Origin of the sequence: Lysinibacillus sp. NPDC093190 (assembly GCF_050280425.1) — a bacterium.
Lineage (GTDB): Bacteria > Bacillota > Bacilli > Bacillales_A > Planococcaceae > Lysinibacillus.
In genome coordinates this window covers 1-57,671 of record NZ_JBNNVG010000030.1, presented here as the reverse complement: position 1 = coordinate 57,671, position 57,671 = coordinate 1, and the positions used below count along the sequence as shown (strand labels likewise).

Sequence of the window (57,671 nt, the reverse complement as noted above, 5' to 3'; positions counted from 1 at the left end):
GTTTCCCCATCTCTTGATGCAATGACACCCGTATATCTTCCCGAAGAGTCAACTATGAGCTTTGTCACCTTCGTATTTAGGAAACAAGAAAAGTGCGGAAAATGCTGTGTTTCTTGTAATATTCCCTTTAATAGGTTGGCTTGCGGCACATGAATTCCTAAATGTCCTACAGTTTCATCAGGAAGAATAGTTTTTATTGCTCTACCATCTGCGTAATATTCAAGCTTTCCCATACGTAATAAGCCGAGTGCCTCGACTGCTTCAAAAAGCTGATGACTTTTTAAAACAGCCTCACCCTCCTCATTTAAATGCTCACCGCGAAATGCCTGCCCAAGTTCTGCGTTTTGTTCCAGTAATATCACGGAAAGACCTTTTTTCGCTAATAAATGCGAAAGAAGTGCTCCACCTGGACCAGCCCCTACAATACAAACATCTGCTTGATAATTCACTTTTCTTCACCTATCTTTGGATAAGCAATAATACGTAAATCTTGCCCAACCTGCTCAAACGAAGCAAATTCTACATCCCATGCTTCATCCATGGTAGATGGATTTTGACCAGCAAAAGGTGTTAATGATAAACGACCACCGAGAATCTTCGGCGCTACGTAAATCACATATTTATTAATAGCACTTTGCTGTAAAAATGAAGAGTTGATCGTACTTCCACCCTCTACTAAAATATCCGTAATGCCAGTTTGATATAGTTTTTCAAGCATATCATCAACAACAAGCCCCTCAGAATCATGTCGAACTGGCAATACAGTTACGCCTTTTCCCTCAAATGCTGTTATTTTTTCTTGACTGGCATTCTCACTACATACAATAATTGTTTTCGCTTCTTCTACATTCAGAACATTGGTATGAGCTGGTGTACGAAGTGAGCTATCCATAATAATGCGTACTGGATTTTTTCCGTAATCTTCTTTTAATCTTGTCGTTAAGGATGGATTGTCAGCTAAAACAGTACCAACACCAACTAAAATACCATCCACCTCATGACGAATTCGGTGAACATCCTCACGCGCTGCCTCACTAGTTACCCACTTGGAATGTCCTGTATGGGCAGCTATTTTTCCATCTAAAGTCATCGCATATTTTGAAATAATAAATGGACGTTTTGTTAGCATATTGTGAATAAAGCGTTCATTTAAACGGCGAGCTTGAGCTTCTAAAATACCCACCTCTACCTCTATGCCCGCATCTCGTAACAGTTGAATACCACGTCCAGCTACAGTAGGATTTGGATCTTGCATAGCTACAACTACGCGACTAACTGCTGATTCTTTCACTAAATTCGCACAAGGAGGTGTTTTTCCATAATGCGAACATGGCTCAAGAGTTACATAAAGTGTCGCACCTTTAGCATGTTCTCCAGCCATACGGAATGCATGCACCTCTGCATGCGGTTCACCTGCTTTTCTGTGTAAACCTGTTCCAACAATGACACCGTCTTTGACGATTACAGCCCCGACTAGTGGATTGGGATTCGTATTTCCTTTTGCACTAGCGGCTAAATCAAGTGCTAACTGCATATATTTTTCATCTGCTGTCATCTTCATGTCCTCCACTCACTTCTTCTCGCGCAAATGTCCAGATTTCTCTATTTTCGTGTCTAAATAAAAACGATTTGTCTCCGTTAATCCTCCCCATAATGGGACATGCCCTTCTACTGCTAAACCATGTGCCTGTAATGCGGCGAGCTTCTTCGGATTATTGGTAATTAGTGTAACTGGTTTTGAACGAAGTGCTCCTAACACAGTAATGGCATCTTCGTAAGAACGAGTATCGTCTGGGAAGCCAAGAGCATGGTTTGCTTCAACCGTATCTAAGCCCTCTTCTTGTAATAAATAAGCAAGAGATTTCGAGAATAACCCGATGCCACGCCCTTCATGATCTGCTAAATAGAAAATGGCACCACAGCCATGCTCCACAATCATTTTCATCGATTCATGTAATTGATAACCACAGTCACAGCGCTGGCTTCCAAAAATATCACCTGTATGACAAATGCTATGCATGCGAATTAAAGCATCCTCTGCATGTGCAAAATCTCCATAAACAAGTACTGATGACTGTTGTAAAAAAGCTAAATTTGCAGATGCTAATCCATCAATAATTTCCTCTTTTGACGGATTGGCGCCTACTTTTAACCAGTTATACCATTGAAATGTTGCTGAAAATTCACCCTGTTTTACCGGTAATTTCACTGGACCAACTAGGCAAATACTCTCAGTTTCTGATTGCTTCACGATCGTCATTTTGTCTTTCACTATATCCAAAACTTTAGTAGTAATTGTCATATTTTCTCCAACCTTCTATTGTTAACAGCTAGCTAGACCTACTAACTGAGCACTTGTATTTTCATATCACTTACATAACGTAACTTAGTTTATAATAATAACTAAGACCTGTCAAACTACAGCTCCTACTCTATGAAAAAAATAAATTAGAAACCAAAACTGCTATATTACGTTTTTATCATATACTAATAGCTTATGGAGATGCTATTTTTTCTGTGCAGGCTAGTCTATAATAGGCTGAGGGAACTGTAATGACGAAAGGAAGTTTAGAATGCAATTAGAAAAAAATGTGCAGGTGAAACAGCCAAAATACCAGCAAATAGCTGTTGATCTAGCCTCAAAAATCGTGGAAAGAAAATATCGAATTGGCGATAAAATTTACGCAAGATCATCCCTAGCAAGCCAATACAATGTCTCTGCTGAAACTGCAAGAAGAGCGATTGCTGTTTTGCAAGACTTGGAAATTGTGGAGGCCACTAAAGGTAGTGGGGTTATAATCATCTCATATGAAAAGGCTGCACATTTTGTCCGCCAATTCCATGATGTTCAATCAGTCCATGAACTACAACATGAGCTTATGTCTAGCATTCAGAAGCAGCACCAAGAATTAATAAATCTACAGGAAAAAACCAAACAACTTATTAGTCGAACTGAACATTTCAGATCCGTCAATCCGTTTATTCCTTATCAATTAGAGATGACAGTTGAAAGCCCTTGTATCCACCAAACCGTACAGGAATTGAATTTTTGGCAAAATACATCTAGCACGATTGTCGGAATTCGTCGTAAAAATGAATTATTACTATCACCTGGTCCATATGTGTCCTTGGAAGAAGGAGATATCATTTACTTTATCGGCAATGATGAAAGTTTCGCTCGAGTTCAGAGCTTTTTATATCCAAATTAAAATCCGCATAAACGCTGATATAACAGCGTTTATGCGGATTTTTTCTATTTTGTCGATTTGACAGAAGTAACAACTTTTTGTTAGGGTTAAGTTGTTACTTGTTTATATTTGGGTATCATTTTCCTCAAATAGTATTTTTCTTCATTCAGTGAGTGTCCAAACACCTACTGAAATAGAGGAACTCAGCCTAAGAACGCCACGTCAGTGGCAATTTATCTGTGCGTAAGTGAAGCACCACCCATTACGCCAAGGCGAAATTGATCTACGAAAGGAGTGGTTCTATTGGAAAAAATAAAAGTGGAACATGTTTCTAAAGTTTTCGGGAAACATATTCCCCAAGCATTAGAACTCGTCAAGCAACAAAAAAGCAAGACTGATATCTTAAAAGAAACAGGTGCAACAGTTGGTGTATACGATGCAAGTTTTACCGTAAATGAAGGTGAAATCTTCGTTATCATGGGATTATCAGGGAGTGGAAAGTCGACACTTATACGGCTTTTAAACCGTCTCATAGAACCTACAAGTGGGAATATTTACATCGATGAAGAAAATATTTCTAAAATGGGCAAAGAGAGTTTACGTAATGTAAGAAGAAACAAAATGAGTATGGTCTTTCAAAACTTCGGTTTATTCCCCCATCGTACACTTCTTCAAAATACTGAATATGGCCTTGAAATCAGAGGCATCTCAAAGGAAGAACGACAAGCAAAAGCAGAGCAGGCTCTCGAAAATGCAGGCTTACTTGCTTATAAGGACCAATATCCGAGCCAATTATCAGGTGGTATGCAACAGCGTGTTGGATTAGCACGTGCACTTGCAAACGACCCTGAAATATTACTAATGGATGAGGCTTTTTCTGCACTCGATCCATTAATTCGTAAAGAAATGCAAGATGAGTTACTCGATTTACAAAGCACATTGAAAAAAACAATTATATTTATCACCCACGATTTGAATGAAGCATTACGTATTGGTGATCGTATCGCCATTATGAAAGATGGCTCAATCATTCAAATTGGTACTGGAGAAGAAATTTTAACAAATCCTGCAAATGATTATGTTAAAACCTTCGTAGAAGACGTCGATCGCTCTAAAGTATTAACTGCTGAAAATGCAATGGTTCGACCTGTATCTGTCAATGTAGATGTAGATGGACCGACCGTAGCACTTAAAAGAATGCGCGAAGAAACGGTTAGTTTACTAATGGCTGTTGATAAAAACCGACATTTAAAAGGCTATATTACTGCTGACGACGCGCGGGCTGCAGCTAAAAGACAAGAACAAACGGTACATTCAATTGTTCAATCAGATATGTTAACCGTTCCACCAGATATGCTTTTACAGGATATATTAGGTTTGATTCATAATTGTCCTACTCCTATTGCAGTTGTAAAAGATGAGCGCTTGCTTGGTGTTCTTATCCGGGGCGTTGTCATCGAAGCACTTTCAACTAGCGATGAGGAGGCAGCTGAACATGAATAAATTTTTAGACAATATCCCAGTTATACCATTGGGACCATGGGTAGAATCAGTTATGGACTGGTTGACGAGTAATTTTTCAGTGTTTTTTAACTTGATTCAAAAAAATGGAAAACTACTCATGAATCAGGTCACTGATTTATTAGTGAGCATTCCCCCGATTATTCTTATTTTACTTATTGTCATTTTTGCCTTTTTCGTTACCGGCAAGAAATTCGGGCTCGCAACGTTTTCATTAATTGGTTTGTTATTTATCTATAATCAAGGCTTATGGACACATCTTATGGAAACAACTACGCTCGTGCTCTTTTCAAGTATCATCTCCATCATTTTAGGTATTCCACTTGGCATTCTAATGTCCAAGTCAACTGTAGCAGAAAATGTGATTAAGCCGATACTCGATTTCATGCAAACAATGCCTGGCTTCGTCTATTTGATTCCTGCCGTTGCCTTTTTTGGTATCGGGATAGTACCTGGCGTATTTGCATCCGTTATTTTCGCCTTACCACCAACTGTACGTATGACGAACCTAGGAATTCGCCAAGTACCAAAAGAATTGGTAGAAGCAGCGGATTCATATGGTAGTACTTCAAACCAAAAACTATTTAAAGTAGAAATCCCTCTTGCCAAATCAACTATAATGGCGGGGATTAACCAGACTGTTATGCTATCACTGTCAATGGTTGTAACTGCCTCAATGATTGGTGCACCTGGTCTAGGACGCGAAGTATTAACTGCACTACAACGTACACAGGTTGGGAATGGCTTTGTTGCAGGTTTAGGTTTAGTAATTTTCGCCATTATTATAGATCGCTTAACGCAAAGCTTTAATAAGAAGAAAGCTGTTTAGAAAAGAACAATTTGTGAAATTTTAGTTTTTCACTTTCACAGCTGAGATTTACATTTTGTAGTTTGATACAAAACTATTAATATTCGAAAGGAAGATTCAATGAAACTGAAAACATTAACTAAATTAGGAATGGCTTTAGGGCTTGGCTTTTTGCTAGCCGCATGTAGTGGTGATGATTCAAGTAAGAGTAGTGGTAACTCAAAGGACGTCAATCTAGCCTACGTTGAATGGGATACAGAAATTGCTTCAACTAATGTAGTCGGTCAGGTGCTTGAGGATTTAGGCTACAATGTAACATTAACACCACTTGATAATGCAATTATGTGGGAGGCTGTTTCAAAAGGTGAAGCAGATGGTATGGTCGCTGCATGGTTACCAAATACTCATGCCCCACAGTACGAAAAATATAAGAACGACCTTGATGAGCTAGGTGAAAACCTTGCTGGTGCCAAAATAGGTCTAGTAGTACCAAGCTATATGGACGTTAATTCGATTGAGGATTTAAAAAAGCAAGCAGATCGCACAATTACGGGTATTGAACCTGGTGCTGGGATCACAGCAGCTACTGAAAAAGCTTTAGATGAATATGATAATTTAGCAGATTGGCAGCTATTAACTTCTTCATCTGGTGCTATGACAACTTCTCTTGCTAAAGCAATTAAAAATAAAGAAGACATTATCGTGACAGGCTGGTCTCCTCACTGGAAATTCGCTAAATACGATCTTAAATATTTAGATGATCCAAAAGGCGTTTATGGTGGCGAAGAAACGATTAACACATTCGCTCGTAAAGGTTTAAAAGAAGATCAACCAGATGTATATTCTGTACTAGATAACTTCCACTGGACATCAGAAGACTTAGAGAGCGTTATGCTAGAAATTATGGATGGCAAAGACCCAAAACAAGCTGCTAAAGATTGGGTTGCAGCCAATACAGACAAAGTTGCTGAATGGACGAAGGATGTAAAAAAATAATTTTTAAAAAAAGACGGACAACTGACAGTGGTTGCCTGTCTTTTTTTAGGCTTCTCTAATCTCTTAGGACTACTATATAAAATAACTTCGCCGTAATGATCAGAATACGAATAATTAACGTCCGCTTAGAGAATTTTAAGGTCCCCTAATCAACATTATCACTACCCTTATTTTAACAAATATTTCATAAATTTTGAATATTCCATTGGTTTCTTTTGTGAATTTTTATGCAAAAAACTCTTTTATCTATCGTTGTGTATGCCAAACAAAAAGTCACCCCGCAACGATTAGACCGATGCCAGATGACTATTCGCTAAGATAATAATTTTAAAAATATCGCTGCTCCTAAAACAAGAATAATGCAAACAAGACGTCTCCAATCCTTGGATTCATTGAAAAACAACATTCCGAGTAAAGCGCCACCTGCCGCTCCAATTCCTGTCCAAATTGCATATGCTGTACCCATCGGTAATGTTTCCATGGCATATGCAAGCCCGGCAAAGCTCAAGGTAAATACGAAAATCAATAACACTAAATTTTTAATACTTTTAGCATCATTATATTTACTAATCATATAAACACCCATCATCTCGCATAGCCCCGCAACTACTAATGCAACCCATGCCATTATTCACTCACCTCTTTCTCTTTAGGCTCCCCTGTCACAAGCTTTAAACCAACGACCCCTGCAAGTAAAACGACGATACATAAAATTTTAGCTAATTTCCATGGCTCTCCGAACAGTAAGCTATCAGCACATACAGTACCCGCTGTCCCTAAGCCTACGAATACTGCATAAACAGTGCCAACAGGTAAGTTTTCTCCAGCCTTAATTAGTAAGTAAAAGCTAACAAAAATTGCAATAGCGGTACCAATCCATTCGAGGGCATTCCCTGCATGCTTCAATCCAATAACCCAGCCGACTTCAAAAAAAGCAGCAATTACGACACTTAACCATTGTTTGTTCATTGCGAATTCCTCCATTTTATTGTTAAACACATATGAATACTATTATTGGGCAGTTCTTTGAGACGGTATTCTAACCTACCTGAGCACTTCTTTGGCTTACCCGAGCAGTTTGGTGACCTACCCGATCACTCCTTTAGCTTACCCGAGCAGTTCGGTGACCAAAAACCTGAATTGAGCTTTTTCTTCAGCTTCCCTCCCACAGTAGCCAAATAAAAAAAGCCTAAGAAACACTGCTATAAACAGTATCTCCCAGGCTTTTATCCTTCCGTGTCACAAAATCAATTTGTGGTTTTCTCTCGGACCAGGCTAGCATTGCTACGGAACCCTAGAAAACTATCATGTTTGATTGTGCTACTAGTATAGCAAACTATTCAGTCATTTTCTACTCGTACATAACCAACTTTTTCAACTAGTGCTTGCCCCTCATCTGATACAATCCAGTCGATAAACTTCTTTACATTAGGATTATCTGTTCCTGCTGTTACAGCATAAAATTCAGATACAAGTGGGTATGTGCCATTACGAATATTTTCTTTTGTGGGCGCAATCCCATCAATGGACAATAATTTAATTTCGTTGTTATTCACCATTTCTGTTGAGTAAAATCTAAACGTGTAGCCAATGGCATTTTTATAATTACGATATTGTGATACCTCATGAATAATACCACCCATACCTGTTGCAACATTTTCAGCAGGTGCTTCCATGATTGGTGTATTTCCCATCATTCTTACAAGTGCTGTTTGGCTTCCGCTATCTGCTGGGCGTTGAAAGGCACGAATCGCAGCATTTTCACCACCGACTTCATGCCAATTTGTAATTTTTCCAGCGTATATTTGTTTAAACTGCTCCAGTGATAAATTTTCTACGCTGTTCTTATGATTGACGAAAAAGACAAATGCCTCTCGTCCAATGGGGATCATGTTAAATGTAAGACCTTCCATCTCAGCTTGCCTCTTTTGTGATTCAGATGGCGCTGCTACAAAAATCAGGTCAACATCTCCTGAAATCAAATTTTGATAAGCTTCAGGTGTACGGCTCACCATCACTCTACTTCTATCATATGGATAGTAACCCTTTGGATATGTTGCTTCTACAAAGGCAGCATACAGTGGATACATCGCCGTCGCCCCATCTAAGCGTGGTAGTGACTCAACTAATTGCAATGAAGCCTTTGTATCTGACTTTACTACTTTATTTTGCTCTGTAAATGGTTGATAGACTGACACATCAATTTCTGCATCAACAGTTGGAATACTCATTTTGTAGTAATGTTGAATAGGCTTAATCGAGGCAATCAACAACGCCATGCCCATTACTCCAGCTAACCATATCTTCTGTTTTGTCGTTGTCAACCAATCAAAAATTAAACAAACAAATAGAACAAATAAACATATCGGAACAGTTAAGAGTAGTCCTCTAAAATGTAGCCCACCACTAATAATTACATACAACGCAACTACTCCTGTGAAAAATAATAATCCTATTAGTACAAAAAGAGACTGTAGCACTTTCATAATCAACGGCTCCACCTCCAAAAGAGTAATTTTATACTAACTATTTTTATAATAGGTTATTTCCGGAAGATAACACAACTATATATTTTGAAAATTATGTTAAAATAAAATGTAGTATTGTAAGGAGGTATTACATATGGCAATTGAAAAAGTACGTGAACATTTAGCACAATGGAATGTGCAACACAAAATACAGGAGCTAAACGAAAGCTCGGCGACCGTTGAACTAGCAGCACAGGCACTCGGGTGCGAGCCTGAACGCATTGCGAAATCCTTATCGTTTCTTGTGAACGATGGCGCGATACTAATTGTTGCTGCAGGCGATGCCAAAGTCGACAATGCAAAATTTAAAGCAGCCTTTGGTACAAAGGCAAAGATGCTTGGAAAAGATGAAGTACTTGAAAAGATTGGACACGAGGTAGGAGGTGTTTGTCCTTTTGGCGTGAATGAGGGCGTTGCTATTTATTTAGATGCATCACTTAAACGCTTCACAACAGTATTTCCTGCATGTGGTAGTAGCAACTCCGCCATTGAGCTTACTATTTCTGAATTAGAAACCTATACCCCATATCAAGAGTGGATAGACGTCTGTAAAGGCTGGAACGAGTAACAGGGCATAAAAAACGGCGGAACTTTATAAAAAGTTCCGCCATTTTTTTTAGATTTCTTCCCTATATCCAACAGCTAACCAGTGAGAATCCCATTCCGTAATTTGATTACCTACTCTACAAGATAAGCCACACGCACGATTATCAGCGATAAATGAACCGATTAACCATTTCTTTGTCTGTAATCCATCCTTTAGCTTTATCGTTCTAGAGGGCATTTCCACATACTGCTGATAAATAAACAAATTATCATCATAATGGGTATACACAGAGGCATTCGTTTTCGTACCATCCCCTGCGAAAATTTCTACAGTATTCCCTTCCCGCGAATAGACAGGCTTCTTGACAAACGACAAATTTTCTTGAACAAATGGCTCTGCTGAAAGAGACGTTGGCAACATATATTTCTGAATGGCAGCTCGTTCTTCTGCATTAAAAAGAAGCGGATCATTTTTTCGGTCCCAAATCAGCCATAATAAAATTTTCGATTGCAGTACATATGCAGCGGGGGCGTTAATAATAGCAAGCTGCCCATCTTTTACAAGCTCCAGTAAATGTAGACCTATACGATCACCATCGGAAGACACATCATCTATTAAAAACTCTACTGGGTGTGCAGGACGATACAAAATATCAATTTTCTCCATGGCAGGCGTATAAAGGCCTCGAGCTATATTAGCGGTGTTACTAGAAAAAATGATTAGCTCTTGTATAGGAACATATTCCACATCAAAAGGTATACATTTCTTTAAAAACTGTACCTGACAATATTCCTCATAATCTTCCGCAGCCGTTTTTCCTGTGATGACGATTTTAGGTTTTTTCAAATCATTTAAATAATGCATAGACGCAAAGAGTGCACCAGACAAGGTTTTATGTAATGCCGAAACATCATTCGGACTATCAAATCCTAAATGCTGACAAAGCGCTTCATTGATTTCAAAGGTTTCTTCGACTAGAAATGGCGTTTCACCATTTAATTCAAGACATTTTATTTGTCCGTCCTCTGTACAAATAAAATCAAAGCGAGCCAATACCGATTGTTGCGGTAAATAATCTAATTGGATATATGGTAGCATTTCAGAACGAATGCCTAGTGCTATAAGTTGTTCATCCGATAAATGTTTAAATTGTTTCCCAACCTTCAAAAAAATTTTCCAAAGTATAGTAGATGCATAGTTGATTTCATCGATTTTCTCTTTGGGTAAATCTAGTACATCGTATAAGGCGTACTCTAGGTCCTCAAAGTCAGGAAAGAAATTAGGAAATTGAGAATAAAACGCTTGGCGTTGTTGAAAATGATTGTCCATATTGATTTCTCCTTTTAAGAAGATGAAGAGCCACCTCGAGAGGCTCCACCTGAGCCGAAGCCTGATTTCCCCGTGCTAGATGATGAGTGATTTGAATAAGAATTAGAACTATTCGTCGATGAACCTGAACTATTTGAGTATGAACGCTTGCCACTCGAATAAGACTTGGAACCGCTTGTATTTGAATTTGAGCTATTTGTTGTGGAGTTATTTGAGCTACTAGATGTTGTACCAGACGGATTTTGAGAGCCATTCGTCGTAATTCCGTTAGAATTCGCATTTTTACTTTCGCTCGTATTGCTAGGATTCGTACGTGGTACTGCTGAACCGCCACCTTTATCTTTATCCTCTCTATCTGTACCATTTCTTAAATTGCGACTTTTATAAATGGCACTTCCTAGCATTGCTCCAGCAGTTGCATACATAAGTCCATTAAAGAAATGATGTGCATAATGAGGCGAATTCTCATCTAAACACTCGAACGAACCATCATCACTTTCTTTCCATTTATCACATGAATTTGCCATGTCGCTGTCATAGACACTTTGTACACCATTCCCTGCTGTTGTAGTATTATTTTCTTCCGTTGTATTATCTGTAGTAACAGTAGACTCTTTGACAGTCTGAGTTTCTGTATTCCCACACGCGGCTAATTGCATAGCCATAAATGACGCTGTTGTGACTGCTATGTATTTTTTCATTTGTTTTGCCATATCATATTTCTCCTTTATTTCGATACCTATTTTACGGATATCTCCTTCTTTAGGTTTCATTTTTTACAAATTCATACATATTATCATAGCACTAAAAACCCCCTGGCGGATTGGAATCATCCACCACCAGAGAGTTTCGCACAAAATTGTTTACTTATTCGGCACTGCTTTTCTTCCATATGTCATAAAGCGCCATACCTTTTCGAATGGCCCCATTTTAAAGAATTTGAACCAGATAACACTAAAGATAATTTGAATGACAAAAGTGAGGGTTGCAATGATCACTACATCAGAAGGCGAAACAACTTCAAGCCCCATTAAAGAAATAATAGCTAGACCAATAAAACTTTGAGCCAAATAGTTAGTAAATGCCATCTGACCAACTCGTCCAATTGGTTGAAGAAGCTTCACAATGCTCTTATTCTCCAACATAACAAATAGACAAGTTAAATAAAAATACGTTGTCGGAATTACCCCTAAACCAATAATTAATTGTAGATTTTGATCTTCCCCTTGAGCTGCAAACCAAATCCAAAGTGAGATGCCTACAAAGAATGGGAATGTCACAAATTGTATCCACTTTATTTGTTTTGAGTATTCACTAATATGACTAATCCAATCAGCCTTTGCTGCTAAAAAACCAGTTAAAAACATGATAAAAATAGTAATTGCATCATTTCCTAATATACCAAAAACAGTTGAAAAGACTTCTTGATTTGGCATAAATAGTTGTCCGAGAATGCAAAGGACATGAACAGTAATAATAGCAAATAGCCATTTACTAATTGTTGAAATCTTTGCATTATAGAAAGGTATGAGGAAAAAACCTATTACTGCATAGTAAGCAAGGATAGAGCCCCAGAAAATAAAAATATGGACAATGCCGATTAATAATAAAGCTAGTAAACGTCTAGCAAAGCGCCATCTTGGCTTATCGCCACGCGCTTCTGCACGTGAAGCAAAAATATAAAAACCTACACCAAAGAGGAATGAAAAAATCGAAAAGAATTTCTTCTCAATAAAAATATCAATGAGCTTATCAATAATACCATTAATTCCACTATAGTCAGGCATCGGTCCTCCCTCTACTATCATCTGGTAGGCCATTACATTTATAAACAAAATGCCAAATAACGCTAGCCCACGAATAATATCTAAGGAAACGATTCTTTCTTTTTGAGTAACGGATGGATTCATTCTTAAAAACTCCTTATCTTTCATACTTTACTGCACTATGACTATCATAGCCTTCCATCCTTACAGTAGTTTTTTTTAAAGCTTACAGTAACCTTACATTTATAGAATTGTTTCATCAGTTAATGCTTTTTTCACTTACATTAGTTTTTAATCCCCTTCTACAAGCAAATATTTCATATTTTATAGTAACAATTATTTCTTTTAAAAAGGAGAATAGCTAATGTACAGACACCGCAGATTTGGTTTTTGCTATCCTGGTTATAAATACTGTGGACCAGGATGTTCAGGACCAGGTAGACCTATCAACGCTGTAGATTCATGCTGCAAATTACACGACGAATGTTATGCTCGATATGGCAGATCAAGATATTGCGATGAAATGTTCCAAAATTGCTTACGACCACAAATGAACGCTAATAGTAAAATGGCTAGAGATGCTAAATTGTTTTACAATATTTTCGAAATGCGTAATAGGTTCTATTAAACAATAAAGAAAGCTCACGATGTTATTTTTACACCGTGAGCTTTTTTTATGAGTTACGATTTTATATAAACTGCATATTTTTGCGGATTAGTAAAGCCAAGCTTAGTGCCTAAATGATAAGATGCTTGGTTATTGATATCGCAATCCCAACAAGGCTGTATGTCATTTAAAAGGCAATAATCAATAAATTTCTCTACAATGAAGCTTGCTAATCCTTTTCCTCTGTAATTAGGATCAGTTACTATATCAATCTCTGCAAATTGATGCGATTTAAAAATAGAAACTGCTTCGCTAATAATTTTGTCTCCATGCTGAAGACAGAAACCAAAGCCATTTTCAAAGAAATTATTAGTAGAATCCCAGTATTCATCATAATATTGATTGTCAAATTCTAAACAATGCTCAATTTGAGGTTGCTTAATTTTAATGACTTCGTAGTCAAGTGACTCTCGTCTTTCTCTATCGTTATAAGTATTTATAGCAAAGGAAAAAGTGTATCTTTCTAGTTTTTTCACATGACCATCTAATCGTTGTTCAATCTTTGCGTTCCAATCATCCGAGGAAGAAAACAATGTGAAACGTTTACTTTGTTCAATAGACTCTTGTAGGAAAAACACAAGTTTACTTACGGTTTTCTCGCTGGGAGAGTAGCCATAAACATAATATATTCCTGACTTTGTTTGAAATAGTAGTGAATGAAGGCTTTCATTGTCGGCGTAGACAGTGCCTTCTATTACTTGATCTAGTATGCTGTAGACAAATGTTGGTGCACTTTTTATTGTTTCTTTTATAATCGAATAATTCTCGGCTGTAACCTTGATCATTATCATTTCCCCTATTCTTTTGATATATATTCATACATTATAACGTTGATAGAAATTATTGGGGTTATTGTTTAATATTTAAATATTGTATAATAGGTACATAAAATTTGAAGGGACTGAATTATGCACAGATAGCAATATTTTTCATCCAAACTTAATTAAAAACTTGGAGGTAAAAGTATTGATAGAACAAATTTACACAAAAAGATTATATTTAAGAAAAATGAAGATGGATGATGCACATAGTTTATTTAATATTTGGTCAGACCCCGAAGTTACAAAATTTATGAATATCACCAATTTTACTCATGAAGATCAAGCAAAGGAAATGATTGGGCTTTTTGAGCAATTAGCTGAGGAGCGCAAAGCTATTCGCTTTACCATTATTGAGAAGGAATCAAATGAGATAATCGGCTCTTGTGGATTTAATTCATTTGAAGTAGATAATGCCTCAGCAGAAATCGGTTATGATCTTGCTAAAGCTTATTGGGGAAAAGGCTATGCGCCAGAATGTATTTCGGCTTTGATTGATTATGCTTTCACCACTTTAAACATAAATAAAATTGAAGTAAAAATTGAACCTGGTAATATAAATTCTATAAAAGTAGTAAAGAAATTGAATTTTACTTTTGAAGGAACATTTCAGGAAAATGAAGAATCAAAAGAATCTTTTTATGACATTAATGTTTATTCTTTATTAAAATAAATTGGTGTTAAAATTATAATAGCCAAGAATGTTACCTATGAACATTCTTGGCTATTTTCATTTCTGTTACTTAATCGGAATCCAAATTTCAAAATAAAAATTAAGGCTAAATGGATTTTTGTCCTAGTACGTATGTCCAAATAAGTAGGATGTTAAAATCCCCTATTCTTTTTTATAAAAATAAGAGTATAGAGACCTTCAGAAAAAACATCTCTATACCCTATTTAAAATATATTCAATAAATCTATTGGCTTTTCGATGATATAGTCATACTCCTCCGGCTTACCAAAACCATATGAAGCAAAAACAAATGAAATTCCTGCAAACTTTGCAGAAAGCATATCCCTCTGTATATCTCCCACATATACAGCGTTTTTTATATGATTTCTTTCCATAATTAATTGTATATTTTCTCCCTTTGACAAGCCTGTACGCCCCGGATTTTCAAAGTCGAGAAAATCTAGTTTATGATAAGCATAAAATGTTTCAATGTAGCCCTTCTGACAATTGCTCACAATGAACAAGCGGAATTTTTTTGAAAGAGCTAGTAAAGTTTCTTCTAACTGCGGATATAAAATACCGCCATTACGTAATAAATCATCTTGATCTTGCTGGCAGCATGCTAAAATAAGCTCCATCTACTTTTCTTCATCAAGATAATCAAATAATACAGCGGCTATTTCTTTAATTTGTAACCCCATCGTTTTAGATAAATCTTCTTCGGTTTTCTTTCCTTTACTGAAAGGAGACGCCTGAACTACCTGCGTCCATGATTGCGCTACTGTTTTTCGAATCCCAAAGTGTCCCATCCAAATCGAAAATAATGCTATCTATGTCCATATGCAACCTCCTTCATTATTATTATACAAAATAAGGATGTTGAGAAATGCGAAAATTTCTCTTAAGGAGAATTTTAGTTACAAGATACGGTGTTTACTATGTTGGACTACACTATATAAAACATCCTCACTACAAAAATGGATTTGGCAAACTAATCGTTTACCAAATCCATTTTATCTTTATTGAATCGGAATCCAAATTTCAGAGTATGAGTCAGGGCTATATGCATCTTCATCAGGATAAACCTCTAGTTCAGCTGTTCCTGCTGCTTTATATGGATTGGATGGGAACCACTCTGAATAAATTTGTTTCCAAGTATTTTGCATAGCTTCTGGCATAGGACCATGCACCTCAAATATAACCCACTTCGATGCAGGTATTTCCGTCGCAAATAGATTTTCTTCCACACCTCCTACATGATCCGTAGCAATCCAGTAATCAATGAAACCATTTTGCCCTTGGCTTGTATTTGGTACACAAACACCTAACACCCCTTTGATGCTTCCGTTATTTAATTGGATAAGTTGATGATCGAAGTTTTTCGAATTCATCTCATTCCAAAATTGAGGAATGCCTTGTAAGTTCTCACCATTTTGACAATTATATGTTCTTTTTACCCCTACCACTTGAAACTTTTCTTTTTCTACGATTTTATACTTCATTGGTTCTGCTCCCTTCAGGCTTACCTGGATAACCAGGCGATTATATGATTGTAGTTGACCTTGCTTCTTTCTTGCTTCACTAGGCGTTAGGTTATGCTGCTTCCGAAATGCCTTTGTGAAAGCTTCAGGAGAGTCGTAGCCATATTTGTAGGCGAGATCGATTACTTTTTGCTCTGTATTTATTAACTCCTGCGCAGCTAATGTTAACCTTCTACGTCTTATATAATCTGCAATAGACATATCCGTTAAAATCGAGAAAGTCCGTTGAAAATGAAAGACCGAAGAATTTACTTCTCGTGCAATTTGCTCCATTGTGATGTCATCTAATAAATGCTCCTCAATATAATTAATTGCTTTTTGAATCGACTCAATCCAACTCAATTGCTCTCACTCCTTGTTTATAGATTAAAACATCATAATTAGTTATTCCTGTCTTTTTATGCTAACTTTGGACTGGTATAAATGAAAGCTTTATTTTTTTAATTGGTTTATCACATAAAAGTTAGGGATGACATTTGTTAAAACGTATTCTATGTAAATAGGTTGATTGGAGTGGAGACTGGGCGACACCTTGGGGATCAGCGTCACAGATGAGACCCTGGAACGAGCCAGTAGATGAACGCAGACTAAGAGCATCACGTCCTGTGATAACGCCTTCGTGACCAACTTCGTGTTGACCCAAGCGGCTCATCGGACGCCCCCAGGAAGCTTTGCTCTGCGCGAAAGCGAAGCGGCAGCAACAATGTTTTATCTGTGCGAAAGCGAAGCGGCAGCAACAAAGCGGCCAGTCGGAACGGAAATCAACCCAACGCTATGAGGATTAGCCTTTTTATTTACATAATTGGTATAATTATTCACAAATAAAGTTAAAAGAACTAGACTGGAGGTTTTGATATTGGATAAATGGCAAGGAGCTGCAGGAATCTGCTTAAATGAAGACAAACAATTATTAATGGTTTTACAAGGTACTGAAGAGGAAGTAAAAACATGGTCAGTGCCATCAGGCGGAAAAGAAACTACTGAGAATTTTGAGACATGTTGTATCCGCGAAGTATATGAGGAAACAGGATTTGTAGTAGACATCGTCAGAGAAGTGTTACATAAAAATAATGATGTAGTAGAAGTTCGCTATTTCGAAACAATCATTAAAGGTGGTCAAATGATGATACATGATCCCGATGAATTGATTTATGACATTGCGCGGAAATCAAAAGATGATTTACTATATTTAACATTAACTTTCCCTGAAGATAGACAATTTCTATTATCATTATTTCAATAAAACCTATCGCAATAAATGATGAGAAGCTTAGCTTAGTGCTTGACATTACCTCAACCGCGGGTATTTCCCTTCCACCCGCGGGTAAACTCTTATATTATGATTATTTCATTTTTACTTTTTCAACAGCCGCTTCATATATCAATTCATCATCGATTTTAATATATTGATTTTTCGCAGCCTTACAATAGCCTTCTTGTTCTAAAAAATCCTTTAGTTCAGATTTCTTCGCAAATATTTTTTCAATGACATTTTTCTCCGCCCCAGATTCATCATCTGTTCTTTTTGCAATTGATACCCAATATATTTTTGACAAGTTATTCCCCCCTTTGGATCAATTATTTATAAATAATTAAAGCTGAATGTATAACTGTATGTTCCCCTATATATAACGTATTGTATTTAATATCAACTACTAAACACTCGCTTAAATCTAATAGAGCGTTGTTAATATCATGTTCAAATTGTACAATGTCATTATTTTGGATCGTTACTACTTGAGTCGCTTGCGTCATACATTTTCCCCCTTTTCTTCTAATCATAGAATAAAAGGAATTATTTGTCACAATAAAATGTTTTCGGTAGTAGGAGAAGGAAGAGAAAAAGTAGTACATAAAAATTATAGGGTAATTCTGCAAAAAAATATTTGGTAATATATACCAAGGATACCTTTTCAAGTATAACAAACAGAATTGAGAATAACTTTTGCTAAAACGTATACCAGGTATTTGATTGGAGTGCAGGCTTTGACAACTCTTGAAGATGAGCTTTTTTAAAAATACCTTAGCCAAAATGGAGAGATTCATTTGAAAATAATAGAGAGAGTAATAATACTATCATGTACAGCTATATTCCTATTCATTGTTTTTAAAGCCGTATATAATGGTGTACTGGCAAATAGATCTTTGATTAAACCGCAAAGTTCAAATTATTATCAAATAATCGATAAAGATTTCAATAAAACAGTAGACGTACCTTTTACTGATATTACCTCATTTAGGGGTAATGCTGACTATATTTATATGAGTGTAGATCAAGAAAGTCCTTCTCGTCTCGATAATAAAATTGTTCAATACAATCGAAAGACCCAAAAATACACACCTATATTTAACAGTAAGTTTAAAATGCCCTCTGTTCAAGGTGTAGAATTAAATGATAATTGGTTAGTATGGGTAGATACCGATGAAAGTGGATGGCAGTTGAACCTATATTTTATGAATTTAAAGACGAAAGAAATTCAACCGTTGACAAAAGAAAATGAAGAAAATGTTTTTAATGACTTCCCTGTCCTAATTGGGGACTATGCAGCTTGGATTAAATCGGATAGAAAAGTTGAAAAAGCGGAAGTTATGTTAAAGAATCTAAAAACAAATGAAACCGAGAGTATATTTGATTTAAATACTTATACATTTATGAATATGCATTTATCTTCAAAGGATGGAAAAATATTATTTACTGATAAAAAAATAATTATGGTTATTTGTATTTATACGATGTGATAAGTAAAGAAATAGAAGAAATAAAAACTAACTATGAATACATTGGTTGGGCAAGTTTGCTAAATAGCCAACAATTTATTTATCTAACCTTTAGTGACCCAAGTGAATCTTCACTCGATAACCAAAAGCTTCTTTTTTATAATATTTCTAATAAACATACCCAAGAAGTTCTTTCGGATGTGTTAACTGTAAATGCTCATTATACAGATTTTAATAATCAAGTGTTTTTTTCTTATAACGATGAAGGAATGAGAAAATTTAAGGTAAAGAATAATTTACTAGTTGAAGATGGGGAATTAGAAACTCCTAACATTTATAGGCTTTCTGCTGAAAATGATGTCTATATTATTAATCAGGACCTTTCAGATGAAAAACGCAAAAGCAAATTGATTATCCAAAGTAAGCTGACTAACTAAAAAAAGGCTATCCCTATCAAGGTAAAGATTGAGATGGCCTTCTTCTTTATAAAATTTGATAGACACTCAATTCCTCGCATTTTAAATCAAAAGAAGTGTCGGAGCACCAAAGCCCCAACACTCCCCTTCTAATACATTTCCAAATATTCTTCCCGCTCCCAGTTATGGACACGCGTGCGGTATTTATTCCATTCTATTTCTTTAGCAGCCGTGAATTTTTCAAAGATATGATCTCCAAGCGCTTCACGAACGATATGATCCATTTCTAGTTCAAGGAGTGCGTATTCCAATGACGATGGGATGCTGTCAATACTGTTCAATTCACGTTCAGCTCGTGACATTTTATAAATATTGCGATCTACAGCATCCGGAGGTGTGAGATCTTTGCGAATGCCATCGAGCCCAGATGCTAAAATAACGGCCATCGCTAAATAAGGATTTGCTGCTGGATCGACAGAACGAAGCTCGATACGTGTTGATAGTCCTCTTGAAGCTGGAATTCGAATAAGTGGTGAACGGTTTTGTGCAGACCATGCCACATAGCAAGGGGCCTCATAGCCAGGCACTAATCGTTTATAGGAATTAACAAGTGGGTTCGTGACAGCTGTAAAACCGTGTACATGTTTTAATATTCCTGCCATAAAGCTACGCGCTGTTTGGCTTAATTGCAATTCTGCGCTCTCATCATAAAACGCATTGTTATCCCCTTCAAATAATGATAAGTTGAAATGCATACCAGAACCGTTAACACCAAATAGTGGCTTTGGCATAAAGGTTGCATGCAGTCCATGCTGTGCCGCTATCGTTTTTACAACAAGCTTAAACGTTTGAATATTATCACATGCTTCAATAGCATTTGCATATTTAAAGTCGATTTCATGTTGACCAGGTGCAACCTCATGATGTGATGCCTCAATTTCAAAGCCCATTTCTTCTAACTCTAATACGATATCACGTCGACAGTTCTCCCCTAAGTCAGTTGGGGCTAGGTCGAAGTACCCGCCGCTATCATTTAACTGGAGTGTTGGATGCCCTTTTTCATCTAGCTTAAATAAGAAAAATTCTGGCTCTGGTCCTAAATTAAATGAGCTAAACCCTAACTCCTCCATCTCCTTTAAAACCCTCTTCAGATTGGAGCGTGGATCACCTTCAAATGGTGTACCATCTGGTCTATCAATATCACAGATCAAACGAGCCACTTTACCTTTTTCAGCAGTCCAAGGAAAAATGACGAATGTATCACGGTCAGGACGCAAATACATATCTGATTCTTCAATACGTACAAAACCTTCAATTGATGAACCATCAAACATAATTTTATTGTCCAATGCTTTTTCTAATTGGCTAACTGGTACTTCAACGTTTTTTATTGTTCCTAATATATCAGTAAATTGTAGGCGAATAAATTTCACATTTTCTTCCTTAACACGACGTTTAATATCTTCTTTTGCATAACGTTTCATTTTTCACCACTCCAATGTAATTTTAATTAACATATATTTTTTATAGCTGTTTTTAAAATACATTAAAAGGATGTAAAACACAATACTTATGTAAGGTTTTATTACATTCGTTTTATCGAATATATTTATCTTTTTTTCAGATGGATAGAGTCCCCTCTCTGAAAATCATTTAAAGGTGTCTTTAGACTTATAATAAAGCGCTTTAGTTAAAAAATTTTTGACTTTATTGCTTGAAGCAAGAACTTTTTTTCCATATTTTATATCACATTAGTCTTGTATAATGTCATATTTATTGGTAAATTTATAGCAAATTAGAATTTCTATATTATTCATCAGATAAGTAAATATGGCGTATATATAATAGTCGGAAATTATTATATCAATTTTGCCTTGGCGTAATTTCGCCCGTGGCTTTATCTTCTGTTAAAGATACATAAGGCGGTGAATGTAAGAAGCATGTCAGTATTAGTTATTGGCAGCGTAAGCAATGATGTGTTGCGTCTGCAAAAATATTTTCATCGTATCGACATCAAAAATATTCATTGCTTTACAACAACTGACGCAGCAATGAATTATTTATCAGATTCTTTGAAAGAAGAGTTGGAATTAATTATTCTCGATGCAAAAATGACGCTTAAAAACTGCGAGAACATTTGTCAACAAATTGACGGGCTAAAAAACTGGATTGATGCCCCTATTCTCCTTTCTACTACTTACGAAAAAAGTATTACAATTGATAGGGTTTTTGAAGCTGGGATTTTCGACTTTATTTTAAAACCATTTGATTTTACTCAGTTTAAAACTCGGATTCAGGTGGCCCTTAAATATCAAAAGGAAACCAAGCTACGAAAGCAGCAAGAAAGTATTATTCAAAAAGATTTAATTGTCGCGAAGAAATTTCAAAAAAATGCACTATCTCCTCCATTGAATCTTGAGCATATTCAGATCGATGGGCTTTATGTTACATCCAACACATTAGGAGGCGACATGTACTGCTGGTTTAAGATTAATGAGCATTTAACTGCCATTCTTCTTTACGACGCAATGGGACATGGCATTGCCGCATCACTCGTCACGATGTCCATTAGATCTTTGTTAAAAGGAATGATTACGAAATTAATCGATCCAGTTTTCGTAATTCAAGAACTTAACCGCCAAATTTACGAGCTATTTTCTGATGAAGATATGGACCGTTTTTTAATGACAGCTATCTACATACTCATTGATACGAAAAACGGAACTGCACACTATGTTAATGCGGCTCATCCATCTGGTTTCTTATTTGGAAAATACGGAGAGACGGTGTTCCTCCCAGCAAATACACCTATTTTAGGGTTATTCCCAACCATTTCTATTAATAAAAAAACGATACCTTTATCCGGATGGCATCGCATAATACTTTATACGGATGGATTATTGACAATAAATGAGCAACATGTTGTTGATATGGACTTTTTCCATTCCTATGCTTCACATGGTAATGGCTATGCCCTGCGAAAATTTTCCCAAAAATACGATTTATCCGATAATTTCTACAGCGATGATATAACAGTAGTTTCAATAACAATTACATTACAGGTCGGTGATTGATGATGGAATTCATACTCAATGTAAATCCTGATACACAAGCTATAGCTTATGTAGATCAAGTTATAGAGAATTATACAAATGTATATAATTTACCTTTTAAAAGAGAAATACAATTTGTCGCACATGAATTAGTTATAAATGCTGTGGAAGCTGTGAAGAAGAATGATCCATATTCCGAAAGGGCTATTCAAGTACATGTATCTCATTCTAATGAAGAAATAAAAATAACAGTTACTGATGAAGCGAAAGGAATCGCTGATAAGGATTGGGAGAAGGCTCTACAATTTGATTTAAACGAACTGGATTATTCAGATCGTGGGAGAGGTTTATTTTTTGTTAAAAATATGGTCGACCATATTTGGTTTGAAAATATTTCTGAAACGAAATTTTTAGTTGGTATTTCAAAAAAGATTCATGTATAAAGTAAACGGAAAATTGGAGGAGTTTTCATGAAGCTGTCAATCCGAAAAAAAATGAGCCTGTTAATATTCGGGTGTATTTTGCTACTCACTACACTTTTAGCAGGAATAAATTTTTATGTTGCCAAAAAAAATCTTTTAGAAAGCGCAAATACAAAGCTCTTATCAGATATTCAATTAGGCTATGAATATTTAGATGCTAAATTCCCTGGAGAATGGTCCATTAAAAACAATCAATTGTATAAAGGTGACGTCAAAATGGTAGACAATTTTGAGGTAGCTGATAAAGTGGGAGAGCTAACAAACGGAAATGCCGTCTCAATCTTCCAAAACGATACTCGTATTAGTACAAATATAGTTGAGAATGGAGAACGCGCATTAAATACAAAGGTTTCTGATGTAGTTGCGAAAGTTGTGTTAGGAGAAAAAAAACGTTTTATCGGATCAGCAAATGTCTTAGGTAGTATGCATCAAGGAGCCTATGACCCCATTTTAAATAGCCAAGGCGATGTTATTGGCGTATGGGCGACAGCTGTTCCAACCGCTCCTTATATAAGCATTGCTACAAAGTCTGCACTGGAAAATGTAGCGATTTCCTTAGGAATTGCCATATTAATAATCGCTGGGATTAGTTGGTTTTTACAGCGACAAATCATCAGACCTATTAATATTTTAAGTACAAATGCTAAAGAGTTAGCAGATTTAAATTTAAATGTAAAGTTATTAAACCCAAAAGGTAAAGATGAGATTGCTGTTTTAGCAAATGCCTTTAGTGATATGAAAAATCGTTTAACAGAGACGATGACAATCGTAGCTGGTAGCGCTAACCAAATAGCTAACTCATCACACTCATTAGCAGAATCATCACACCAAACAAGTGAGGCTTCTAGCCAAATTGCACTTACGATGAATGAAATTGCAGTTGGCACTACGACTCAATCTGATCAGGCTGAACAAATAGTGTCAATGATGCAAAAAACAATTGAAGAAGTATCGAGCAGTTTACAAAAGGCCGAGAACACGTTAAATAGCGCTATAGATTCGACCAAAATTGCACGTAAAGGTGAAGAGGCGATTAATGAGGCGATTAAACATTTAAGCGACGTTACGCAAACAGTGTCTTATGCGACAGATTCTATCCAAAAACTCGGTAAACGCTCGGAAGAAATCGGTGGCATTATTACCGTTATTACTGGTATTGCAGAGCAAACAAATCTACTCGCCCTCAATGCAGCCATCGAAGCAGCACGGGCAGGCGAGCAAGGAAAAGGGTTTGCCGTTGTTGCATCAGAGGTACGCCAGCTAGCCGAACAATCAAGCTTAGCATCAGGACAAATTACAAATCTCATTAATGATATTCAGGCTGAAACTTCTGTGACAGTTCGCACAATGGAAAGTAATTTGCTAGCTGTAGAGGAGCAAGTAACAATTATCAATAAAGGAGGAACGGCTTTAAAGGAAATTGTTGAAAAGGTTGAAGAAACAGAAAAAGGCGTTGAGCAAATGAAGGCTGCATTTACGCATGTAAACAATAACTCATTAGGTGTTCAACAAGCCATTCAAGATATTTCCCGTATTATTGAAGACTCCGCAGCAGCAACAGAGGAAATTGCCGCAACATCGGAAGAACAATATGCAACCGTTGCAGAAATTACTCAAAGTTCAGATGAGTTAGCATCAATTGCTGATAAATTACAAAATGAAGTCAATAAATTCAAGTTTTAATTTCTTTCAGCAATTATTTTCTGTACCGAAAGCGTAGCGACAGGTACAGATGTTTTATGTAACGTAAGTGAAATGGCAGTTACAAGTGTTTTGGTAGCGAAAGCGAAGCGTCAGCTACAGATGTTTTATGTAACGTAAGTGAAACGGCAGTTACAAATGTCTTTTGTTTGATTTTCTCTAAAGAATGAGAATTCCCTAACATGAAAAAGAAAATGGAGGCACTATAGTATGAATCAGAAAAAAATTGCGATGGATATCGACACAAAGGCTGATTATATTTTGATTGCGTTTACTGGCGATTTAGAATACGGGATGATTGAAGAGATAAAAAAAGAGCTTCAATCGTTAAGCTTGGAAACAAAGCATGGATACATTATCGATATGCACAAGGTTACAAACATTGATAGTACCGGCTTTGGCATGATCGTCAATTTCGCCAAGAAAGTATCTGTAAAAGAAAAGAAAATCGCCATTATTGTCGTCGATGATTTCATTCGCAACTTGTTTGCTATTTCGCAAGTCGATAAAGTATTCCCTATTACGAAAAGCGAAGAGAAAGCGAGACAAATCATTAAAGAAGGCTGGCTAGGTGAGCTATCGCTTAGTGAATATTAACCTATTGTTGCCCCCATCATTAAAGAAGGTTGCATTCCTATTAAACGGAACGCAACCTACTTTTTTTAATATTGTAAAAGCATATTTACGAACACAACGATAATGACAAGAGGTACTACTATTAACATCAATAGATGATATGTTGAATAGAACCCCTGCCCCATTTGACTTCCTATTAATAATTCCTTCTTCACAAATTCTTTATCAACCACATACGCAATAAAGATAGCAATCAACAAGTTACCTAACGGAAGCATTAAATTAGATACTAAAAAGTCAGTTGCATCAAAAATTGTTTTTCCAAAGATTGATATGTCCGCCAATGTACTCGATGAAAGAGCTGCAGGAATCGCCGCAACAAAGACTACTACACCTAGTAGCATTGTCAATGCAGGACGAGACATACGCCTTTTCTCCATAAATGCCGCTACGATAATTTCATATAAACTGAAGGAAGAGGTTAACGTTGCAAATAAAAATAATATTAAAAACATTGCTAAGAATATTTCACCAAAGGGCATTTGGCTAAATGCTGTTGGCAGAACCATAAATAGTAAGCCCGGTCCAGACGCTGGTTCTAAATTAAAAGCAAATACAACAGGGAAAATTGCCAATCCCGCTAAGAACGATACAAGCACAGTGAGAAGAACTACGGAGCCTGCAGAATTCGGTAAGCTCACATCCTTCTTTAAATAGGAGCTGTACGTCACAAGACAAGAAAATCCTACCGCTAATCCAAAGAAGGACTGCCCCAACGCTTCTAATATAGCCTTTCCAGTTATATTGGAAAAGTCCGGCCACAAGAAGAATTTAACCCCCTCCATTGCTCCATCTAATGTTAAAGCCCGCACAACAAGTACAATAAACATAATAAATAATAAAGGCATCATCCACTTATTAGCCTTTTCTATACCATTTTGCACACCAAGTGAAATGACTAGTACATTTACTAGCGTAAACAATCCTAAACCTAGTAATGTAATCCATGGTGTTCCTATAATCTTTCCAAATAGTTCACTAGGATCATTGGCAGGATCAATAACAGCCCCAGTCACACCAAGGCCACTATAGATAAAAATCCAACCTCCCACAACACTATAAAAACTTAACAATAAAAAACAACCGAGTACACCCATACGCCCAACCCAAGCCCAGCCTGTTTTCGTAGGTGCAATTTTTTTATAGGCAGTCACAGCCTCAGATTGTGTACCACGACCTAAAATATATTCGGATAATAACATCGGTAAACCAATCAACAATGTAAATAGAACAAAAATAAGGAAAAACGCTCCCCCACCACTTTGTCCAGTAACATAGGGAAGCTTCCAAATTGCTCCTAGTCCGATCGCAGCTCCTGCCGATGCTAAAATAAAGCCTAGTTTACTAGACCACTGACTCTTTTTTTCACTCATCTCTTCAAACTCCTCTAACATTCTAAGCTCTTCCTTATTCTACATTAAAATACTAAACCCGACTAGATTAATTCTATACGTTACTTTTGCGCAATATTATCCAACTCACATAAAAAACCTCGAGCGTTTAACAGCTCGAGGTTTCATTCCAATTATTTTGTTAAATACATGGAACGCTGATGATCAATCCATTTACGCATTGTTGTGAATAGCAATACCATAATGATAGTAATTAAAATACCTTTCACAATGTTAAATGGCAATATACCAGCTACGATCATTTTATATAGTGAATCCCCTACAACAGGCTCCATACCTAAAAAGTAAGTGTACATAGGTAAAAATACTGCATAGTTAAGAATGCTCATTCCAACTGCCATTATGATTGTTCCAGCAGCTAAACCTCCGATAAGACCTTGAACTGTTTTGACGCGATTAAAAACAAAGCTAACTGGTAGAATAAATAAAATACCTGTTGCAAAGTTCGCGATATGTCCTACCGGTACTCCTGTTGGCGTGCCTGAGAAAACCCAGTCCAACACATTCTTAAAGAATTCTACTAAAATACCAGCTACAGGTCCCATTGTGATCGCTGCTAGTAATGCTGGCATATCACTGAAGTCTACTTCCAAAAATGCTGGAAATGGTGGAATTGGGAAATTAAAAAGCATTAATAAAAACGAAATACTGCTCAGCATGCCAATCGTAATATACGATTGAAGTTTAACATTTTTCTTCATAGAAAACTCTCTCCTCTTTGCTGATTCAATCTCGCAAGAAGAAAGGTTACGACCTAATCAATAATTATCATGAAAAAACCCTTATGCAAAAGAGCATAAGGGAGAATAGGCATGATTAAAGAACGCCATTAATTAACTATTTTAGAGCATACGCTGTGTGAAGACACATCGAATAAACGCTCGTTCATAGCTAAATTCATAACAATGAATGACGATCGTACCTCCATCTTCTCCCATCCAGACTTTAACTGTCGGCCTTGGAATTGCACCAAGTCAGCCATGCAAAAAATTATTTGCACAGGTCGCGGGCTGAAGAGCATTTAGTAAATCATTCGAGCTAATATGACTTGAAGGAAATATTAGCGATTTACAACTCTATTACCGCCGGTCGGGATTTTCACCCTGCCCCGAAGATGAATCATTATTTTTTTGTTTCATAGCCTTACTATAATGAATTATTAGAAAAAAGTAAATAGCTTTGCTTAAAAAATCCCGATTAAACTTGTATGTTTTACAGATACTCGGTTAATATCCTTATAAAGTGAAACTGTAATCAGTAGAGGTTTTACGCATCCCAATTGCTTATTAGCGTTCACCAATCAGGCAATTTATCGTTCCCTTAACTTCTTTGCTATTGGTATTATAAAATGCCAAGAGCATTCACGCACATACAAAGGCGAGAATGCTCCAAAAAAAATATTTAAGTTCCGTTCGTCTATTTGTTGTTATGCTTTTTATGGCATATATCGTTTATTGGCTCCTACAGGCTTTGGCAAGAAATTTTTCAAATCAAATCCTTCCCAGCTCTCCTGTACAACATTGTCTAGACGTACTTGTTTATCAAAGCTTGCAGCAGTGAGCATCATAGCTTCAATTAATTGAGTTGCACGGACCGCGTCTATTGTCGTTAAATCAAGCGGTTCATCAAATGTAACAATAACGCCTTCTGCTACCTCTTTCACAGTGTATGTTATATTTTCCGGTACGACAGGAAAGTATGCATCATCATTATTATTTCGCATAACAGTAAGAGCTTCTGTAACTGTGGAAAAAGTTTTACGAGAATCAGGTGATAAATATTCAGCCCCATTTTCATCTTTATATAAATAATAATTAAAATGATTTGAGCTTGTTAATGCCATGGGTTTACTTGAATCTTCTTCCTTGGCAAGCTCGTGGACTGTACCATCAGGATTTTCAAACTCAATATCTTTATACTCGGAATCTGAGAATGTATCCTGTATTGTCCCTAAATATTCGTCTGTATCTGCTGAAGCGACATCAAAGTCATCTTTCTTCGGCAATACATGGACCAATTTATCACCCTTCTCCTTTATTTCCCCTTTATATGGATGATAGTTAGTAAAACCATTTGCTTTCTCATCAATTTGTGGCGCATACTTTTCATACATTTGTAGGGTTGTGGGCTTTTTCTTCCCAAAATCAGTAGCAACTCGTTCATTTGGTATGATATACGTCATCGGTACACTTTTCTTATCACGATTTGCCAAACCAATACGGAACACTACTGCATCTGTTAAATCTTCCTCATAAACAGATGATCGTAGTGACATGATCTGTGCATGGTCTGCTACTATGTTGGACTCCATAATTTTATCATGGTTGACAGAGCTTTTTGCTGCGCGATTATCCTGCAATGTTGAATATTGAGAAGGTTCAGGAGCATTAGCCTGGTCTATTTTTGCATCATTATGATTCATGAACATGGAGCCTGTAAGTACTGTTAAAGCGAAAACTGCTGCAACACTCATAAAGATTGGCCATTTACGAGCTTTCTTCTTTGTTGTTGCTGTCTCGGTACTTTCTTGTTGCGTATGCATACTGTGTTGTTGCTCTTGCGATGTTATTTCATCATCTATTGGTTGTTGTATAACTTCTTGAAGATGGACATTATCCTGCAAGCGAGCATCTGCCAATAATCGTTTTAATATTTCTTCTTTCGAACGGCGGTCAGAAAGCTTAGGGGCATTATTCAATACATGTTCAAGTTGGTCATCATCAAATTGATTATGTGTCATTGCCGTTTCGCCTCCTGTTCTCTAACCTGTTGTAGCTGTTGCCTTAAAAATTTAATGGCACGATGCTGAGTGGTTTTTACCTTCGCTTCTGTCCAATCTAGTATTTGCGCTGTTTCTGCAATCGATAAATCTTGAAAGTAACGCATAATAATGACCATTTTTTGGTCACCTGTACAGTGTTCAAGTGCTGCTTGCACCTGCATAAATTCATCACTGGCCTGCAATACGTCTTCCGGTGATGGTGTGGTTGAATGTAGCTGTTCCGTTTCCCAGTCAAAAAAATCAAGTGAATGTTTTTGGCGTACAGCCTGCTTTCTAAAATGATCAATAGCGACATTTTTAGCAATAGCAAAAAGCCATGTCTTTTCACTGCTATTTCCTGCGAACTGGTCATATGAGCGCAATACGCGAACATAAACCTCATGCGCTAAATCCTCAGCAAGTGTACGGTTTTTTACTAAATAAATAAGAAACTGGAACACGTCTTGATGATATGCATCGTATAATCGATGGAACACGGAGTCATTCAAAGCACTCCACCCCCGTTCTATTTATATTTGTCGTCTTAATGTCCACAGAAGTTACATCCAATTAATACCACTCTTTAATAGTATTAATCAAAAGGTAAATAAAACGTGAAGATAGTCCCCTCTTTCAGCACACTATCTACCATAATATTGCCTGAATGTGCCTTGACAATATTTCTAGCAATAGCTAAACCTAGGCCAGTTCCGCCCTTAGAACGCGTACGTGCCTTATCTGCTTTATAGAAACGTTCAAAGACATATGGTAAGTCCTCTTGTGGAATACCATGCCCTGTATCCTGAACAGATATTTTGGCAAAGGTTGGCTCCTGCTCAACCTTCACTGTTACTGACCCTTCAGCAGTATGACGGAGAGCATTATCAACTAAATTCGTTAGTACTTGTTCAATCCGATCCTCGTCTATACTAATCGTAGCTTCGTCATTAAATTCACTGTCAAATATCAGACGAACATGTTTCTCTTTTGCAACCTGTGCAAATTTTTGCGTAATACGTTCAAATGTTGAATTAATTGGAAGTTCATCCTTGTAAAGTGTCATATGCCCCGCTTCCATACGCGCAAGGTCTAGTAAATCTGTTACGAGGCGTCCCATACGCTTCGATTCATCATAAATAATTTTTGTAATCTCATTTCGTTCTTCTTGATCCTGAATAAAGTCATCATCCATTAGGGCCTCTGAATAACCTTGAAGCATCGAGATTGGAGTCCGTAGCTCATGAGACACATTAGCAATAAAGTCTGAACGCAGTTTCTCTAAGCGATGCTGCTCCGTCATATCACGAATAACCGCAACCGCTCCACGTATCGATTCCTCACTATAAAGAGGGCTAATCGTAAACGTGTAGTAATTTCCATCCATCTCAATTTCTTCTTCAAGCTTATCCTCAAACATCAGTACATGGTCGAGCATATGATAAAGCTCTGGCGGAATTGGCTTCGCACTTTGTGAGCCTTTATTGACAAACCATTTTTGCATTAAACGGTCAGCTGGCGGATTACTTAATAATATTGTACGGTCACGATTAAACGTAATAACTGCGTCTGTCATCGATGTCAAAATATTTGAAAGCTGTTCATTTTCTTGATTGATCACTTCTAGATTGTGTTTCAATTGACGTCCCATTTGATTAAAGGCAACTGCAAGCTGGCCAATTTCATCATTTTGTGTAGTCGGCATCTTCGCTTCAAAATTCCCTTTAGAAATTTCAAACGCCAACTCTCGCATTTTACGTAATGGTGATGTAATACGTGATGAAAGGAAAAACGCAAAAAATGTCGTCAGCACAAAGGCAATGAACGCAGATAAAAAGACAATTTTCGTTGTCTCTTTCGATGTTTTATGCAGCGCATCTGGACTTTGATAAATAAAGACAGCCCCGTGCACTGCATCTTCCACATTTACTGGGAAACCTAGCACAACATACGAATCCATTTTTTCTTCGTCTGTGGAAGACGGCATCATCATTTCCTTAATAATCGGTTTATCTGATTGAAAAACTTCTTGGAACGATTTATTAGCTAAAATCATATCCTGGATTTCTTTTTTATTTACACCTTCCTGCATAGCAAAAGAAACTCTGTCATGGTTAATAGCAATAAGCGCATTCGTACTTTCAGGTAAAATATCTTTTAATAATTCCAAAGTCGACTCTGCTGTTTCATTATCATCTACTATACTTGCAACCGTTGCTGCAGTTTGACGCAAAGAGCTTTCTGCCTGTTGCATATGGTAATTCTGAAGGAACTCAAGCATTAAAATCGTGAAAACAAATAATACAAATGAAACGAGAAGCAATATGGTTACCCATAGCTTCCCGACAACACTATTCCATATTCTATTCATTGACAACCTCAAATTTGTAGCCAACGCCCCATACAGTAACAATCATTTTTGCAGCGTTTTCAGAGACACGGTTGAGCTTTTCACGTAAACGTTTTACATGTGTGTCAACTGTACGTAAGTCACCAAAGAAATCATAATGCCAAACTTCTTTTAGTAATTGTTCACGGTCAAATACTTTATCTGGTGATTTAGCTAGGAAATAAAGCAATTCATACTCTTTAGGCGTTAAATTAACTTCAATACCCTCCGCTGTTACACGGTGCGCATCATGATCGATCATTAAATGTTGGAACACAACTAAATCTTTTGAAGAAGAAGCATTTGTCGAAGGTGAGAATGCTTGTGAACGGCGTAATATAGCCTTCACACGTAACACAACCTCACGAGGACTAAATGGTTTTACAATATAATCATCTGCTCCAAGCTCAAAGCCTTGTACGCGATTCGCTTCCTCGCCTTTTGCAGTTAATAAAATAATCGGTGTTGCTGCTCGTTCACGGATTTCCGCACAAACTTCAAGCCCGTCTTTTTCTGGCATCATAATATCTAATAAAATACAGTGATACTCTTTTTCTAAAGATTTTTCGATCGCTTGTTCACCATTTTCTGCTTCGTCAACAAGGTACCCTTCTCGCTCCAAATACATTTTTAATAAGCGTCGAATACGATCCTCGTCATCTACAACTAATACTGAAATATTTTCTGACACTTTCACGATCCCTCTCTTCTAATCTTTCTCTACCTACTATTGTACATGGTACAGCACATATTGAAAAGAAAAGAAAGCCTTCTTGCCACAGCAAGAAGGCTCTTCTTTCCAATACTAGCGACGTAAAAATCTCATATGTCTCAAATGAATCAGTTTTTATCAAATCAGTTTAAGCTGATGCGTATGAGTGTAAACCTGCAAGAATCAAGTTAACAGCAATTAAGTTAAATAATATTATTCCAAAACCAATTAAAGCTAACCATGCAGATTTTTCACCTTCCCAGCCTTTTGATAAACGTAAGTGTAGGAATGCTGCATAGAATAACCATGTAATTAGTGCCCACACTTCCTTCGGATCCCATCCCCAGAAACGACTCCACGCAAGTTGTGCCCAAATCATTGCAAAGATTAAAGCACCTAACGTAAATACTGGGAAACCAATTATCACTGAGCGATAACCAATTTCATCAACTAATTGTAAATTTACTCGTTTGACAAAAGGTTGGAAAATCGCACTAATTCGACGTCGTGCAATTAATCGAATTAATAAGTATAATACAGATCCTACTAATAATGACCACACAACTGTTGTTAATTTCTTCGCATTAATGAGCGCAGGCATTTCTACTAACGGAGACATGCCATGTTCTTCCACTGCCTTATATTCATTCATACCAAATACTGGCGGCATTTTGTATTCAATTTGACGTTCATTTCCCTCTTTATCAACATAAGTATATTTTGAATCGTAATCCATCAAATTAAAAACGGATGTAGCAACTACGAAACCAACTACTACCACAAGGAAGAACATTACCGCTTCTAACCAGAAACGTTGTTTAGAAGGCTTCTTTAAATCAACTACTTTTAATAAATAAATTAGTCCTGCTACTGCACTAATCGCTAAAATTGATTGCCCTAAAGCAGCTGTAATAACATGAATTGTTAACCAGTAACTTTGTAAAGACGGCACTAAAGGACTAACCTCTTTCGGGAACATCGACGCATAGGCAATTATTAATAGCGCCACAGGTAATGCTACTAATCCTAGAGCTGTCACTCGATAAATAAAATAAATCAATACGAATGCCCCAACAATGAACATTCCGAACGCAGTCGTAAATTCAAACATATTACTAACAGGTGCATGCCCTGAATAAATCCAACGAGTGACAAAATAACCAAGTTGCGAAAGTAGACCTATAATCGTTACAATAATTGCCGCTTTGCCCCATTTTTCGGTATTTTTGCCTGTTGCATTCGATTGCTTTATCGAACCACCAAACAATAAAGTTGCAACTAGGTAGGCTATGAATGCTACAAATAATAGGTTTCCACTTATGTCAATCAAACTCATAAGGTGTTGTCACCTTCCTTTTCTTTAATGCCTGGCTTTGTGGATTTCTTGACATCTTCAGGCTTATCTAACTGATCTTCATATGGCGGTAGACCAGCAAATGTAGTGACTATATCTAAATCCTTTTTCATACTGAACATATTTTTATTCACATGGGCAGCTATTAACACTCGACCATTCGGCTCCACCTGTAACCATAAACGTCGGTGGTTCCAATACGAGCCAATTACTACACCAATCATGAAAATAACACCACCAACAAATAAAATTGGTATCGTACTATCCTTACGAATTGTAAAGTTTGATGAATTACGCATCTCTGCCCCTGCGAATTTCATTCTATATTTGTTTTCACCAAGTGGTTCAAGTGGTGGCTTTCTGATCTCTACAAAGCTTACTTCACCTTTTGGCGTTTCTGGTGTTGTCATTCTAAATAAAAATGCCGGATTATTTGGTATTGATGTTTTTGTTTGTGGCTCTCCATTTTCAAAACCATCAAAATCTGGTGTATAAACAAGAATTTGTACTGAGGAACCATTTCCTAAATCATATTCTTTTTTAGGATTCGTTAAATCAATTTCAATTTGACCTAGCGAATCTTCTTCTGTTGCTTTATCCACTAAATTAAAATTCATCTGTCTCAACTCGTTAAGACGATAATTCATTTGATACAGCGCAAAACCGTTTTCTTTTAACGGATGATTGACACGAATAGAGTAATCTCTCAATTTTTCAAGATTGTCTGAATCTCCTGGAAGAGCTCCCTCAGGTTGTTTGTATAACGTGATGTCCGTTTGATAGTTCTTCGCCATAACATTTACACCTTGGCTCGCTTCCCCGCCCTGTTGCTTTTCGCCATGGGTTTCCAATATAAATTTATTATTTTTAATAAAATAACCGTCCATCCCTGGTATAGCTCGTGTTTCACCTTCACGGATCCAGATCGTCTCATCCACATAAAAACCAGGTACTAAGCGCAACATAACACCTGTTAAAAAAATAATGAGACCGACATGATTTATGTATGGGCCATATCGAGCAAAGCGGCCGCGCTCTGCTAGCAGTGCACTTCCATCACGACGAACACGGTATTTTAATTCGGACATTTTTTGCTCAACTTTATCAAGCGTTTCATCAGCGTTTGGCACTTGCCCTTCCGCAATGATCCGTTGGCGTTTCATGAAACTTTCATGACGTTTAACGCGTTGATTTTTTAAAGACTTATGCAATGGTAAACCTCGGTCTAAACTCGCAACAATAATCGATATCGCAAGCATACCTACCAAAATTTGGAACCACCAAGTGTTGTATAAATGAGAAAGTCCTAAATTATTATAGAGTTTGCCTAATACACCATACACTTTTTCATAATACTCAGCTTTGCTAGGCTCCGGGGCATTAACATATATCGCTTGCGGTAGAATTGTTCCGATTGACGCTGCGATCAACGTTATAATAATGAGGGCAATCCCCACTTTTACATTCGAGAAGAAATTCCAAATTTTATCAACAAATGTTGTATTATACGTTTTTGAACGAATTGCCGTTCCATCGTAACGCATATCAACAACTTTTGTCTGTTTACCTTCCTCAGTTAAAGGACGACCACATTTCTCACAAAGCTTCGTGCCATATGGGTTACTATGACCACAAGCACAAATGATGTTTTCCATAGTCATTTACTCCTTATTTTGGCTTCACTAATTCCATGTACGAAGCAATTTTTGCCTCCGTCATTTCACCAGTAATGATTTTGGCTACTTTACCATCTGGATCAATAAGGAGAGTTGCAGGTAAATTACCTACATTGTAGGTAGTCTGAACGCTTTTCGTTTTGTCAATAACTACTGGGAACGTTAACTCATATCTATCGACAAAATTCTGTACTTCAAAATCTGTTTGGGCAATATTGACCGCTAATGTTTGTACACCTTGATCTTTAAAAACTTTATACTGACGATCCATTGCAGGCATTTCCTTTTCACAAGGCTTACACCAAGTTCCCCAGAAGTTCAAAAATACGCCCTGCCCCTTATAATCAGACAGTTTATGTTTCTCACCGTTTAAATCTACTAACGTGAAGTCTGGTGCTTTAGAGCCTACTGCTAATAACTCTACTTTATCCTTTGTTGCTGTTCCGTATACCGTGTAACCAATTGCTAATACTAAGACTGCCAAAATAATGGTACGAATGACGAGACGTTTTTTCTTTTTCTCCAAGTTAATAAACCCCCTATCAATTTACGGCTTAGAGTAACTACAATTGACGCTAAGCTTTTCATACAAACATTCATATGTATAGATTTTACCGTCTGATTTACAACATTTATGATTGTCAAATTTTATATTTGTCATTCACTTATGCGTCAAACACCACCTGATAAATGATGAAACTAATCTAGGTGAGCTATTCTTACCTATTATAGCAAAATGATACACAAACGCTTAGCTAATAATTATGAATGATTTATGAACGATTTCACTAATAAGAAAGTGAATACATTACTATTGCACATAGAAGTATTTCACTTTCTATTAGAAAATGCTCATTTATCCGAGTTTTCCTGTCTCCGCTAACACTCGCAATTGCTTCACTTCATGCTTTGTTAGTTCACGATATTCCCCCGGAGCTAGCCCGAATAAATCTAAAAAGGCAAAGCGTTCACGTTTTAGTTTAACAACAGGAGTACCGATCGCCTCGAACATGCGACGCACTTGGCGATTTCGCCCTTCGTGGATCGTAATTTCACAGATTGCCTTACCTGCATTTTCATCAAATGAAGTCATACTAACCATCGCAGGAGCTGTTTTGCCGTCTTCTAACTTAATTCCTCGTTGAAGCTTTTTTAAACCTTCAATCGTTGGGACACCTTTAACACGAGCAATATATGTTTTGTCGATTTTAAACTTTGGATGCGTCAGCATATAAGAAAATTCGCCATCATTTGTCAATAGCAATAAGCCAGATGTATCATAGTCGAGACGGCCAACTGGGAAAATTCGTTGCGGGATATGCTTAAACAAATCTGTGACAGTTTTGCGTCCTTTGTCGTCTGTTACAGCTGAAATCGTTCCACGTGGTTTATATAGTAAATAATAAACCTTATCCTCTTTCTCAAGCTTCACACCTTCTACTTCTATCGTATCTGAGTTGGAAACCTTTGTACCTAACTCACGTACTACAACTCCGTTCACTTTAACTTTACCTTCTACAATCAATTGTTCTGCCTTACGTCTAGACGCCACACCAGCATACGCAATGACCTTTTGTAATCTTTCCATTCTTTCACCTCTAATTTTCATTCACCTTGGTTTGACACCAAGCATTAAACCTCATTCGCACATTATGAATAAGGTTATTTTTCCCGCTAATCTGTGAAAATTATGTCATACTTTTATACATTATTAAAGAAAAACTAATTATGGATAAATAATTAAATGATTTGAAATAGTTTTTATCAACTATTTTTCGGATAATTTGCACTTGAATTTTAAGGATCCTCACCAGGACGTAGACTTAATTTCCGTTCCGACTGGACGCTTTCCTGGGGGCGTCGGGCTAACAGATGTTTTTTGCGCTAAAGCGAAGCGGCAGAGCAAATGTTTTCTGTGCGAAAGCGTAGTGCAACGTAGCGACAGCAACAGGATGTTGGCTCGAAGGCGTTATCACAGGATACGCTTTGACAAAATGTCTCCAACTTTTGAATTTTATCGGAACACTTTTAAATTTTATCGCCCAACTTTTGAGTTTTATCGATAAACTTTCATGTTTTATCGCCCAACTTCTGAATTTTATCGACATCTACCTTTCAAAGAGAAAAAAAGATTCACACATAAAACTGTGTATGAATCCTTTTACTTTATTTTGTCGCACAGCCTTCACTCCAATCAACTTATATAAATTAAATTGCATACGTTTTAACAAATGCCATCCCCAACTTTTTAATGATGATCCAGTTTTAATCAAATCCTCTCATTCTTTTCATCCAATAACAATCGCTTTAAAAATATAAACATGAAGAGCCACAATTTATCGGCAGCTCTTCATCATTACTCATTTTCACTATATTTATATCTATTCTATGTCCATAGTTCCTTAATTCTTTATTAATGAATTGTTTCGCTCTTGATAACTTTGTTGATAAAGATTGTTCAATTGTAGATCCCATCTTGTAATGTGCAAATTTTTTTCTGGTAAACTCATACCATTTTTTCTACAATTGTTTTCTCAACCTTTACAATATCTTCACAGCTTGTCGACAGAAGAATAAATATACAAAAAGTGTATCAATAAACAAAGGTTATTTTCACTTCGAGTTGTCGCTTTCCCCGGCTTGGCTTCATTCTCCTCGTCACTACGTTTCTGCGGGCCATTCAGCTAGTAATTACAAAAGATAAACAAAAAAATCAGCGAATCGCTTTTAACGATCCGCTGATTCAACTTTTACTGGCACTGCATATATACGCTCTTCACCAATAAAGAGGGATAGTACACCTTCCTTACGTTTTCGTGAAACATGCAAAACTTGCCTTACACTTTCTTTTTCTTCTTTATTTAATTGCAAACGAATTGGTTGCTCTATACGAATGGATAGGTTTTTATTGACCTTATATTTACCTTCTTTCACTACAGTCTCAAGACTGTAATCTTGCCAAACCTTGTTCGCTAACCCCCGATGTACATTCCAGTCATCGGATTCATTCAAAGTGACGACAATACATGTTTGCCCGTTCTTTTGGAAGGCGGTTGCAAGGGTCCGACCAGCCACCTTTGTAAAGCCTGTTTTTCCAGCGAATGCTGAACCTTTTGCTGATTTTAATGCATTAACAGGTAGTTGTGTCTCATCACCTATTTCGATTGCAACCCCTGACCCTTCTCGTAATAACCGGTGCTTATTTTCCCATAACATCCCATTTTCAGTATTAGCACGAAATAGAACTGTGGAGGCAATCTTCTTGAAAGTTTTATTTTGAAGAGCAATTCTCAACATTTCAGCAGTATCTCTTGCTGACGATAAATGCTCATCATGGTGCAAGCCAGACGAGTTCATAAAAACTGTATTTGTGAGACCCGAAACAACAGCCCGCTCATTCATTAACTTGACAAACCCTTCAACCGATCCACCGGCATGCTCTGCTAAAGCTGTTGCTGCATCATTTCCTGATCGTAGCATCAAACCATATAACAGTGTTTCTACCGTAACTTTTTCCCCTGCCTGCAAATAAATTGACGAGCCCTCAGCCGTTGCAGCCCTCGGTGAAATAACCACTTCATCTTGAAGATTGCTATTTTCAATAGCAACGAGTGCTGTCCAAATTTTTGTTAAGCTAGCAATTGGTAACCGTGCATCACTATTTGATTCGAATAAAACACGGCCTGTATCACCATCCAAGACAGCATATCCGCTACCACCCCGTGCTAAACTGGTTTGAGGAAGCATTAACATTACCACAACTATCATGAACAATATTAAACGTACTAACCGAAGCAACGAGCCACTCCTTATTAAAAGTAATAGGAAAATATAGATTATATTTATGTTTCAAGTAAAGTATTATACCTTTAAATCTTGTTTATTTACTTTACTCCACTAAAGGTTTCTTGGAATTTCGTCATAAATAAATCTGTTTCTTGCTCTGTTTCAACTAGCTCATCTTCAGGTAAAGGCGGCATTTCTTCTATACTATTTAAACCAAAGTAGTTTAAAAATTCTTTTGTTGTACCATATAAGATTGCACGTCCTGTCCCTTCTGAGCGACCAACTTCTTTAATTAACCCTCTCGAAGCGAGCGTTTGTATAGGTCTTTCACATTTCACACCGCGTAAATCTTCAATTGCTACACGTGTAATTGGCTGTTTGTATGCCACAATAGCCAATACCTCAAGCGAGGCTTGCGATAATGATTGAACAGTTGGATTTTCTACTAATCTTTGAATGGTATCTGCTAGTTCAGATTTTGTTATAAGCTGATAAACTCCCGCTATTTCTTTTATAGTGAGGCCTCTAGCTAAATCTTCTTCATATGTTGTTTTCAACACTTCCATTGTCTGTACGATTAACTCTTCCGGTTCACCTAAAAGTTGTGACAATTGTTTAATAGTTAAGCCGTCGTCTCCAACGACAAATAATAAGGATTCTATTCTACTCTGTAGCATCATTGTTTTCGTCATCATCATCCCATTCCTCCTTCTGTAATGTAACTGTTAATTCTTCAAAGTTACCATCTTGCTCTACGATGACGATCTGACGTTTCATCAGTTCCAGAATGGATAAAAACGTCAGAATAAGCGTTGGCTTATCTTCATAGGGAAAAAGCTCGGAAAATGATGCACGTCCACCTGTAGATCGTAATGAATCGACAACCGAACGCATTTGATCTTTCACTGAGCGTTCCTGTCTCGCTACAGTTGTCTTTAGTGGTTTTTTTAATTTTTTTCGACGCATCAGTTTTTGAAAGGCCCCAAGCATGTCATAGATGTTGACGTTCAAATCAAATAACGCCATTTGCTCATCTGATGCTAACTCAGATAAATCTGCTGGCGGCCGTGAAAATACCTGTGCCCGATCTGTTTCAAGCTCTTGTAGGCTACTTGCTGCTTCTTTATATTTCTTATACTCTATTAAACGTTGCACCAGTTCTTCACGAGGGTCTGGACCGTCGACTTCTAATTCGGCATCTTCAAGCTCACCTTCATGAATTGGCAGGAGCATACGACTTTTAATGGCCAATAATGTTGCAGCCATCACTAAATATTCACTAGCCTCATTTAACTCCAGTACCTGCATAGCATGTATATGGTCGATATATTGTTGAGTAATTTCAGCCATTGGGATATCATAAATATCAATTTCCAATCTGTGAATTAAATGCAATAATAAATCAAGAGGCCCTGAAAAGGCTTCTAATTTTACTTCATAAGACATTGTTTTACCACCCTGAGATTCTATGTTCTTTTAGTATAGTAGAAAGGAGCCCAAAATGCATCCACAGCATCATACTTTATTTATCGACTACTGTGCTTTTTTCAATGGTAATCAAGATTTTTTTGAATGCCATGAAGTCCTAGAGGAATACTGGAAGGAAATTGCTCCAGGTGATAAAAAGCACCCTCTCGTTGGATACGTACAGCTCGCAACAGGTTTATATCATTATCGACGTGACAATTATATTGGCGCTGCGCGAATCTTAGAAAAAGCACTCAATAATTTTCAATATAATATAGGGCACATCTTTTTTGACGAAATCGACTACGAAATACTACTAACACAACTAACAGATGCACTTTCTGCAATCCAAATGGGCAAGTCCTTTCAAGCATTTCAACTTCCTCTTTCACCCAGATTGGAGGAATTAGTATTTGCTCGCATACAACTTTTACCATCAAGTAGCGCTAACTATCTTCTTCATAAACATATGCTTCGAGATCGCTCACATATTCTTGCAGAGCGTCAAGAAAGTAAACAAAGAAAAAGCAGACGTCAATGATCGTCTGCTTCTTCATCGATACAATTTATACATTTTTGAACAAAATTACGCGTTTCCTCCGTTGCACGCACACTTTCGTACTGGCCAAGTTCTGCTACTTCCTGTAGCATTTCCTTCGCAACACCTTCACCTCTATAAGAAGGGACAACGGAAACATGTTGAATCGTAGCTATATTATTACTGTCTGTTACAAGTCCAACAATGCCAACATACTCATCGTTATTTTTCCATAAATATAAAACCCAATTATCATTATTTTCATAGGAGTGAATTGTCTCTGTGAGCTTTTTTATGTCTTTTTCGTTAGGCATAAACGAGAGTAGCCCCATTGCTATTTTCTCGAAAGCTTTCTTATATCGAATTAACATATTTGTCTATTCCCTCTTTTTCTAGCTGTACATAATCTTTGACTATCCTACACGATTTGTACTTTTACCGCAAGTCAATTTCTGTCTTACGAACCAGGTCCGAGAATACCTTTAGACGCCAATACCCAATAGAAAACGCCCCACAACAAAACAAAAGTTGAAATGGACGCTAGTAATACCCATTTGTTTTTTCTCATATTTACTCACCCTTTTTTAACGTTAGCGGGAGATCGTTTTGTACAATATCTTCATAACTTTCGCGTCGAATTGCTAATTGATGTTTGCCATTTTCTATAAATACAACTGCTGGTCGTGGTACACGATTATAGTTACTCGCCATAGAATATCCATACGCACCAGTACAGAAGATTGCTAGCACATCACCAGAAGCTGCTTCCTGAAGCTTAGCATCAATAATTAATTTATCGCCCGATTCACAAAGTTTACCAGCCACTGTATATGTTTCACTTTTTGATTCATTTGCTTTACTCGCAATGACCGCCTCGTACTTCGCATCATATAATGCCGGACGGATATTATCACTCATTCCACCATCGACAGCAATATATTTACGAACATTAGGCACTGTTTTTTGTGAACCAATTGTATAAAGTGATGTTCCTGCATCGCCTACAAGTGAACGCCCTGGTTCAATCCAAATTTCTGGCATAGTTAGACCAAGTACAGTCGCTTTGTTCTTTACAACTGTAATCATATCCTCTACATATACTTGTGGCTCAAGCGGTGCATCTTCCTCAGTATAACGAATTCCGAAGCCCCCTCCTAAGTTTAACACAGTACACGTAAAATCGTGAGTCTTGTTCCAATCAGAAATTTTATCAACTAGTTTTTCTCCTGCTAAGCCAAAGCCCGCTGTGTCAAAAATTTGAGAGCCAATATGGCAGTGTAATCCTAGAAGCTCTAGGTATTCATGGTTAAAAGTTTGTTGGAAAGCTTCATCTGCTTGACCATTATTTAAGTCGAAGCCAAATTTAGAATCCGCTTGACCTGTCGTAATGAAATCATGCGTATGTGCCTCAACACCTGGTGTGACACGTAGTAAAATACGCATTTTTTGTTGACGGCGTTCTGAGATTTCTTGTAAAAGTTGAATTTCATAGAAGTTATCCACAACAATACAACCGATTTTCGAGTCAAAGGCTAATTCTAATTCAGCAATGCTTTTATTATTACCATGGAAATGAATACGCTCAGCAGGGAATCCAGCTTTTAAAGCTGTAAATAATTCTCCACCAGAGACAACGTCTAAAGATAGATTTTCTTCTGCCGCTAATTGGTACACAGCTACACATGCAAATGCTTTAGAAGCATAAGCTACTTCTGCTTTTACACCTAGTTTTTTAAACGTATCAATAAAGCCGCGTGCACGCTTACGAATAAGCGCCGTATCATACACAAATAAAGGTGTACCATATTCTTTCGCAAGCTCTAATGTATCTACCTGTCCAATCGTTAAATGACCATCTTCAGAAATCGCTTGTGTTCCATATAAATGCATGTGCATCTCTCCCTTTTCACATCGTTCCATCTTGTGATAAAATTTGCACCTCTAATGGAAGTAGCAATGCTACTATCCTTTTTAGAGGTATCATTCAACAAGGGTTCGAACAGTACACTAGGGCTAATATCACAAATATGTCAACACCTTGTCGTAGTGAACCTTTTGATGAATGAAGATAATTTTTGCAAAAATCACAAAATACTATATGTGAACTTTATCACATGAAAAAAACGAGTGCAACGGCTCTTATGATCTTTTTCGATGTTCAGAATCGACTACATAAGGTCTTAATGCATCTGCTGTCATTGGGAAACGGACAAGTACGCGAAGCATCGCTGTTGGAAAGAACGGAATAAGCGGCCATAAATATGGCGCTTGCATCGGACGTAATGAACATAAATACGTAAATAATATAAAGATCCCGATAAATAACCCATTAACTCCCCAAATTCCAGTCATTATTAACAACACTAGTCTAAAGAGTTTAATGGAGATACCTAGCTCATAAGAAGGAATAATAAAGGTCAGAATAGCTGAAACGGCTGTATATAACACTACTTCTGGAGAGAATACCCCAACATCAATAGCAATCTGACCAATAATTACACCGGCAACTAACCCCATCGCAGTGGATAATGGAGATGGGGTATGAATGGCGGCCATCCTCAGAAATTCTATCCCAATATCGCCAATAAGTACTTGTAGTAAAATTGGGATATGTGATTTTTTCTTTGCCCCTAAAAAGGATAACTCATCCGGTAAATGTATCCCATGCGTTGCACATAAATACCACAAGGGCAATAATAATAAACCCATAATTGCTCCAAAATAGCGCATAAAACGGACGAAGGTTCCGACTGATGGTGCTTGCCTGTACTCCTCAGCATGCTGCAGTAAATGAAAGGCCGTTGCTGGCACGATAATGACAGAAGGAGACGTATCGACAATAATGGCTATATGTCCCTCAAGTAAATGCGCTGCGGTAATATCTGGTCGTTCCGTATAACGTACAAAAGGAACTGGATGAAACTTCTGTTTAAACAGCCATTCCTCTAGTGATTTATCCGTCATAGTCAAGCCATCATGATTAATTTGTTTAATGCGCTGTCGTAATTTATCGAGCGTTTCATCACTCGCAATACCCTTTATAAACGCTAGCGCGACATCGGTTTGACCGATTTCGGATATTTTATGTAGCTCGAAACGTAAATTACTATTGCGAATTCGCCGACGAATCAAAGCAGTATTTTGTGAAATACCTTCTATAAAGCCGTCCCTAGATCCACGAATAACCTTTTCATTGTCAGGCTCCGCAGGTGTACGTCCTGGATAGCTTCGAATCTCCGCAACATAGCCGTAACCACTTTTCGTTATAAAGGCTACTTGTCCACTTAATATTGATAATAAAATGGCTTCACGTTTGGTTTCCTCAGAACGACCTTGGAAATTAAAATAGGCTTCAAAATACTCCTTTTCATCCTCAATATCAATGTCCTCATCAGGTAACATATTGGAGAGTAATTGTGTTAACACTATTCCATCCACAAGTCCACTTATATATGCGCAAAGAACCGGCAAATCTTTGACAAATACATGTTTAATACTAATGTCAAACGATTCGCCGTCACCAAATTGCGCTTTAAGAAAATTTTCGGCTTCTTCTAAGCTGTTAAAAAGTTTATCTTTTTCTGTCATGCTGTCACCATTTTCTTAGATGTCTTTTTTTACTTCTTCCTCTTCAACTGTGGCACTTGTGGCCATCCAATTTTTTAATTGAGCAAGAATTTTTTTCTCTAATCGTGATACCTGGACTTGTGATATGCCTAGCCTGTTAGCAATTTCAGTTTGGGTACAATCTGAGAAATATCGTAAATAAATAATTGATTGCTCTCTTGGCTCAAGTCTTGTGAGCACTTCTTTTAATGGTATATAGTCAAATGGCTGTTCAGATTTTTCGTCCTTCATCTGATCCATTAAAGTAATAGAATCCCCTTCGCTCTCATACAATTGTTCATGCAAGGAAGCGGGATCTCTTAATGCATCTGAAGCTGTTACAATTTCCTCAGTTGTGACACCAAGAACCTGTGCTAATTCATGAATGGTTGGTGGATGCTCATTATTTTTAATGAATTCATCAGTTGCATGACGAATTTTAAAATTAAGCTCACGAATAGATCGGCTCACCTTCACCATACCGTCATCCCTTAGAAATCGCTGAATTTCTCCAATAATCATTGGTACCGCATATGTCGAAAATTTAACATCATACGTTAGATCGAATTTATCCACAGACTTCATGAGACCTATGCAGCCAATTTGAAATAAATCCTCGAGCTCCACGCCCCTGCTTGTAAAGCGTTGGACGATAGACCACACAAGCCTCGTATTCCCTTCAATCATTCGTTTACGAGCCTCATGATCGCCCTGCTGTGCACGTGCAATTAAATCCCGCATTTCTCCCTGTGACAATAGCTTATCGGACGACTGTTCTAGCGGCTTCAAAATTGCATCCTCACATTACCGGTGTGCGAACCGAGTAAAATTTCTTCGTAAACGTGACAGTTGTACCTTGTTGCCATTGGGACATTACGGTCAATTGGTCTGAAAAACTATCCATAATAGTAAAGCCCATACCTGAACGTTCCATCGCACTTTTCGTCGTAAATAACGGCTCCATTGCCTGGCTTACATCCTCAATTCCAATACCTTTATCCATAACAGACACAGTTACAATATCATCCTCACGTTTTGCATGAACTGTAATAACACCTTTACCATCCTCTTCATAACCGTGAATAATGGCATTAGAAACAGCCTCTGAGACAACCGTTTTAAATTCGGATAGCTCATCAATTGTTGGATCTAATTGTGCGATAAAACCTGTCACCGCTACACGCGCTAAGGCTTCATTTTCACTAATTGCTAAAAAAGTTAATGTCATTTCGTTATCCATTTACAATCCCCCTAACTCGATCAATCGCTTCTTCTTCAGTTGCATCCATCATCCACGGCCCTAAACCTGAAAATTGAAATACTTTTCGCATTGTCGGCGATGGATTCAATAAAATTGTTCGTCCAGCTACTGCCTCTAACTCACGCATCCGACCAAGCACTAAACCTACACCTGAACTATCCATAAAGGAAAGCCCCTCTAAGTTCCAAATGATGGTCGTTACAGTGCCTTGAAAAATTGCTGTAGAAATTTTAGCTCGAATTTGCTCTACTGCATGATGATCGAGCTCCCCAAATAAACGTATAACTACTGTCTCTCTTGTTACCATCTCTAATTGAAAATGCATGAATATCGCCTCCTCCTCGTGCAATTCCACATTCAATGTGGTGATTCCTTGTGGCTGACAGAACTAGTGCAAAGTCTTCCGAAATAGTGGCAAATCGACATACTTATAGCTTTTTAGGTTAAATTCAGTATGGGATAAATCAACATTTTTTAAACGTGGCAGGCATTTTTCACAAGAATTATTATTATGATCAGTTATGCCTCGGCATAATTGCGTCCGGAGGCTTTAGGCCAACCGATGTTTTTTGCGCGAAAGCGTAGCGGCAGCAAGGTGTTTAGACACATGCTGAAAAGTAACTTAAATCCGCATAACCACATATAGAGGTGGGAGACTTCTGTAACTGCCGTTTCACTTACGTTACATAAAACATCTGTACCTGTCGCTTTTACGTAGTCTATCCGGCACTTTGATGATTCTATCCGGCACTTCGACTTTTTTTTCCATCGCTTTGGCTTTTCTATCCGTCGCTTTGGCTTTTCTTTCCGTCACTTCAGCTCTTCTTTCCGTCGCTTTAGCTTTCCTATCCGTCGCCCTGGCTTCTTTCCGTCATTTTGACTCTTCTTTCCGTCGCTTTGACTTTTCTTTCCGTCACTTCAGCTCTTCTTTCCGTCGTTTTAACTTTCCTTTCCGACGCATTTCAGAGCAGAAAAAAGCGAGAACCCCCTTTGTTAAAGAGAGTTCTCGCTTCGTATTATTTATGCAATTGTATAAGCCTTTTGTACTTTTTCGATTGTTTCCTCATTGATTTGACGATTTGAATATAAATAAGCAATCGTCTCGTCAGCACGAACATGGTCGCCTTTTTTGGCAATCAATTGAATACCAGCATCATAATCAAGCTCAGATTCCTTTGTTAATCGACCTGCACCAAGACCAACGCTAGCTTCCCCGATTAGTAATGCATTAATCGTCCCTACAGTGCCTTCAATTGGTGCTTTAACAGCAACTTTATTTGCTGTGTCTTTTTGCAAGATATCTGCTAAATCGCCACCCTGTGCTACGATAAATTCCTCAAATTTTGCTGCAGCCGAACCATCCTCTAATACTCGTTTAACAGCTGCTGTTGCTTCAGCCTCATTTACTCCTGCTGCAACTTGGTACATAAGCGAAGAGATAATAATACACTCCTCAAGCAGATCCTCGTGCGTTTCGTCCATACGTCCACTTAATAAAGCAAATGCTTCTACTACCTCAAGCTTATTACCAATCATTTTACCAAGTGGATTATCCATATCACTAATATGCGCGACTACTTTACGCCCTAGTTTTTCACCGATTGCAGTCATCGTATCAGCTAAAACTTGTGCTTCTTCTTCTGTTTTCATAAATGCACCTGAGCCACATTTGACATCTAGTACAATGCCGTCTGCACCACTTGCTATTTTCTTGCTCATGATAGACGCAGCAATAAGTGGAATGGAATCGACAGTACCCGTCACATCTCGCAACGCATATAATTTTTTGTCAGCTGGTACAAGATTGCCTGTTTGACCAGCAACTGCAATTTTATGTTTATTGACATTGTCGATAAATTCCTGTGATGAAAGCTCTGTTTTTAAGCCACGAATTGATTCTAATTTATCGATTGTACCACCTGTAATGCCTAGACCTTTACCACTAAATTTCGCCACCGGAATATCTAGTGCAGCAATGATCGGCGTAACAATTAGTGTAACTTTATCGCCTACACCGCCGGTCGAGTGTTTGTCAATTTTAAAACCTTCAATAGAAGATAAATTAATAACATCTCCAGATTCTATCATTGCCTTTGTTAAATAAAATGTTTCATCATATGTCATACCCAATAAACGGATTGCCATTAGTAGGGAGCTTGCTTGATAATCAGGAATTGCACCAGTAGTATACCCCTCTACAAAATACTGAATTTCAGCCTGTGATAGCTCCTTGCCTTGCTTCTTCTTTTCAAATAGTTGTGCCATATTCATATCGAAAATCCCCCTTACTTCAGATCATTTAAGAAGCTTTTACCAAACTCTGGTGCTTCTACTTTGAAGTTTTCAGCAACTGTCGCTGCAATATCTGCAAAAGTTTCACGAAGTGTTAGCTCGTTACCACCGTTAAAGCGTGGTGAATAGACAATTAACGGTACATATTCGCGTGTATGGTCTGTCCCAGGGAATGTTGGATCATTACCGTGGTCCGCCGTAATGATTAGTAGATCATCTTCTGTCATTGCCTCAGTAATTTCTGGTAAACGTACATCAAATTCTTGTAGTGCGTTACCATAACCTAGAGGGTCACGACGATGCCCAAAATTCGCATCAAAGTCCACTAAGTTTAAGAAGCTTATACCATGGAAATCACGACGCACTACCTCTGCAAACTTATCCATACCATCCGTATTATTTTTCGTACGCACTGCATCAGTAACGCCTTCACCGTTGAAAATATCAGAGATCTTTCCGATTGCTATAACATCTAAGCCTGCATCCTTTAAAACATTCATCGTTGTGCGACCAAATGGCTTTAACGCATAGTCATGACGATTAGATGTACGTGTGAAGTTTCCTGGTGTGCCGATAAATGGACGAGCAATAACACGGCCAACTAAATATTCTGGTTGTAATGTTAGCTCACGAGCAATTTCACAAATTTTATATAATTCCTCTAATGGAATAATTTCCTCATGTGCAGCAATTTGCAAAACAGGGTCAGCAGATGTATAGACAATAATCGCTCCTGTCTCCATATGCTCCTTGCCAAAGTCATCAATTACTTGTGTTCCACTTGCAGGTTTATTGCAAAGAACTTTACGACCTGTACGTTTTTCAAGCTCTGCAATAAGCTCAGTAGGGAATCCCTCTGGATACACCTTAAACGGTTTATCGATATTCAACCCCATAATTTCCCAATGCCCTGTCATCGTATCTTTACCAACAGATGCTTCTTGCATTTTTCCGTAGTATGCTTTTGGTTTGTCGGTAGCTAGCATACCTTGTAATGGTTCAATGTTCGCTAAGCCGTAAGACTCCATATGTGGCATTGTAAGCCCATTCATTTTTTCAGCGATATGTCCGAGAGTATGTGAACCTACATCTCCAAAATCCGCTGCGTCTGGAGCTTCACCAATTCCAACTGAGTCTAATACTACTACATGGATTTTTTTAAATGGTTTATTCATAATTTTGCCTCCTAATCTCTTGTCTCTATTTTACCAAAAAACAGCGAAAAATAAAGGTCAGACCTCCGACTTACAAATAATTTTCTCTCTTAAGCGCGTGGATGAAATTGCTTATAAACTTCTGATAGTCGTGATTTACTAATATGTGTATAAATTTGTGTTGTGGAAATATCGGCATGTCCAAGCATCTCCTGTACTGCTCGTAAATCCGCACCGTTTTCCACTAAATGTGTTGCAAAGGAATGACGTAATGTATGTGGCGTTAATTCATGTTGGATGCCTGCTTTTAAAGCGTGCTCCTTCATTAATTTCCAACAACCTTGCCTTGTTAAACGTTTCCCTCTTTGATTAATAAAAAAAGCTTCTGTTTTTGGATATTTCCCTTGTAATTGACTCCGTGCACCATCTAAATAAGTACTTAATGCCGAAAGGGCGCTTTTTCCAAGAGGAATGATACGCTCCTTGCCTCCCTTACCAAAAACGCGTACAAAGCCCATCGTTAGGTGAATATCAGCTAAATCCAATGCAATCAGCTCACTAATGCGCATCCCTGACCCATATAATAGCTCTAACATTGCCACATCCCGAATGCCCTGAGGTTTGCTGCGGTTTGGTGCCGCTAATAAAGCTTCAATTTCTTCAATAGAGAGGACTTTTGGTAGCTTCTGCTCAATGATTGGCATTTCTAAATGGACTGTCGGATCTGTTTCGGCTCGCTTTTCTCGGAGTAAAAATTGATGGAAACTACGAATGGAGGAGATATGGCGGGCAACAGTACGACTTGTCTTTCCTTGCATACGTAACTGCTCTAAATGACGCAAAATGGTTGTCCTTTCCACTTTACGAAAATCAGACATTCTCTCCACTTCCCGCAAAAAGTTCACGTAATTTTCTAAGTCTCGGCGATAGGATGCTAATGTATTATCAGATAATTGTCGTTCTACTTGGATAAAATGGATATAATCCTCTATTGCATATTGAAATTCATTCATCACAGCGCCCCCTTACTGTCAATTATTCTCTATTTTAGCACGGCTATTCGAATTGTGCTAAAACGCCCCCCTAATCGTTTAGCTATTACACTAAAATACTAATTTTGAATAAAACAAAAAACTGCCCGATTCAATCTTTACTTAAGATTAAAACAGACAGCTTCTCGTTATTTTTCTTCATTCGATTCGTCGTTTTTATCATGACAGCGCCAGCAAATGCCGTGGAAAGTTAGTCGGTGATCCTTTATAATAAAATTCCAACGTCTTTCAACAACGGCTTCCACATCTTCAAGTAAATCTTCCTGAATTTCATCAACCGCACCACATTCGATACAAACAAGATGATGGTGGAAATGCGCAGCTCCCTCTTGGCGTAAATCATAGCGCGAAACGCCATCGCCAAAGTTGATTTTGTCGACAATTTTGAGCTCAGTTAGTAACTCTAACGTTCTATAGACAGTAGCAAGACCTATTTCAGGTGCCTTTTCTTTTACTAAAAGGTAAACATCTTCTGCACTTAGGTGGTCTTCCTCGTGCTCCAGCAGTACAGCAACTGTTGCTTCTCGCTGCGGCGTCAGCTTATAACTAGCACTATGCAACTGTTTTTTTATACGATCAATTCGGCTCTCCATGTGACGCCCCCCTAAACTCTTTCCATTATACCAAAGGAGTAAATCCTATTACAAGATAGTGATTAGATTTCAATATGCTTTTGTATGTTTTTACCTGATGATCAATTATGCCTCGGCATAATTGCGTCCGGAATCGGCTTTGTGCTGCACAAAGCATTCCTTTCCGATTCCGTGACACCCGCCAGAGGCTTTAGGCCAAAACGAAGTTGGTCACTCAGTCGTTGCCACAGGACGTGGCGTTCTTAGACTGAGTTCCTCTATTTCAGCGGATGTTTTTTGTACCGAAAGCGTAGCGACAGGTACAGATGTTTGGACACCCGTTGAAAGAAGTTAAATTTTCATGAATTGTTTCAATCAATTTATTACATAAGAAATAACAATAAACTCAGCCACTATTATGATGAAAAATGCGATAAAATTCAACAAAATTGTCCGACCATGTATCATTTTCCCGATTTTTCTCTTTGACCAAGCTGGTACAAGTAAATTGCATAGGTTTAGCAACAATATACAATAGATGAGCTGAAATGGAAACCACCAAATCGTATAAACCCAGAAAGCTTCAAGCTTTTGTAATAAAAAAACCGAGCTAAAGCCAAAAAAGGTAGCACGTATCGCTACTGTTACACGTACTAAAACCTTCAAGACACTATGTGTTGCCAGCAATAGTACAAGAGCTATTGAAACAGCAACAGGTAACACTAAACGAAATAGAGAATGCCTGTCCCCATTTGTTAAACGAGGCTCTATAAATGAAATAAAAGGCTCCGCATTCGGCCCACCAATAATATGAAATAAGATAACGCCACAAACAAAACTCATAGCAATAATGGAAGCGTGATAAAATATAGACACCGTACGAGACATAAACATGCTCCTTTTCTATCAAGGTTTGTACAGCTTATGCTCGTCCGCTTCTATTATGCTAAAGATTATTTTCTTATTGTGCCGCAAGCCAAAGTACTGCAAACGCTGTCTTGGCGTCAAATATACGCTCATCTGCAATCATTTGCCCCGCTTCTTCCAACGAAACTTCTAATAATTCGACAAATTCATCCTCATCTAGATCTGCTTTGTTTTCAATTTTATATAAATCTTTTGCCACAAATAGATGGATGATCTCATCTGCGAAGCCTGGTGATGTTGCAAACGCTTGTAAATAAGTTAAGCTTTGTGCACCGTAACCTGTTTCTTCCTCTAATTCGCGGCGCGCCGTCACAATCGGCTCCTCACCAGGTTCAAGCTTACCAGCTGGAATTTCAATAATTGAACGTTCTAAAGCTTTGCGATATTGCTCCACTAATACTAACTTTCCTTCATCGGTAACAGCAATAACTGCAACTGCACCAGGATGCTTTATAATTTCTCTTTTTGCAACATTACCATTCGGTAAAGTGACATCATCAACCTGTAGTTTCACAATTTTCCCGTCATAAATGGGTGTAGTCTTTGTCGTTTTTTCTTCAAACTTTTTCATTGACTATAACCTCGCTTGTTCTTCAGATATGTTCATTGTAACATTACAAGTAGAGAAATCGAAGGAGGGCATTGGCATGAAAAAAAGACAACTTGGCTCAAGTGAATTGTTTATTTCAGAGATTAGTTTAGGAGGCATGTCTCTTTCGACAGATAAGAAAAAGGCTGCTGATATCGTCGATATGGCACTAGATGCTGGTATTAATTACATCGATACAGCCGATTTATACGATTTTGGAGCAAATGAAGAAATTATTGGCGCTATTTTAGGAAAGCGTCGACAGGATGTTATAGTCGCTACGAAAGTTGGGAATCGATGGACTCAAGGTGTAGAAGGTTGGCATTGGGATGCATCTCCGTCTTATATAAAGGAAGCTCTACACGCTAGCTTGAAACGACTAGGTACTGACTATATTGATGTTTATCAGTTACACGGTGGTACTATTGAGGACGATTGGGATGGCATTATCGACACATTTGAAGATTTGAAAAAGGATGGCTTGATTCGAGAATATGGCATTTCCTCTATTAGACCAAATGTACTAAAGCGTTTTTTATCAGCAAGCTCTGCAAAAAGTGTCATGATGCAATATAGTGCTTTAGACCGTCGTCCAGAGGAATGGCTTGACTTTATCGCAAGTGAGAGGGCTTCCGTTGTAACACGTGGAACTGTTGCAAAGGGTTTACTAACAAATAACTGGAATGAACGTTTACAGCGTGTCAATGGCTATAACACATATACAGTGGACGAATTAACAGCGGTATTAACAGGCTTATCTTCACATTATGACGATTTACATGCACTAGCACTCGCCTTTAATCTAAAGGAACCTACTATAGCCTCAACAGTGCTTGGTGCAAGCTCACAGGAACAGTTGGCGCAAACACTCGCTGCCTACGAAAAAATGGATTCGATAACAGATTTTAAAGCATAAAAGAGCTAACAAAAGCCGGCCAATATATGGAACACCGATGAAAAAATGGCTTATCTTATTAGCATTTTTAGTAGTACTTGCGATTTCCTCTAGCATGACCTATGAACAACAGTCTATTATTCCTGAAATAAAGCAAATATTAGCAAATAAGCCGTTTGAAAAGCAATTATCTGTTTTAAAAATTCCTTATTGGGACACAGTTGTTTCTGTAGAAGAGCGTGGTTACTTTAAGTTTGTAGAATTTTTAATTCGGAAATTAACTCATTTTGTTGGGTTCGGCTGCATCGCACTTGGTATTTTCTTCGCATGGGGAAAACGCCGATTCGCTGCAGGTGTCGCTATTGCTGGGACAGCTCTTATTGCAACGCTTGATTGAGTTTCGTCAAAGCTTTACACCAGGACGCATGATGAGCGGACAGGATGTTATTTTGGATACAGCTGGAGCAATTGTTTTTGTTGGGATTGTTGTATTGGTGAGGAAAATTTTTAAAAGACAAAGGGCGCTTTAAATTTTATTAAAAGTCAAGAGTTAAAGTAATGCACTTAATAGATTGTGCAACATTATAATACGTTATTTTTAAGCTGAACTAATTTTGATATTAGTTCAGCTTTTATTTGTGTTTAAAGATATAGTCTGAAAATATTTAATAAAAATATAGTATATGTAAATTTTTCTATCAGTTATTCAACTAACGAAGCAATTTAGTTGAATAAGCACTTAGAAAAAGAGACAGTACCTATTTGGATACTGCTTCTTTTTCCTTAATACAATTACTAGTAGGGACTTTTAATTGTTTTGGTTCTATTAGATACCTGCCACTTACTGTAAAGAGAGGCCGAATGTAATTCTGATCTCTACTCGTTATTTTTCTGGTTTAATATAAGGTACGATTTGTGCAGTGGCACCTACTGAAGCTCCACGAACAAAACTTTGATTTTCTATGGCTTTAAAATTTTGCGATTGGCCAGTCAGCATTACCCCTAAAATTTCCACTTCATCCCATTTTTTATTTTTATTCGAATTTAAAAACTCTTGAATAGTTTTATTCCTACCACTATCATCATATTTTTTGAGCGCATCAATAAATCCATTATATGCATCTTTTGGTGAAGAAGATGGTTCAAATCCATAAACCGACACCCCTGAAGGTCCCTTACTTTCATCTGCAATTTGCGAGGCCATATACAACCATACAATGTTTAAATTATCAGGAATTTTTGCTTGTACTTCTTGTAATGTATATGGTTGATCAAAAGAAATAGCAACTTCCGCCACATAGTTTTCCATTTGTGAAACTTCACTGAGTTCATTTTGTATACCATCAAAATACTCTTGAATAGAAGGATGATAAAATGTCGCCACTTTATTTTTTGTTTGTTTATTATACTCATAAAAATCTGTGTCAGACCAATAAAAGCCCGGTACTAACTCATTGTTGTCAATATCCAAGCGAAGCCAATGAGGAGACAATTCTCAAATATTCGTGACTTGAAAGTAAGCGTATTCGAACTTTGCAATCCTCTGGAAGCTATTGGATCTCGTTGTAAACAAGTTGTTGAACTTATTGTACTAAGGAGGCAGGTTAGTTGAAGAAAGGAATAGATTTTCGTGGTAAAATAATGGTAAATAAGCGAGGTGTTCCGGTGAAAAAAGGCTCTTTTAAAAAAATACAGGTATCGCATTTGCAGTGATCGTAATTTTTATTACTGTTATATGGTTATTTTCTGAAAAGTCTATTTCTTATTCAGAACCTCAAGAAGCTATATTTGCCGTTAAAAAAGATATAGAGTTAATTCCAGCCTATAAAATAAACAGTAATGCTCTTTTCTTTTTCATAAAAGATAAGAATAATCTAGGAGCTACGTGTGTACGAAAAGGACTTTGGGGATGGAAAGCAGACTTCCTTACTTGGGGCCCTATGGATAATAAAAGAAATCATGAAAAATTAAACGGTTATCAAGGATATGGTAAAAATCTACTATTTGGATTAATTAAAGATGGCGATGACCGACTTCTTCAACTTGATGATAAAAATGCTACAATACTAAATTTAGAAATGTTACCTGCTGAAGTCGTAGAAGAATACCAATTAAAAGGATTGTATATTTGGTACTTTGAAAGTGACACTGCTCTAGAAGAAGGAACAATCAAACTAATTAATAAAACCACCGAAGAAGTGCTAGATGAAATTTATTTATAAATAACTTGTGAAAATAGATGTTTTTTCGTTCTTAGTTAAAAGAAAGAAAAAATAAATACAGAGGGCGTTAGCCAATGAGAGCGTTAATTGTAACTAACAGGGGCTTGAGTTACATAGGCAGCTCTTTTTTCTTTATTGAACTATCGACGCAGGTTAGTTCAATAAGTGGCAAAAGGATACTGGGTTATACTATAGAACAAATAAGGAAGTAAAATAATTTTTTGGAGGTAATGGATGATTAAAGATTCGTGGTTTACTGTGCAACAAATTGATTGGAATACTTACGCAATTAGTGAATATGGACATTGGGAAAAGGTACATTCATTTTTATTATTGGGTAATCAAAAAGCGGTACTAATTGATACTGGTCTTGGAATTGATAATATTAAGAGAATTACTGACCAATTGACTACCTTTCCGATTGAGGTCATTACAACTCATGTCCACACTGATCATATCGGAAGTCATGGAGAATTTGAAAGGATCTATGTTCATGAGGGAGATAAAGATTGGTTAGTGAATGGAATAAAAGGCTTATCAATAGGGCAAATTAGAAAAGATATTAGTAGAGATATAACATTACCTACTCCAAATACATTTAATCCAGACACATATCAACCATTTCAAGGGGAACCTACAGATTTGTTAGTTGATGGCGATGTAATTGAGTTGGGTAATAGAAAATTAGTCATCTATCATACTCCGGGACATTCTCCTGGTCATATTTGTGTTTTTGATGAAACAAACGGTTATTTGTTTACAGGGGATTTACTATATGATGAAACCCCTATATATGCTTTTTATCCTTCAACAAACCCTGTTGATTTAGTCAATTCATTGAAAAAAATTTCAGAGATACCAAATGTTTCAATGGTTTACGGTTCACATAATACTTTAGGGCTTGAATCAAAAATTTTAAAAGAAGTAAAAATTGCAGTTAAGTTTTTGAATGAAAATAAACTTACTAAATTCGGTACTGGAATCCATAAATTTAATGGTTTTAGCGTACAGTTTTAACGGTTCTTATTGAACGAAAGGTGCAGGCCAGTTTAACTAGCAGGCATGTGTAGAATCGTATCGGATTAAGCGACGCAGAAAGATAGGAATTCCCTTATAATAAAGAAATTTTAATATAAAAAATCGAAGGGGACTTGAATTATGTTTAGGTTATTTTAGAATTAATAAGAATAACTGGAATTTCATTGATTCTGGGTGGTATGATGGTGGCTTTGGTGAAATTAATCTATGCGAGTTTAGGGATAAATGTAGATAATACCAATGGTGGTTGGTTAGTTGGTATTTCAATTCTTATTTTAATTTTTGTGTTACATAGAAATAAATTTCAATTTTCTGGATTTTATAAAGGGCCAGGAAAAGTGAAGCTTCCAAAAAAAGTTAGTAATTCTCTAATTTTATGTTCAATTCTAATGATATTTATAGCTCCGTTCTTCAACTAACGCCCTTGTTAGTTGAAGTGTAATTCTTCACAAACTATTAGCAGGTTTCGTTAAAAGTCTTTTTTTATGTGACGGATTGTAATATTAAGTGCAACACCCAGAAGTCAATATAAAGGAAGCCCATAACGACCTCGTGTAGAATGTAGTTACCACACCAAATTCAA

General features: G+C 37.2%; 58 protein-coding genes, 3 pseudogenes and 2 riboswitches (1 of these 63 running past the window's edge). Of the genes and pseudogenes, 20 read left to right on the top strand and 41 right to left on the bottom strand.

Annotated features, from left to right (window positions below; translation table 11 throughout):
* The 3 genes in view from ACQKOF_RS20215 to ACQKOF_RS20205 are tightly spaced (at most 15 nt apart) and all read right to left on the bottom strand, a layout consistent with a single transcriptional unit that may run on beyond the window.
* A protein-coding gene (locus ACQKOF_RS20215; RefSeq protein ID WP_427560935.1) for an FAD-dependent monooxygenase crosses the window boundary here: on the bottom strand, nucleotides 1–449 show its 5' end (the start). 637 nt of this gene lie to the left of the window's left edge; the window shows 449 of its 1,086 coding nt (coding positions 1–449); the start codon lies at nucleotides 447–449; its stop codon lies beyond the left edge, outside the window.
* Nucleotides 446–1,555, bottom strand: coding sequence for a bifunctional diaminohydroxyphosphoribosylaminopyrimidine deaminase/5-amino-6-(5-phosphoribosylamino)uracil reductase RibD (gene ribD, locus ACQKOF_RS20210; protein WP_427560932.1), 1,110 nt, complete (start codon nucleotides 1,553–1,555; stop codon nucleotides 446–448). Before ribD ends, ACQKOF_RS20215 begins: the two co-directional genes overlap by 4 nt.
* 15 nt (nucleotides 1,556–1,570) lie before the next feature.
* Nucleotides 1,571–2,302, bottom strand: a complete 732-nt coding sequence (locus tag ACQKOF_RS20205; protein WP_427560929.1) for a GTP cyclohydrolase II — start codon at nucleotides 2,300–2,302, stop codon at nucleotides 1,571–1,573.
* 271 nt (nucleotides 2,303–2,573) lie between these two features.
* Here ACQKOF_RS20205 and ACQKOF_RS20200 point away from each other — a divergent pair, with 271 nt between their 5' ends.
* The 4 genes from ACQKOF_RS20200 to ACQKOF_RS20185 all read left to right on the top strand — a co-directional run bounded on the left by ACQKOF_RS20200 (nucleotide 2,574) and on the right by ACQKOF_RS20185 (nucleotide 6,513).
* Complete coding sequence (locus ACQKOF_RS20200; RefSeq protein ID WP_427560926.1) at nucleotides 2,574–3,209, top strand: TrkA C-terminal domain-containing protein; 636 nt, start codon at nucleotides 2,574–2,576, stop codon at nucleotides 3,207–3,209.
* 282 nt (nucleotides 3,210–3,491) lie between these two features.
* On the top strand, nucleotides 3,492–4,691 hold the full coding sequence (locus tag ACQKOF_RS20195) for a quaternary amine ABC transporter ATP-binding protein (RefSeq protein WP_427560924.1): 1,200 nt from the start codon (nucleotides 3,492–3,494) through the stop codon (nucleotides 4,689–4,691).
* Nucleotides 4,684–5,538 (top strand): ABC transporter permease, encoded by an 855-nt coding sequence (locus ACQKOF_RS20190; RefSeq protein WP_427560921.1) that lies wholly within the window; start codon nucleotides 4,684–4,686, stop codon nucleotides 5,536–5,538. The genes ACQKOF_RS20195 and ACQKOF_RS20190 overlap by 8 nt, the downstream gene beginning before the upstream one ends.
* A gap of 99 nt (nucleotides 5,539–5,637) precedes the next feature.
* Complete coding sequence (locus ACQKOF_RS20185) at nucleotides 5,638–6,513, top strand: glycine betaine ABC transporter substrate-binding protein (RefSeq protein ID WP_427560918.1); 876 nt, start codon at nucleotides 5,638–5,640, stop codon at nucleotides 6,511–6,513.
* A 313-nt stretch (nucleotides 6,514–6,826) separates the two neighbouring features.
* On the opposite strand, the gene ACQKOF_RS20180 is transcribed toward ACQKOF_RS20185, so the two are convergent.
* The 3 genes from ACQKOF_RS20180 to ACQKOF_RS20170 all read right to left on the bottom strand — a co-directional run bounded on the left by ACQKOF_RS20180 (nucleotide 6,827) and on the right by ACQKOF_RS20170 (nucleotide 8,999).
* Complete coding sequence (locus tag ACQKOF_RS20180) at nucleotides 6,827–7,141, bottom strand: DMT family transporter (RefSeq protein WP_427560915.1); 315 nt, start codon at nucleotides 7,139–7,141, stop codon at nucleotides 6,827–6,829.
* Nucleotides 7,141–7,482, bottom strand: coding sequence for a DMT family transporter (locus ACQKOF_RS20175; RefSeq protein ID WP_427560912.1), 342 nt, complete (start codon nucleotides 7,480–7,482; stop codon nucleotides 7,141–7,143). The genes ACQKOF_RS20180 and ACQKOF_RS20175 overlap by 1 nt, the downstream gene beginning before the upstream one ends.
* A gap of 244 nt (nucleotides 7,483–7,726) precedes the next feature.
* A riboswitch (guanidine-I (ykkC/yxkD leader) is annotated at nucleotides 7,727–7,822 on the bottom strand.
* A 31-nt stretch (nucleotides 7,823–7,853) separates the two neighbouring features.
* Nucleotides 7,854–8,999, bottom strand: coding sequence for a PstS family phosphate ABC transporter substrate-binding protein (locus ACQKOF_RS20170; RefSeq protein ID WP_427560946.1), 1,146 nt, complete (start codon nucleotides 8,997–8,999; stop codon nucleotides 7,854–7,856).
* A gap of 136 nt (nucleotides 9,000–9,135) precedes the next feature.
* Here ACQKOF_RS20170 and ACQKOF_RS20165 point away from each other — a divergent pair, with 136 nt between their 5' ends.
* On the top strand, nucleotides 9,136–9,609 hold the full coding sequence (locus ACQKOF_RS20165) for a YbaK/EbsC family protein (protein WP_427560909.1): 474 nt from the start codon (nucleotides 9,136–9,138) through the stop codon (nucleotides 9,607–9,609).
* A 48-nt stretch (nucleotides 9,610–9,657) separates the two neighbouring features.
* On the opposite strand, the gene ACQKOF_RS20160 is transcribed toward ACQKOF_RS20165, so the two are convergent.
* The 3 genes from ACQKOF_RS20160 to ACQKOF_RS20150 all read right to left on the bottom strand — a co-directional run bounded on the left by ACQKOF_RS20160 (nucleotide 9,658) and on the right by ACQKOF_RS20150 (nucleotide 12,827).
* Nucleotides 9,658–10,917 (bottom strand): glutathionylspermidine synthase family protein, encoded by a 1,260-nt coding sequence (locus ACQKOF_RS20160; protein WP_427560907.1) that lies wholly within the window; start codon nucleotides 10,915–10,917, stop codon nucleotides 9,658–9,660.
* A gap of 14 nt (nucleotides 10,918–10,931) precedes the next feature.
* On the bottom strand, nucleotides 10,932–11,630 hold the full coding sequence (locus ACQKOF_RS20155) for a hypothetical protein (RefSeq protein ID WP_427560904.1): 699 nt from the start codon (nucleotides 11,628–11,630) through the stop codon (nucleotides 10,932–10,934).
* Nucleotides 11,631–11,780: 150 nt separating this feature from the next.
* Nucleotides 11,781–12,827: a DUF418 domain-containing protein gene (locus ACQKOF_RS20150; protein ID WP_427560901.1), complete on the bottom strand. Its 1,047-nt coding sequence runs from the start codon at nucleotides 12,825–12,827 to the stop codon at nucleotides 11,781–11,783.
* A gap of 220 nt (nucleotides 12,828–13,047) precedes the next feature.
* On the opposite strand from ACQKOF_RS20150, the gene ACQKOF_RS20145 reads away from it, so the two are divergent.
* On the top strand, nucleotides 13,048–13,311 hold the full coding sequence (locus tag ACQKOF_RS20145; protein ID WP_427560898.1) for a Parvovirus coat protein VP1-like protein: 264 nt from the start codon (nucleotides 13,048–13,050) through the stop codon (nucleotides 13,309–13,311).
* 53 nt (nucleotides 13,312–13,364) lie between these two features.
* Here ACQKOF_RS20145 and ACQKOF_RS20140 read toward each other — a convergent pair whose 3' ends face one another.
* Entirely contained in the window at nucleotides 13,365–14,135 is a 771-nt protein-coding gene (locus tag ACQKOF_RS20140) for a GNAT family N-acetyltransferase (protein ID WP_427560895.1), read from the bottom strand.
* 181 nt (nucleotides 14,136–14,316) lie between these two features.
* Here ACQKOF_RS20140 and ACQKOF_RS20135 point away from each other — a divergent pair, with 181 nt between their 5' ends.
* Nucleotides 14,317–14,841, top strand: a complete 525-nt coding sequence (locus ACQKOF_RS20135; protein WP_427560893.1) for a GNAT family N-acetyltransferase — start codon at nucleotides 14,317–14,319, stop codon at nucleotides 14,839–14,841.
* Between the two features lie 224 nt (nucleotides 14,842–15,065).
* On the opposite strand, the gene ACQKOF_RS20130 is transcribed toward ACQKOF_RS20135, so the two are convergent.
* Together ACQKOF_RS20130 and ACQKOF_RS20125 are read right to left on the bottom strand one after the other, a co-directional pair.
* Entirely contained in the window at nucleotides 15,066–15,479 is a 414-nt protein-coding gene (locus ACQKOF_RS20130) for an HAD family hydrolase (RefSeq protein WP_427560890.1), read from the bottom strand.
* 381 nt (nucleotides 15,480–15,860) lie between these two features.
* Entirely contained in the window at nucleotides 15,861–16,724 is an 864-nt protein-coding gene (locus tag ACQKOF_RS20125) for an AraC family transcriptional regulator (protein WP_427560888.1), read from the bottom strand.
* A gap of 508 nt (nucleotides 16,725–17,232) precedes the next feature.
* Here ACQKOF_RS20125 and ACQKOF_RS20120 point away from each other — a divergent pair.
* On the top strand, nucleotides 17,233–17,625 hold the full coding sequence (locus ACQKOF_RS20120) for an NUDIX hydrolase (protein WP_427560885.1): 393 nt from the start codon (nucleotides 17,233–17,235) through the stop codon (nucleotides 17,623–17,625).
* Nucleotides 17,626–17,725: 100 nt separating this feature from the next.
* Here the strand turns inward: ACQKOF_RS20120 and ACQKOF_RS20115 are convergent, their stop codons facing one another.
* Together ACQKOF_RS20115 and ACQKOF_RS20110 are read right to left on the bottom strand one after the other, a co-directional pair.
* A complete protein-coding gene (locus ACQKOF_RS20115) occupies nucleotides 17,726–17,938 on the bottom strand; it encodes a hypothetical protein (protein ID WP_427560882.1) in 213 nt (70 codons plus the stop codon).
* A gap of 22 nt (nucleotides 17,939–17,960) precedes the next feature.
* Nucleotides 17,961–18,137: a sporulation protein Cse60 gene (locus ACQKOF_RS20110; RefSeq protein WP_427560879.1), complete on the bottom strand. Its 177-nt coding sequence runs from the start codon at nucleotides 18,135–18,137 to the stop codon at nucleotides 17,961–17,963.
* A gap of 291 nt (nucleotides 18,138–18,428) precedes the next feature.
* On the opposite strand from ACQKOF_RS20110, the gene ACQKOF_RS20105 reads away from it, so the two are divergent.
* Nucleotides 18,429–19,121, top strand: coding sequence for a hypothetical protein (locus ACQKOF_RS20105; RefSeq protein ID WP_427560877.1), 693 nt, complete (start codon nucleotides 18,429–18,431; stop codon nucleotides 19,119–19,121).
* Nucleotides 19,118–19,537, top strand: coding sequence for a hypothetical protein (locus ACQKOF_RS20100; protein WP_427560874.1), 420 nt, complete (start codon nucleotides 19,118–19,120; stop codon nucleotides 19,535–19,537). The genes ACQKOF_RS20105 and ACQKOF_RS20100 overlap by 4 nt, the downstream gene beginning before the upstream one ends.
* Before the next feature lie 128 nt (nucleotides 19,538–19,665).
* Here the strand turns inward: ACQKOF_RS20100 and glnA are convergent, their stop codons facing one another.
* Entirely contained in the window at nucleotides 19,666–21,000 is a 1,335-nt protein-coding gene (gene glnA / locus ACQKOF_RS20095; RefSeq protein ID WP_427560871.1) for a type I glutamate--ammonia ligase, read from the bottom strand.
* A 456-nt stretch (nucleotides 21,001–21,456) separates the two neighbouring features.
* On the opposite strand from glnA, the gene ACQKOF_RS20090 reads away from it, so the two are divergent.
* The 4 genes from ACQKOF_RS20090 (at nucleotide 21,457) to ACQKOF_RS20075 (ending at nucleotide 25,349) form a co-directional block, all read left to right on the top strand.
* Nucleotides 21,457–22,590, top strand: coding sequence for a SpoIIE family protein phosphatase (locus tag ACQKOF_RS20090; protein WP_427560869.1), 1,134 nt, complete (start codon nucleotides 21,457–21,459; stop codon nucleotides 22,588–22,590).
* Nucleotides 22,590–23,012 (top strand): ATP-binding protein, encoded by a 423-nt coding sequence (locus ACQKOF_RS20085; RefSeq protein ID WP_427560865.1) that lies wholly within the window; start codon nucleotides 22,590–22,592, stop codon nucleotides 23,010–23,012. Before ACQKOF_RS20090 ends, ACQKOF_RS20085 begins: the two co-directional genes overlap by 1 nt.
* A gap of 27 nt (nucleotides 23,013–23,039) precedes the next feature.
* The gene (locus tag ACQKOF_RS20080) at nucleotides 23,040–24,734 is read left to right on the top strand and encodes a methyl-accepting chemotaxis protein (protein ID WP_427560863.1); all 1,695 of its coding nucleotides are present in this window, start codon (nucleotides 23,040–23,042) and stop codon (nucleotides 24,732–24,734) included.
* Nucleotides 24,735–24,962: 228 nt separating this feature from the next.
* Nucleotides 24,963–25,349 carry an STAS domain-containing protein gene (locus tag ACQKOF_RS20075; RefSeq protein ID WP_427560860.1) on the top strand — a complete coding sequence of 129 codons (387 nt, stop codon included), beginning with the start codon at nucleotides 24,963–24,965 and terminating at the stop codon, nucleotides 25,347–25,349.
* A gap of 65 nt (nucleotides 25,350–25,414) precedes the next feature.
* On the opposite strand, the gene ACQKOF_RS20070 is transcribed toward ACQKOF_RS20075, so the two are convergent.
* From ACQKOF_RS20070 to ACQKOF_RS20010, 13 genes are all read right to left on the bottom strand, one after another.
* Nucleotides 25,415–26,761 carry a sodium-dependent transporter gene (locus ACQKOF_RS20070; protein WP_427560857.1) on the bottom strand — a complete coding sequence of 449 codons (1,347 nt, stop codon included), beginning with the start codon at nucleotides 26,759–26,761 and terminating at the stop codon, nucleotides 25,415–25,417.
* A gap of 152 nt (nucleotides 26,762–26,913) precedes the next feature.
* On the bottom strand, nucleotides 26,914–27,501 hold the full coding sequence (locus tag ACQKOF_RS20065; RefSeq protein ID WP_427560855.1) for an ECF transporter S component: 588 nt from the start codon (nucleotides 27,499–27,501) through the stop codon (nucleotides 26,914–26,916).
* Between the two features lie 221 nt (nucleotides 27,502–27,722).
* A riboswitch (FMN riboswitch) is annotated at nucleotides 27,723–27,920 on the bottom strand.
* Nucleotides 27,921–28,235: 315 nt separating this feature from the next.
* The gene (locus ACQKOF_RS20060; protein WP_427560852.1) at nucleotides 28,236–29,540 is read right to left on the bottom strand and encodes an RNA polymerase subunit sigma; all 1,305 of its coding nucleotides are present in this window, start codon (nucleotides 29,538–29,540) and stop codon (nucleotides 28,236–28,238) included.
* A complete protein-coding gene (gene sigX, locus ACQKOF_RS20055) occupies nucleotides 29,537–30,070 on the bottom strand; it encodes an RNA polymerase sigma factor SigX (RefSeq protein ID WP_370046042.1) in 534 nt (177 codons plus the stop codon). The genes ACQKOF_RS20060 and sigX overlap by 4 nt, the downstream gene beginning before the upstream one ends.
* An 83-nt stretch (nucleotides 30,071–30,153) precedes the next feature.
* The gene (locus ACQKOF_RS20050; RefSeq protein WP_427560849.1) at nucleotides 30,154–31,929 is read right to left on the bottom strand and encodes an ATP-binding protein; all 1,776 of its coding nucleotides are present in this window, start codon (nucleotides 31,927–31,929) and stop codon (nucleotides 30,154–30,156) included.
* Complete coding sequence (locus ACQKOF_RS20045; protein ID WP_049668637.1) at nucleotides 31,922–32,638, bottom strand: response regulator transcription factor; 717 nt, start codon at nucleotides 32,636–32,638, stop codon at nucleotides 31,922–31,924. Before ACQKOF_RS20045 ends, ACQKOF_RS20050 begins: the two co-directional genes overlap by 8 nt.
* Before the next feature lie 169 nt (nucleotides 32,639–32,807).
* A complete protein-coding gene (gene ccsB, locus ACQKOF_RS20040) occupies nucleotides 32,808–33,995 on the bottom strand; it encodes a c-type cytochrome biogenesis protein CcsB (RefSeq protein WP_427560846.1) in 1,188 nt (395 codons plus the stop codon).
* Nucleotides 33,992–35,668: a cytochrome c biogenesis protein ResB gene (gene resB / locus ACQKOF_RS20035; protein WP_427560843.1), complete on the bottom strand. Its 1,677-nt coding sequence runs from the start codon at nucleotides 35,666–35,668 to the stop codon at nucleotides 33,992–33,994. Before resB ends, ccsB begins: the two co-directional genes overlap by 4 nt.
* A 13-nt stretch (nucleotides 35,669–35,681) precedes the next feature.
* On the bottom strand, nucleotides 35,682–36,215 hold the full coding sequence (resA, locus tag ACQKOF_RS20030; RefSeq protein WP_427560840.1) for a thiol-disulfide oxidoreductase ResA: 534 nt from the start codon (nucleotides 36,213–36,215) through the stop codon (nucleotides 35,682–35,684).
* 330 nt (nucleotides 36,216–36,545) lie between these two features.
* Nucleotides 36,546–37,277, bottom strand: a complete 732-nt coding sequence (locus tag ACQKOF_RS20025; RefSeq protein WP_427560837.1) for a pseudouridine synthase — start codon at nucleotides 37,275–37,277, stop codon at nucleotides 36,546–36,548.
* A gap of 1,139 nt (nucleotides 37,278–38,416) precedes the next feature.
* Nucleotides 38,417–39,487: a D-alanyl-D-alanine carboxypeptidase family protein gene (locus ACQKOF_RS20020; protein WP_427560836.1), complete on the bottom strand. Its 1,071-nt coding sequence runs from the start codon at nucleotides 39,485–39,487 to the stop codon at nucleotides 38,417–38,419.
* Between the two features lie 86 nt (nucleotides 39,488–39,573).
* The gene (gene scpB, locus ACQKOF_RS20015; RefSeq protein WP_053483121.1) at nucleotides 39,574–40,167 is read right to left on the bottom strand and encodes an SMC-Scp complex subunit ScpB; all 594 of its coding nucleotides are present in this window, start codon (nucleotides 40,165–40,167) and stop codon (nucleotides 39,574–39,576) included.
* Nucleotides 40,139–40,921 (bottom strand): segregation/condensation protein A, encoded by a 783-nt coding sequence (locus tag ACQKOF_RS20010; protein ID WP_427560833.1) that lies wholly within the window; start codon nucleotides 40,919–40,921, stop codon nucleotides 40,139–40,141. Before ACQKOF_RS20010 ends, scpB begins: the two co-directional genes overlap by 29 nt.
* Nucleotides 40,922–40,976: 55 nt before the next feature.
* On the opposite strand from ACQKOF_RS20010, the gene ACQKOF_RS20005 reads away from it, so the two are divergent.
* Nucleotides 40,977–41,483 (top strand): DUF309 domain-containing protein, encoded by a 507-nt coding sequence (locus tag ACQKOF_RS20005; RefSeq protein ID WP_427560830.1) that lies wholly within the window; start codon nucleotides 40,977–40,979, stop codon nucleotides 41,481–41,483.
* Here the strand turns inward: ACQKOF_RS20005 and ACQKOF_RS20000 are convergent.
* From ACQKOF_RS20000 to ACQKOF_RS19945, 12 genes are all read right to left on the bottom strand, one after another.
* On the bottom strand, nucleotides 41,477–41,851 hold the full coding sequence (locus tag ACQKOF_RS20000) for a GNAT family N-acetyltransferase (protein ID WP_427560827.1): 375 nt from the start codon (nucleotides 41,849–41,851) through the stop codon (nucleotides 41,477–41,479). The genes ACQKOF_RS20005 and ACQKOF_RS20000 overlap by 7 nt on opposite strands.
* Nucleotides 41,852–42,050: 199 nt before the next feature.
* On the bottom strand, nucleotides 42,051–43,370 hold the full coding sequence (gene lysA / locus ACQKOF_RS19995; protein ID WP_370046062.1) for a diaminopimelate decarboxylase: 1,320 nt from the start codon (nucleotides 43,368–43,370) through the stop codon (nucleotides 42,051–42,053).
* A gap of 249 nt (nucleotides 43,371–43,619) precedes the next feature.
* Nucleotides 43,620–45,068 (bottom strand): spore germination protein, encoded by a 1,449-nt coding sequence (locus ACQKOF_RS19990; protein WP_427560825.1) that lies wholly within the window; start codon nucleotides 45,066–45,068, stop codon nucleotides 43,620–43,622.
* A 15-nt stretch (nucleotides 45,069–45,083) separates the two neighbouring features.
* The gene (gene sigF / locus ACQKOF_RS19985) at nucleotides 45,084–45,875 is read right to left on the bottom strand and encodes an RNA polymerase sporulation sigma factor SigF (protein WP_249075723.1); all 792 of its coding nucleotides are present in this window, start codon (nucleotides 45,873–45,875) and stop codon (nucleotides 45,084–45,086) included.
* Nucleotides 45,876–45,885: 10 nt separating this feature from the next.
* A complete protein-coding gene (gene spoIIAB, locus ACQKOF_RS19980) occupies nucleotides 45,886–46,326 on the bottom strand; it encodes an anti-sigma F factor (RefSeq protein ID WP_427560822.1) in 441 nt (146 codons plus the stop codon).
* Complete coding sequence (spoIIAA, locus tag ACQKOF_RS19975) at nucleotides 46,319–46,672, bottom strand: anti-sigma F factor antagonist (protein ID WP_249075721.1); 354 nt, start codon at nucleotides 46,670–46,672, stop codon at nucleotides 46,319–46,321. Before spoIIAA ends, spoIIAB begins: the two co-directional genes overlap by 8 nt.
* Nucleotides 46,673–47,367: 695 nt before the next feature.
* Nucleotides 47,368–48,618, bottom strand: coding sequence for a thymidine phosphorylase (locus tag ACQKOF_RS19970; protein ID WP_427560819.1), 1,251 nt, complete (start codon nucleotides 48,616–48,618; stop codon nucleotides 47,368–47,370).
* Between the two features lie 14 nt (nucleotides 48,619–48,632).
* Nucleotides 48,633–49,814 carry a phosphopentomutase gene (gene deoB / locus ACQKOF_RS19965; protein ID WP_427560817.1) on the bottom strand — a complete coding sequence of 394 codons (1,182 nt, stop codon included), beginning with the start codon at nucleotides 49,812–49,814 and terminating at the stop codon, nucleotides 48,633–48,635.
* A gap of 89 nt (nucleotides 49,815–49,903) precedes the next feature.
* Complete coding sequence (gene xerD / locus ACQKOF_RS19960) at nucleotides 49,904–50,806, bottom strand: site-specific tyrosine recombinase XerD (protein ID WP_427560814.1); 903 nt, start codon at nucleotides 50,804–50,806, stop codon at nucleotides 49,904–49,906.
* Nucleotides 50,807–50,973: 167 nt separating this feature from the next.
* The gene (locus ACQKOF_RS19955; protein ID WP_323651268.1) at nucleotides 50,974–51,438 is read right to left on the bottom strand and encodes a Fur family transcriptional regulator; all 465 of its coding nucleotides are present in this window, start codon (nucleotides 51,436–51,438) and stop codon (nucleotides 50,974–50,976) included.
* Between the two features lie 354 nt (nucleotides 51,439–51,792).
* A complete protein-coding gene (locus tag ACQKOF_RS19950; protein WP_427560811.1) occupies nucleotides 51,793–52,305 on the bottom strand; it encodes a hypothetical protein in 513 nt (170 codons plus the stop codon).
* A gap of 73 nt (nucleotides 52,306–52,378) precedes the next feature.
* Entirely contained in the window at nucleotides 52,379–52,915 is a 537-nt protein-coding gene (locus ACQKOF_RS19945; RefSeq protein ID WP_427560809.1) for an NUDIX domain-containing protein, read from the bottom strand.
* Nucleotides 52,916–52,991: 76 nt separating this feature from the next.
* Between ACQKOF_RS19945 and ACQKOF_RS19940 the strand changes: the two are divergent.
* The 3 genes and pseudogenes from ACQKOF_RS19940 (at nucleotide 52,992) to ACQKOF_RS19930 (ending at nucleotide 54,358) form a co-directional block, all read left to right on the top strand.
* Nucleotides 52,992–53,890: pseudogene (locus ACQKOF_RS19940) on the top strand (aldo/keto reductase).
* Nucleotides 53,887–54,235: pseudogene (locus tag ACQKOF_RS19935) on the top strand (VanZ family protein); the annotation flags it as partial. The pseudogenes ACQKOF_RS19940 and ACQKOF_RS19935, both read left to right, overlap by 4 nt.
* On the top strand, nucleotides 54,209–54,358 hold the full coding sequence (locus tag ACQKOF_RS19930) for a VanZ family protein (RefSeq protein WP_427560943.1): 150 nt from the start codon (nucleotides 54,209–54,211) through the stop codon (nucleotides 54,356–54,358). The pseudogene ACQKOF_RS19935 and the gene ACQKOF_RS19930, both read left to right, overlap by 27 nt.
* 353 nt (nucleotides 54,359–54,711) lie before the next feature.
* On the opposite strand, the pseudogene ACQKOF_RS19925 reads toward ACQKOF_RS19930, so the two are convergent.
* A pseudogene (locus tag ACQKOF_RS19925) lies at nucleotides 54,712–55,308 on the bottom strand (anti sigma factor C-terminal domain-containing protein); the annotation flags it as partial.
* A 229-nt stretch (nucleotides 55,309–55,537) separates the two neighbouring features.
* Between ACQKOF_RS19925 and ACQKOF_RS19920 the strand changes: the two are divergent.
* Complete coding sequence (locus ACQKOF_RS19920; RefSeq protein ID WP_427560806.1) at nucleotides 55,538–56,050, top strand: aspartyl-tRNA synthetase; 513 nt, start codon at nucleotides 55,538–55,540, stop codon at nucleotides 56,048–56,050.
* Nucleotides 56,051–56,284: 234 nt separating this feature from the next.
* Complete coding sequence (locus ACQKOF_RS19915) at nucleotides 56,285–57,067, top strand: MBL fold metallo-hydrolase (protein WP_427560803.1); 783 nt, start codon at nucleotides 56,285–56,287, stop codon at nucleotides 57,065–57,067.
* Nucleotides 57,068–57,671 lie beyond the last annotated feature (604 nt).

What these genes read in the sequence shown, in the direction of transcription:
- ribD (WP_427560932.1), bottom strand. Translation starts at nt 1,555, where the DNA reads ATGACAGCAGATGAAAAATATATGCAGTTAGCACTTGATTTAGCCGCT.
- ACQKOF_RS20205 (WP_427560929.1), bottom strand. Translation starts at nt 2,302, where the DNA reads ATGACAATTACTACTAAAGTTTTGGATATAGTGAAAGACAAAATGACG.
- ACQKOF_RS20200 (WP_427560926.1), top strand. Translation starts at nt 2,574, where the DNA reads ATGCAATTAGAAAAAAATGTGCAGGTGAAACAGCCAAAATACCAGCAA.
- ACQKOF_RS20190 (WP_427560921.1), top strand. Translation starts at nt 4,684, where the DNA reads ATGAATAAATTTTTAGACAATATCCCAGTTATACCATTGGGACCATGG.
- ACQKOF_RS20185 (WP_427560918.1), top strand. Translation starts at nt 5,638, where the DNA reads ATGAAACTGAAAACATTAACTAAATTAGGAATGGCTTTAGGGCTTGGC.
- ACQKOF_RS20180 (WP_427560915.1), bottom strand. Translation starts at nt 7,141, where the DNA reads ATGGCATGGGTTGCATTAGTAGTTGCGGGGCTATGCGAGATGATGGGT.
- ACQKOF_RS20175 (WP_427560912.1), bottom strand. Translation starts at nt 7,482, where the DNA reads ATGAACAAACAATGGTTAAGTGTCGTAATTGCTGCTTTTTTTGAAGTC.
- ACQKOF_RS20170 (WP_427560946.1), bottom strand. Translation starts at nt 8,999, where the DNA reads ATGAAAGTGCTACAGTCTCTTTTTGTACTAATAGGATTATTATTTTTC.
- ACQKOF_RS20165 (WP_427560909.1), top strand. Translation starts at nt 9,136, where the DNA reads ATGGCAATTGAAAAAGTACGTGAACATTTAGCACAATGGAATGTGCAA.
- ACQKOF_RS20160 (WP_427560907.1), bottom strand. Translation starts at nt 10,917, where the DNA reads ATGGACAATCATTTTCAACAACGCCAAGCGTTTTATTCTCAATTTCCT.
- ACQKOF_RS20155 (WP_427560904.1), bottom strand. Translation starts at nt 11,630, where the DNA reads ATGGCAAAACAAATGAAAAAATACATAGCAGTCACAACAGCGTCATTT.
- ACQKOF_RS20150 (WP_427560901.1), bottom strand. Translation starts at nt 12,827, where the DNA reads ATGAATCCATCCGTTACTCAAAAAGAAAGAATCGTTTCCTTAGATATT.
- ACQKOF_RS20145 (WP_427560898.1), top strand. Translation starts at nt 13,048, where the DNA reads ATGTACAGACACCGCAGATTTGGTTTTTGCTATCCTGGTTATAAATAC.
- ACQKOF_RS20140 (WP_427560895.1), bottom strand. Translation starts at nt 14,135, where the DNA reads ATGATCAAGGTTACAGCCGAGAATTATTCGATTATAAAAGAAACAATA.
- ACQKOF_RS20130 (WP_427560890.1), bottom strand. Translation starts at nt 15,479, where the DNA reads ATGGAGCTTATTTTAGCATGCTGCCAGCAAGATCAAGATGATTTATTA.
- ACQKOF_RS20110 (WP_427560879.1), bottom strand. Translation starts at nt 18,137, where the DNA reads ATGACGCAAGCGACTCAAGTAGTAACGATCCAAAATAATGACATTGTA.
- glnA (WP_427560871.1), bottom strand. Translation starts at nt 21,000, where the DNA reads ATGAAACGTTATGCAAAAGAAGATATTAAACGTCGTGTTAAGGAAGAA.
- ACQKOF_RS20090 (WP_427560869.1), top strand. Translation starts at nt 21,457, where the DNA reads ATGTCAGTATTAGTTATTGGCAGCGTAAGCAATGATGTGTTGCGTCTG.
- ACQKOF_RS20085 (WP_427560865.1), top strand. Translation starts at nt 22,590, where the DNA reads ATGATGGAATTCATACTCAATGTAAATCCTGATACACAAGCTATAGCT.
- ACQKOF_RS20080 (WP_427560863.1), top strand. Translation starts at nt 23,040, where the DNA reads ATGAAGCTGTCAATCCGAAAAAAAATGAGCCTGTTAATATTCGGGTGT.
- ACQKOF_RS20075 (WP_427560860.1), top strand. Translation starts at nt 24,963, where the DNA reads ATGAATCAGAAAAAAATTGCGATGGATATCGACACAAAGGCTGATTAT.
- ACQKOF_RS20070 (WP_427560857.1), bottom strand. Translation starts at nt 26,761, where the DNA reads ATGAGTGAAAAAAAGAGTCAGTGGTCTAGTAAACTAGGCTTTATTTTA.
- ACQKOF_RS20065 (WP_427560855.1), bottom strand. Translation starts at nt 27,501, where the DNA reads ATGAAGAAAAATGTTAAACTTCAATCGTATATTACGATTGGCATGCTG.
- ACQKOF_RS20060 (WP_427560852.1), bottom strand. Translation starts at nt 29,540, where the DNA reads ATGACACATAATCAATTTGATGATGACCAACTTGAACATGTATTGAAT.
- ACQKOF_RS20050 (WP_427560849.1), bottom strand. Translation starts at nt 31,929, where the DNA reads ATGAATAGAATATGGAATAGTGTTGTCGGGAAGCTATGGGTAACCATA.
- ccsB (WP_427560846.1), bottom strand. Translation starts at nt 33,995, where the DNA reads ATGAGTTTGATTGACATAAGTGGAAACCTATTATTTGTAGCATTCATA.
- resB (WP_427560843.1), bottom strand. Translation starts at nt 35,668, where the DNA reads ATGGAAAACATCATTTGTGCTTGTGGTCATAGTAACCCATATGGCACG.
- ACQKOF_RS20025 (WP_427560837.1), bottom strand. Translation starts at nt 37,277, where the DNA reads ATGGAAAGATTACAAAAGGTCATTGCGTATGCTGGTGTGGCGTCTAGA.
- scpB (WP_053483121.1), bottom strand. Translation starts at nt 40,167, where the DNA reads ATGACGAAAACAATGATGCTACAGAGTAGAATAGAATCCTTATTATTT.
- ACQKOF_RS20010 (WP_427560833.1), bottom strand. Translation starts at nt 40,921, where the DNA reads ATGTCTTATGAAGTAAAATTAGAAGCCTTTTCAGGGCCTCTTGATTTA.
- ACQKOF_RS20005 (WP_427560830.1), top strand. Translation starts at nt 40,977, where the DNA reads ATGCATCCACAGCATCATACTTTATTTATCGACTACTGTGCTTTTTTC.
- ACQKOF_RS20000 (WP_427560827.1), bottom strand. Translation starts at nt 41,851, where the DNA reads ATGTTAATTCGATATAAGAAAGCTTTCGAGAAAATAGCAATGGGGCTA.
- lysA (WP_370046062.1), bottom strand. Translation starts at nt 43,370, where the DNA reads ATGCATTTATATGGAACACAAGCGATTTCTGAAGATGGTCATTTAACG.
- ACQKOF_RS19990 (WP_427560825.1), bottom strand. Translation starts at nt 45,068, where the DNA reads ATGACAGAAAAAGATAAACTTTTTAACAGCTTAGAAGAAGCCGAAAAT.
- spoIIAB (WP_427560822.1), bottom strand. Translation starts at nt 46,326, where the DNA reads ATGGATAACGAAATGACATTAACTTTTTTAGCAATTAGTGAAAATGAA.
- spoIIAA (WP_249075721.1), bottom strand. Translation starts at nt 46,672, where the DNA reads ATGCATTTTCAATTAGAGATGGTAACAAGAGAGACAGTAGTTATACGT.
- ACQKOF_RS19970 (WP_427560819.1), bottom strand. Translation starts at nt 48,618, where the DNA reads ATGAATATGGCACAACTATTTGAAAAGAAGAAGCAAGGCAAGGAGCTA.
- deoB (WP_427560817.1), bottom strand. Translation starts at nt 49,814, where the DNA reads ATGAATAAACCATTTAAAAAAATCCATGTAGTAGTATTAGACTCAGTT.
- xerD (WP_427560814.1), bottom strand. Translation starts at nt 50,806, where the DNA reads ATGAATGAATTTCAATATGCAATAGAGGATTATATCCATTTTATCCAA.
- ACQKOF_RS19955 (WP_323651268.1), bottom strand. Translation starts at nt 51,438, where the DNA reads ATGGAGAGCCGAATTGATCGTATAAAAAAACAGTTGCATAGTGCTAGT.
- ACQKOF_RS19950 (WP_427560811.1), bottom strand. Translation starts at nt 52,305, where the DNA reads ATGTCTCGTACGGTGTCTATATTTTATCACGCTTCCATTATTGCTATG.
- ACQKOF_RS19945 (WP_427560809.1), bottom strand. Translation starts at nt 52,915, where the DNA reads ATGAAAAAGTTTGAAGAAAAAACGACAAAGACTACACCCATTTATGAC.
- ACQKOF_RS19915 (WP_427560803.1), top strand. Translation starts at nt 56,285, where the DNA reads ATGATTAAAGATTCGTGGTTTACTGTGCAACAAATTGATTGGAATACT.